Source organism: Pontitalea aquivivens (assembly GCF_046507575.1).
Lineage (GTDB): Bacteria > Pseudomonadota > Alphaproteobacteria > Rhodobacterales > Rhodobacteraceae > Pontitalea > Pontitalea aquivivens.
This window is the reverse complement of record NZ_JBKFEY010000006.1, coordinates 54,827-111,924: the sequence shown is the minus strand read 5'-3', so window position 1 is coordinate 111,924 and position 57,098 is coordinate 54,827. Positions and strand designations below refer to the sequence as shown.

The 57,098-nt window shown below is 63.9% G+C and carries 51 protein-coding genes and 6 pseudogenes (1 of these 57 cut by a window edge); 22 read left to right on the top strand and 35 right to left on the bottom strand.

Annotated features, from left to right (window positions below; translation table 11 throughout):
* Positions 1-541 precede the first annotated feature (541 nt).
* Both ACK8OU_RS09910 and ACK8OU_RS09905 read left to right on the top strand, forming a co-directional pair.
* Positions 542-1,618 carry an NnrS family protein gene (locus tag ACK8OU_RS09910; protein ID WP_410303220.1) on the top strand — a complete coding sequence of 359 codons (1,077 nt, stop codon included), beginning with the start codon at positions 542-544 and terminating at the stop codon, positions 1,616-1,618.
* Between the two features lie 50 nt (positions 1,619-1,668).
* Positions 1,669-4,071: a condensation domain-containing protein gene (locus ACK8OU_RS09905; RefSeq protein ID WP_410303219.1), complete on the top strand. Its 2,403-nt coding sequence runs from the start codon at positions 1,669-1,671 to the stop codon at positions 4,069-4,071.
* 27 nt (positions 4,072-4,098) lie between these two features.
* On the opposite strand, the gene ACK8OU_RS09900 is transcribed toward ACK8OU_RS09905, so the two are convergent.
* Positions 4,099-5,082 (bottom strand): ParB/RepB/Spo0J family partition protein, encoded by a 984-nt coding sequence (locus ACK8OU_RS09900; protein ID WP_410303218.1) that lies wholly within the window; start codon positions 5,080-5,082, stop codon positions 4,099-4,101.
* Complete coding sequence (locus ACK8OU_RS09895; protein WP_410303217.1) at positions 5,079-6,281, bottom strand: AAA family ATPase; 1,203 nt, start codon at positions 6,279-6,281, stop codon at positions 5,079-5,081. Before ACK8OU_RS09895 ends, ACK8OU_RS09900 begins: the two co-directional genes overlap by 4 nt.
* A 615-nt stretch (positions 6,282-6,896) precedes the next feature.
* Between ACK8OU_RS09895 and ACK8OU_RS09890 the strand changes: the two genes are divergently transcribed.
* Entirely contained in the window at positions 6,897-7,928 is a 1,032-nt protein-coding gene (locus tag ACK8OU_RS09890) for a replication initiation protein (RefSeq protein ID WP_410303216.1), read from the top strand.
* A gap of 46 nt (positions 7,929-7,974) precedes the next feature.
* On the opposite strand, the gene ACK8OU_RS09885 is transcribed toward ACK8OU_RS09890, so the two are convergent.
* The 5 genes from ACK8OU_RS09885 to ACK8OU_RS09865 all read right to left on the bottom strand — a co-directional run bounded on the left by ACK8OU_RS09885 (position 7,975) and on the right by ACK8OU_RS09865 (position 12,672).
* Positions 7,975-9,354, bottom strand: a complete 1,380-nt coding sequence (locus ACK8OU_RS09885; protein WP_410303215.1) for an MmgE/PrpD family protein — start codon at positions 9,352-9,354, stop codon at positions 7,975-7,977.
* A gap of 16 nt (positions 9,355-9,370) precedes the next feature.
* Positions 9,371-10,681 carry a TRAP transporter large permease gene (locus tag ACK8OU_RS09880; protein ID WP_410303214.1) on the bottom strand — a complete coding sequence of 437 codons (1,311 nt, stop codon included), beginning with the start codon at positions 10,679-10,681 and terminating at the stop codon, positions 9,371-9,373.
* 33 nt (positions 10,682-10,714) lie between these two features.
* A complete protein-coding gene (locus ACK8OU_RS09875; protein WP_410303213.1) occupies positions 10,715-11,212 on the bottom strand; it encodes a TRAP transporter small permease subunit in 498 nt (165 codons plus the stop codon).
* Between the two features lie 77 nt (positions 11,213-11,289).
* Positions 11,290-12,303 carry a TRAP transporter substrate-binding protein gene (locus ACK8OU_RS09870; RefSeq protein ID WP_410303212.1) on the bottom strand — a complete coding sequence of 338 codons (1,014 nt, stop codon included), beginning with the start codon at positions 12,301-12,303 and terminating at the stop codon, positions 11,290-11,292.
* 141 nt (positions 12,304-12,444) lie between these two features.
* Positions 12,445-12,672, bottom strand: coding sequence for a hypothetical protein (locus ACK8OU_RS09865; RefSeq protein ID WP_410303278.1), 228 nt, complete (start codon positions 12,670-12,672; stop codon positions 12,445-12,447).
* On the opposite strand from ACK8OU_RS09865, the gene ACK8OU_RS09860 reads away from it, so the two are divergent.
* Positions 12,577-13,878: a nitroreductase family protein gene (locus ACK8OU_RS09860; protein WP_410303211.1), complete on the top strand. Its 1,302-nt coding sequence runs from the start codon at positions 12,577-12,579 to the stop codon at positions 13,876-13,878. The genes ACK8OU_RS09865 and ACK8OU_RS09860 overlap by 96 nt on opposite strands.
* Positions 13,879-13,992: 114 nt before the next feature.
* Here ACK8OU_RS09860 and ACK8OU_RS09855 read toward each other — a convergent pair whose 3' ends face one another.
* Complete coding sequence (locus ACK8OU_RS09855; protein WP_410303210.1) at positions 13,993-14,691, bottom strand: spermidine synthase; 699 nt, start codon at positions 14,689-14,691, stop codon at positions 13,993-13,995.
* A gap of 360 nt (positions 14,692-15,051) precedes the next feature.
* On the opposite strand from ACK8OU_RS09855, the gene ACK8OU_RS09850 reads away from it, so the two are divergent.
* Positions 15,052-16,059 (top strand): LLM class flavin-dependent oxidoreductase, encoded by a 1,008-nt coding sequence (locus ACK8OU_RS09850; protein WP_410303209.1) that lies wholly within the window; start codon positions 15,052-15,054, stop codon positions 16,057-16,059.
* A gap of 187 nt (positions 16,060-16,246) precedes the next feature.
* On the opposite strand, the gene ACK8OU_RS09845 is transcribed toward ACK8OU_RS09850, so the two are convergent.
* A complete protein-coding gene (locus ACK8OU_RS09845) occupies positions 16,247-16,948 on the bottom strand; it encodes an RES family NAD+ phosphorylase (RefSeq protein ID WP_410303208.1) in 702 nt (233 codons plus the stop codon).
* Positions 16,945-17,346: an MbcA/ParS/Xre antitoxin family protein gene (locus ACK8OU_RS09840; RefSeq protein ID WP_410303207.1), complete on the bottom strand. Its 402-nt coding sequence runs from the start codon at positions 17,344-17,346 to the stop codon at positions 16,945-16,947. Before ACK8OU_RS09840 ends, ACK8OU_RS09845 begins: the two co-directional genes overlap by 4 nt.
* A gap of 123 nt (positions 17,347-17,469) precedes the next feature.
* Between ACK8OU_RS09840 and ACK8OU_RS09835 the strand changes: the two are divergent.
* The 3 genes and pseudogenes from ACK8OU_RS09835 to ACK8OU_RS09825 all read left to right on the top strand — a co-directional run.
* Positions 17,470-17,957, top strand: a pseudogene (locus ACK8OU_RS09835) (transposase); the annotation flags it as partial.
* Positions 17,958-17,960: 3 nt separating this feature from the next.
* Positions 17,961-18,464 (top strand): electron transfer flavoprotein subunit beta/FixA family protein, encoded by a 504-nt coding sequence (locus ACK8OU_RS09830; RefSeq protein ID WP_458524351.1) that lies wholly within the window; start codon positions 17,961-17,963, stop codon positions 18,462-18,464.
* Between the two features lie 93 nt (positions 18,465-18,557).
* Positions 18,558-18,692: a hypothetical protein gene (locus ACK8OU_RS09825; protein WP_410303206.1), complete on the top strand. Its 135-nt coding sequence runs from the start codon at positions 18,558-18,560 to the stop codon at positions 18,690-18,692.
* Between the two features lie 180 nt (positions 18,693-18,872).
* Here ACK8OU_RS09825 and ACK8OU_RS09820 read toward each other — a convergent pair whose 3' ends face one another.
* The 10 genes from ACK8OU_RS09820 to ACK8OU_RS09775 all read right to left on the bottom strand — a co-directional run bounded on the left by ACK8OU_RS09820 (position 18,873) and on the right by ACK8OU_RS09775 (position 27,767).
* Positions 18,873-19,907 carry an ABC transporter substrate-binding protein gene (locus ACK8OU_RS09820; protein ID WP_410303205.1) on the bottom strand — a complete coding sequence of 345 codons (1,035 nt, stop codon included), beginning with the start codon at positions 19,905-19,907 and terminating at the stop codon, positions 18,873-18,875.
* A 72-nt stretch (positions 19,908-19,979) separates the two neighbouring features.
* Positions 19,980-20,741 (bottom strand): ABC transporter permease, encoded by a 762-nt coding sequence (locus ACK8OU_RS09815; protein ID WP_410303204.1) that lies wholly within the window; start codon positions 20,739-20,741, stop codon positions 19,980-19,982.
* Positions 20,738-21,541, bottom strand: a complete 804-nt coding sequence (locus ACK8OU_RS09810) for an ABC transporter ATP-binding protein (protein ID WP_410303203.1) — start codon at positions 21,539-21,541, stop codon at positions 20,738-20,740. The genes ACK8OU_RS09815 and ACK8OU_RS09810 overlap by 4 nt, the downstream gene beginning before the upstream one ends.
* 23 nt (positions 21,542-21,564) lie before the next feature.
* Positions 21,565-22,386: an alpha/beta fold hydrolase gene (locus tag ACK8OU_RS09805; RefSeq protein WP_410303202.1), complete on the bottom strand. Its 822-nt coding sequence runs from the start codon at positions 22,384-22,386 to the stop codon at positions 21,565-21,567.
* 137 nt (positions 22,387-22,523) lie between these two features.
* Positions 22,524-22,733, bottom strand: a complete 210-nt coding sequence (locus tag ACK8OU_RS09800) for a 2-hydroxymuconate tautomerase (protein ID WP_410303201.1) — start codon at positions 22,731-22,733, stop codon at positions 22,524-22,526.
* Positions 22,734-22,745: 12 nt separating this feature from the next.
* Positions 22,746-23,510, bottom strand: coding sequence for a 2-keto-4-pentenoate hydratase (locus tag ACK8OU_RS09795; protein WP_410303200.1), 765 nt, complete (start codon positions 23,508-23,510; stop codon positions 22,746-22,748).
* Positions 23,507-24,541: a 4-hydroxy-2-oxovalerate aldolase gene (gene dmpG, locus ACK8OU_RS09790; RefSeq protein WP_410303199.1), complete on the bottom strand. Its 1,035-nt coding sequence runs from the start codon at positions 24,539-24,541 to the stop codon at positions 23,507-23,509. Before dmpG ends, ACK8OU_RS09795 begins: the two co-directional genes overlap by 4 nt.
* Before the next feature lies 1 nt (position 24,542).
* Positions 24,543-25,478, bottom strand: a complete 936-nt coding sequence (locus ACK8OU_RS09785; RefSeq protein ID WP_410303198.1) for an acetaldehyde dehydrogenase (acetylating) — start codon at positions 25,476-25,478, stop codon at positions 24,543-24,545.
* Entirely contained in the window at positions 25,475-26,272 is a 798-nt protein-coding gene (locus ACK8OU_RS09780) for a 2-keto-4-pentenoate hydratase (RefSeq protein ID WP_410303197.1), read from the bottom strand. The genes ACK8OU_RS09785 and ACK8OU_RS09780 overlap by 4 nt, the downstream gene beginning before the upstream one ends.
* Before the next feature lie 13 nt (positions 26,273-26,285).
* The gene (locus ACK8OU_RS09775) at positions 26,286-27,767 is read right to left on the bottom strand and encodes a 2-hydroxymuconic semialdehyde dehydrogenase (protein WP_410303196.1); all 1,482 of its coding nucleotides are present in this window, start codon (positions 27,765-27,767) and stop codon (positions 26,286-26,288) included.
* Between the two features lie 174 nt (positions 27,768-27,941).
* Between ACK8OU_RS09775 and ACK8OU_RS09770 the strand changes: the two genes are divergently transcribed.
* A complete protein-coding gene (locus ACK8OU_RS09770; protein WP_410303195.1) occupies positions 27,942-28,706 on the top strand; it encodes a GntR family transcriptional regulator in 765 nt (254 codons plus the stop codon).
* Positions 28,707-28,775: 69 nt separating this feature from the next.
* On the opposite strand, the pseudogene ACK8OU_RS09765 reads toward ACK8OU_RS09770, so the two are convergent.
* Positions 28,776-29,099 (bottom strand): annotated as a pseudogene (locus ACK8OU_RS09765) (DDE-type integrase/transposase/recombinase); the annotation flags it as partial.
* Between the two features lie 296 nt (positions 29,100-29,395).
* On the opposite strand from ACK8OU_RS09765, the pseudogene ACK8OU_RS09760 reads away from it, so the two are divergent.
* Positions 29,396-29,689 (top strand): annotated as a pseudogene (locus tag ACK8OU_RS09760) (IS3 family transposase); the annotation flags it as partial.
* Here the strand turns inward: ACK8OU_RS09760 and ACK8OU_RS09755 are convergent.
* From ACK8OU_RS09755 to ACK8OU_RS09715, 9 genes and pseudogenes are all read right to left on the bottom strand, one after another.
* Positions 29,680-30,156 (bottom strand): annotated as a pseudogene (locus tag ACK8OU_RS09755) (transposase); the annotation flags it as partial. The pseudogenes ACK8OU_RS09760 and ACK8OU_RS09755 overlap by 10 nt on opposite strands.
* Before the next feature lie 549 nt (positions 30,157-30,705).
* Positions 30,706-31,086, bottom strand: coding sequence for a hypothetical protein (locus tag ACK8OU_RS09750; RefSeq protein WP_410303194.1), 381 nt, complete (start codon positions 31,084-31,086; stop codon positions 30,706-30,708).
* Positions 31,086-31,621: pseudogene (locus ACK8OU_RS09745) on the bottom strand (electron transfer flavoprotein subunit beta/FixA family protein). The gene ACK8OU_RS09750 and the pseudogene ACK8OU_RS09745 overlap by 1 nt, the downstream one beginning before the upstream one ends.
* A 14-nt stretch (positions 31,622-31,635) precedes the next feature.
* Positions 31,636-32,841 (bottom strand): 3-oxoadipyl-CoA thiolase, encoded by a 1,206-nt coding sequence (gene pcaF, locus ACK8OU_RS09740; protein WP_410303193.1) that lies wholly within the window; start codon positions 32,839-32,841, stop codon positions 31,636-31,638.
* A gap of 12 nt (positions 32,842-32,853) precedes the next feature.
* Entirely contained in the window at positions 32,854-34,920 is a 2,067-nt protein-coding gene (locus ACK8OU_RS09735) for a 3-hydroxyacyl-CoA dehydrogenase NAD-binding domain-containing protein (RefSeq protein ID WP_410303192.1), read from the bottom strand.
* 13 nt (positions 34,921-34,933) lie between these two features.
* Complete coding sequence (locus ACK8OU_RS09730) at positions 34,934-35,698, bottom strand: SDR family NAD(P)-dependent oxidoreductase (RefSeq protein WP_410303191.1); 765 nt, start codon at positions 35,696-35,698, stop codon at positions 34,934-34,936.
* The gene (aliA, locus tag ACK8OU_RS09725) at positions 35,695-37,335 is read right to left on the bottom strand and encodes a cyclohexanecarboxylate-CoA ligase (RefSeq protein WP_410303190.1); all 1,641 of its coding nucleotides are present in this window, start codon (positions 37,333-37,335) and stop codon (positions 35,695-35,697) included. The genes ACK8OU_RS09730 and aliA overlap by 4 nt, the downstream gene beginning before the upstream one ends.
* 81 nt (positions 37,336-37,416) lie before the next feature.
* Positions 37,417-38,574 (bottom strand): acyl-CoA dehydrogenase family protein, encoded by a 1,158-nt coding sequence (locus ACK8OU_RS09720; RefSeq protein WP_410303189.1) that lies wholly within the window; start codon positions 38,572-38,574, stop codon positions 37,417-37,419.
* A 57-nt stretch (positions 38,575-38,631) separates the two neighbouring features.
* Positions 38,632-39,075, bottom strand: a complete 444-nt coding sequence (locus ACK8OU_RS09715) for an enoyl-CoA hydratase-related protein (protein ID WP_410303272.1) — start codon at positions 39,073-39,075, stop codon at positions 38,632-38,634.
* A 77-nt stretch (positions 39,076-39,152) separates the two neighbouring features.
* Here ACK8OU_RS09715 and ACK8OU_RS09710 point away from each other — a divergent pair.
* The 6 genes and pseudogenes from ACK8OU_RS09710 to ACK8OU_RS09685 all read left to right on the top strand — a co-directional run bounded on the left by ACK8OU_RS09710 (position 39,153) and on the right by ACK8OU_RS09685 (position 44,883).
* Positions 39,153-39,907 (top strand): annotated as a pseudogene (locus ACK8OU_RS09710) (IS30 family transposase).
* 202 nt (positions 39,908-40,109) lie between these two features.
* A complete protein-coding gene (locus ACK8OU_RS09705; RefSeq protein WP_410303188.1) occupies positions 40,110-40,865 on the top strand; it encodes an SH3 domain-containing protein in 756 nt (251 codons plus the stop codon).
* Between the two features lie 17 nt (positions 40,866-40,882).
* Positions 40,883-41,422 (top strand): hypothetical protein, encoded by a 540-nt coding sequence (locus ACK8OU_RS09700; protein WP_410303187.1) that lies wholly within the window; start codon positions 40,883-40,885, stop codon positions 41,420-41,422.
* Positions 41,423-41,531: 109 nt separating this feature from the next.
* On the top strand, positions 41,532-42,041 hold the full coding sequence (locus ACK8OU_RS09695; protein ID WP_410303186.1) for a hypothetical protein: 510 nt from the start codon (positions 41,532-41,534) through the stop codon (positions 42,039-42,041).
* A gap of 147 nt (positions 42,042-42,188) precedes the next feature.
* On the top strand, positions 42,189-44,291 hold the full coding sequence (locus ACK8OU_RS09690; protein WP_410303185.1) for a hypothetical protein: 2,103 nt from the start codon (positions 42,189-42,191) through the stop codon (positions 44,289-44,291).
* 232 nt (positions 44,292-44,523) lie between these two features.
* Positions 44,524-44,883 (top strand): hypothetical protein, encoded by a 360-nt coding sequence (locus ACK8OU_RS09685; protein ID WP_410303184.1) that lies wholly within the window; start codon positions 44,524-44,526, stop codon positions 44,881-44,883.
* Between the two features lie 506 nt (positions 44,884-45,389).
* Here ACK8OU_RS09685 and ACK8OU_RS09680 read toward each other — a convergent pair.
* A complete protein-coding gene (locus ACK8OU_RS09680; RefSeq protein WP_410303183.1) occupies positions 45,390-46,193 on the bottom strand; it encodes an IclR family transcriptional regulator in 804 nt (267 codons plus the stop codon).
* A gap of 162 nt (positions 46,194-46,355) precedes the next feature.
* On the opposite strand from ACK8OU_RS09680, the gene ACK8OU_RS09675 reads away from it, so the two are divergent.
* From ACK8OU_RS09675 to menC, 6 genes are all read left to right on the top strand, one after another.
* A complete protein-coding gene (locus ACK8OU_RS09675; RefSeq protein ID WP_410303182.1) occupies positions 46,356-47,894 on the top strand; it encodes an ABC transporter substrate-binding protein in 1,539 nt (512 codons plus the stop codon).
* A gap of 76 nt (positions 47,895-47,970) precedes the next feature.
* A complete protein-coding gene (locus ACK8OU_RS09670; protein ID WP_410303181.1) occupies positions 47,971-48,888 on the top strand; it encodes an ABC transporter permease in 918 nt (305 codons plus the stop codon).
* A gap of 3 nt (positions 48,889-48,891) precedes the next feature.
* Positions 48,892-49,776: an ABC transporter permease gene (locus tag ACK8OU_RS09665; protein ID WP_410303180.1), complete on the top strand. Its 885-nt coding sequence runs from the start codon at positions 48,892-48,894 to the stop codon at positions 49,774-49,776.
* Positions 49,773-50,618: an ABC transporter ATP-binding protein gene (locus tag ACK8OU_RS09660; RefSeq protein ID WP_410303179.1), complete on the top strand. Its 846-nt coding sequence runs from the start codon at positions 49,773-49,775 to the stop codon at positions 50,616-50,618. Before ACK8OU_RS09665 ends, ACK8OU_RS09660 begins: the two co-directional genes overlap by 4 nt.
* Entirely contained in the window at positions 50,615-51,427 is an 813-nt protein-coding gene (locus ACK8OU_RS09655; RefSeq protein WP_410303178.1) for an ATP-binding cassette domain-containing protein, read from the top strand. Before ACK8OU_RS09660 ends, ACK8OU_RS09655 begins: the two co-directional genes overlap by 4 nt.
* The gene (menC, locus tag ACK8OU_RS09650) at positions 51,424-52,536 is read left to right on the top strand and encodes an o-succinylbenzoate synthase (RefSeq protein ID WP_410303177.1); all 1,113 of its coding nucleotides are present in this window, start codon (positions 51,424-51,426) and stop codon (positions 52,534-52,536) included. Before ACK8OU_RS09655 ends, menC begins: the two co-directional genes overlap by 4 nt.
* A gap of 346 nt (positions 52,537-52,882) precedes the next feature.
* Here menC and ACK8OU_RS09645 read toward each other — a convergent pair whose 3' ends face one another.
* The 4 genes in view from ACK8OU_RS09645 to ACK8OU_RS09630 are tightly spaced (at most 23 nt apart) and all read right to left on the bottom strand, a layout consistent with a single transcriptional unit that may run on beyond the window.
* Positions 52,883-54,031, bottom strand: coding sequence for an acyl-CoA dehydrogenase family protein (locus ACK8OU_RS09645; protein WP_410303176.1), 1,149 nt, complete (start codon positions 54,029-54,031; stop codon positions 52,883-52,885).
* Between the two features lie 23 nt (positions 54,032-54,054).
* Complete coding sequence (locus tag ACK8OU_RS09640; protein WP_410303175.1) at positions 54,055-55,227, bottom strand: MFS transporter; 1,173 nt, start codon at positions 55,225-55,227, stop codon at positions 54,055-54,057.
* Positions 55,224-55,907, bottom strand: coding sequence for a nitroreductase (locus tag ACK8OU_RS09635; protein ID WP_410303174.1), 684 nt, complete (start codon positions 55,905-55,907; stop codon positions 55,224-55,226). The genes ACK8OU_RS09640 and ACK8OU_RS09635 overlap by 4 nt, the downstream gene beginning before the upstream one ends.
* Positions 55,904-57,098 carry the 3' portion of an acyl-CoA dehydrogenase family protein gene (locus ACK8OU_RS09630; protein ID WP_410303173.1) on the bottom strand. It continues 50 nt past the right edge of the window, so only the last 1,195 of its 1,245 coding nucleotides appear in the window; its start codon lies beyond the right edge, outside the window; its stop codon occupies positions 55,904-55,906. The genes ACK8OU_RS09635 and ACK8OU_RS09630 overlap by 4 nt, the downstream gene beginning before the upstream one ends.

Here is a 57,098-nt window from a genome sequence, read left to right as displayed (position 1 = left end):
GACTTCCCGTTCCTGTCCCTCGACGACCTGTGGCATCAGAACAACGCCAGCCAGATCGCGATTCCCCAACACAGCACACCCACGATGCCTGCTGGCAAAAGCCACCAGCCGGAACTCGCAAGATCGTCAAACCATCTGGGCGGCGTTTCCGGGGGGCTGGCCAATGGCGCATTTGCGCTGTCCCTGCGCCCGGTCTGGTCCCGGTCTTTGCCCGGCCCCACGCCCCTTGCGAGATACTCGTATCCATCCACCATCTCAGCGCCCAAAACTTTTGGTCTGAACTTCATCCTATGTCGCACGGCAGAGTTGCTCAAAGGCGCTTAAGGTTAACCGATTGTGTAGACGTAGCCTCAAATATACCTAAGGATGCATTGCACCATCATAGGATATACTCTCCCTGTGGTTGTTTGACAAATATCAAAGTCACCCGGGGCCATAACTGCCAGAACAGGCGCCACCGATGACCGATTGCGCCCCGATGTCCCCACCTGTCTGCCCCCCGCCCCCCCGCCAGCCCCCCCTTGCGCGGCATCCGGCGGGGGTGTTCTTCACACTTGCGGCGCTGATCGCGCTGGGGCTGCCCTGGCTGTGGCTGCTGGCGCTGGATGACCCGCGCATGGTGCATCTGCGACTGGGGATCTTCGGTTTTGGCGGCGGCGCGGTGACCGGCTATGTGCTGACCGCACAACGCGCCTGGACGGGGCGCCAACCCGCCCTGCCCGCCCTTGCCCTGGGCGTGCTGTGGCTGACCGCGCGGGGGCTGGCGCTTGGCCTGCCCGATCAGCCGCTGGCCTTCCTGCCCCCGGCGCTGGCGGTGGCGCTGGCGGTGCTGTGGCCGGTCCTGGTGGCACGGCGATGGGGGCGCCTGCCCGTGGCCGCCGCCCCCCTGGCCCTGACGCTGGCCGAGGCCGCCCTGCCCGCCGCCGACATCCCGCCCCAGACGCTGGCCTTGGCCATGGCCGCGCTGATCCTGTTCGTGGGCGGGCGCGCGATCCCCGCCTTTCTGGCCACCGACCGGCAGCGCCGGGGCCTGCCACCGCGCCCCACGGGGCCGCTTTGGCCCGGCCTGGCGGCCTTGGCGGCGGGTCTGGGGCTGAACGGCCCCGGCGGCCTTGCCGGGCTGGTTCTGGCGGCGCTGTGGGTGCTGTGGCGCGCCTGGCCCGGCATCCGCCCCGGCGCGCCGACCGATGCCGCAAACCGGATGCTGGGCCTGGCCTATACCGGGCTGGCGGCGGGGCTGTGCGGCATCGCGGCGGGTCGTGTTGATGCCCTGCCGCCGCTGGCGGCGCTGCACCTGCTGACGCTGGGTGCGATGGGGCCGATGATCCTGGCCTTTGCCGCCCGGACCACCATGCACCGCCCCCCCGGCGCGGGGCTGCGGCCCCGGCGGCGCCACTGGCTTGCGCTGGCGCTGATCGGGGCGGCAACGCTGGCCCGCGTGGCGGCGGAACTGGACCCCGCCAACCCGTGGCTGACCCTGTCAGGACTGGCCTGGTCGGGCGCCTGGGCGCTGTTCCTGTCGGTCCATGCCGCCGCCCTGCCCCACCCCACCCCGCATCCGGTGCTAAGTGCGGCGCGATCTTTTCCTATGCCGCCCCCCCCAGGCGCGCTACACTGACCAGGCAACGCGACGACGGCCCGCAGTGATCCAGCCCCGGGGGAAGCGCCATGACCGCAGTGCAGGACCCAAAGATCCTTGGGCAGTTTCCGCCCTCTTTCCCGTTGCGCCGTTTCTGGTTCGCCGAACAGCTGGCCCCGGGCGACCCCGGCAACAACATCGCCGTGCGCTGGCACATCGCCGGGCGGTTCAATGCAAGCCTTTTGGAAAATGCCCTGCGCGCGATCGTGGCGCGCCATGAAATCCTGCGCACCCGGCTGATCGACCAGGGGGGCGACCTGTGCCAGCAGGTTCTGGCCCAGACCACCTTCAAGCTGGATGTGGTCGACATCCGCCAGCTGCCGGCGGCCGAACATGAACCCCGCATCCGGGCCATCGCGCAGGAACTGGGCGCCCGCCCCTTTGACCTGACCCAGCCGCCACTGCTGCGCGTGGCGCTGGTGCAGACCCATCACGACCAGGCCGAAATCCTGATCACCGCGCATCACACCGTCTTTGACGGCTTTTCCATCCGCGTTCTGGGCCGCGAACTGGGCACCATCGCCGCCGCGATGGACGCAGGCCACAGCCCCGACCTGCCCGACCTGCCCCTGCAATACGGCGATTTCGCGCTGTGGCAGGGCGAATTGCTGGAAACCGGCGCCCTGCAACCCGCACAGGATTACTGGACCGATCAGCTGCGCGGGATGGCCTATTTCGAACTGCCCCCCGATCACCCCCGCCACGCCGATCCGCAGCGCCGCGCGGGCGCCGTGCGCCGTGATCTGCCCCAGGGGCTTGATGCCGCCCTGCAACGGCTTGGCAGCGCGCAGGATGCCTCGGCCTTCATGATCGCCGCCACCGTCACCGCCACGGCGCTGGCACGGGCCACCGGGCGCACCGACATATCCTTTGCCACCCCCACCGCCTGCCGTGATGAACCCGATCTGGAACAGCTGATCGGGGTGTTCATCAACACGCTGGTCCTGCGGCTGGATCTGGCGCCGGGCGACAGTTTCACGCAGAACCTGCGTCACACCCGCGCGGTGGTACAAGGCGCGCTGGAACATGCCGATTTCCCCTTTGACCTGCTGGTCCGCGCGCTGAACCCCGCCCGCGACCCGCTGCGCCGGCCGCTGACCGCGATCACCTTCAACATGCAAAAGATCTTTATGGAAGAGACCGATTACGGCCCTTTCACCCTGACCTCGGCCCCGTCACATGCGCCGGGGATTCAGGGCGATCTGGGCATCAACCTGATCGGTCGGCGGGGCCACTGGACCCTGGTGGTCGATTACGACCGCGCGCTTTACGATCCGGCCCGGATTGAATCGCTGGCTGACAGTGTTCTTGAGTGTTTCGCACAGGCTTTGGCGCATCCCGATCAGCCGCTGTTGCCCGCCACGCCCGCGCCAGCCCCCCCTGCCCCCGATGCCGACCGCACGCGACTGGCGCGGATCTGGGGCGATCTGCTGAACCTGCCGCCGGACCGGATCAGTGGCGATTTCTATCAGGCAGGCGGGCATTCGGTTCTGGCGCTGCGGATGCTGGCGCGGGTGGAACAGGCCTTCGGCCACCGCCCCGCCATCGCCGCCTTCCTGCGCGACCCGACACTGGATGGCCTGCTGGCCGAACTGACCCGCGCGCGCGTGCCCGCGCCCGCCCAGACGCTGTGGGATCTGTTCGAACTGCGCCCCGGCGCGCCCCATGCGCCGGTGATCGTCGCGGTCAATCAGCCGCTTCTGTATCAGTCTCTGATCCGTGGGATAGAGCCTGATTGCACCATCGCCTGCCTGACCGTGCCCGACCGCGCCACGATGCACGCACAGGCCGATCAGGGCCTGACTGCGGTGATTGAGGCGGCACAGAGCCTGATTTCCGCCCGCTACCCGGGCCGCCCGCTGGTGTTGATCGGGCTTTGCGTCGATGGCGTGGTGGCGCTGGCCACGGCACAGGCGCTGGCCGCCGATGGCGCCGATGTCCACGATCTGGTGCTGATCGACAGCTGGGCCCCCGATGCAGGCGCCGCCATCCCCGCGCGGGTCCGCTGGCTGCGGCGGCAAAGACGGCGGCTGCGGCGGATCGGGCATAACCTGCGGCAAAAGCTGCGCGGCCAGATCGGCTGGCGCGATCTGGCGCTGACCAGCCGGCTGCCCGCCGCCCTGTTGCGCCGCCTGAATCTGGCCCCGCCGGTGACGGATGCCGAACGCCTGATCGACGACCTGGTGTCCCATTTCCTGACGCTGACCCGCGACCACAGCTTTCCGCCCTATCGTGGCAGCACCATCGTGATCCGCACCGATGAAAACCTGCCCGATGTGCTGCGCGATCTTTACGGATGGGGCGACCGCCTGCCTGCCGATACGGCGGTGTTCCACATTCCCGGCTGGCATGGCGATGCGGTTCTGCGCCAGGGATTTCAGCGTCTGTCCCGTATTCTGGGCGACCGGATCAGGCGCATCCCGCGCGCCTGATCCTGGAAATTGCCAATTGGCAATTTTTTACTTCTTGCCGAATTTCGCCGCGAAGAACTGGTCGAAAGCGGCACGCAAAGCGGCCTCGGACAGGTTGTCGGAAAATTCCAGCGTGATCTTGTGTCCGCGCTTTTTCATCATCACGCCCGATTCTTCGGGCGCGCGACGGAACACCGTCGCGGGGCGGCTGGGGCGGGGCCCTTCGCCCGCCGTCTTCAGCCGCGCCAGAACCTTGGGGCCGGGCACCGCCGCCCCCTGCCCCGCCCGCGCCGCGGCCTGTTCGGCGGCGATCGCCGCAGCCTCGTGCAACACGCGTTCGGCGGCATCATCATCGGCCAGCAAGGGTTTCAGCGCGCGGGCGTGCAGTTCCTTCACCTCACGGATCGAGGACCAGGCCGCAACCACCGCCTCGGGCAGGCGCGCCAGCTGCAGATAGCGCGACAACCAGGCCTCGGACACCTCAAGCCGTTCGGCCATCGTCTTTTGCCGGCCGCCGTAATACAGATCCAGCGCATGGGCGTAATCGCGCGCGCGTTCGTAATCGGACAGATCCTCGCGGTCGCGGTTTTCAATATCCGCCAGGCGGAAGGCCTCTTCATCCGTCAGGTCGCGCACCTCGATCAGATAGCGGAACTGCGGATAGTTATGCGCGCGCAGCCAGGACACCGCGAAATGCCGCCGCGCGCCACAGATCACCTCATATTCCGCGCCGGGGCCTTCGCGGCGGCGCACGATGGCGGGAAATTCCTGCTGGCCCTGCGCCTTGATGCTGTCGATCAGGTCGCGGCAGTTGTCCTCGGTCAGCAGGTCATAGGCGCGGTTGTGACGGTCCCACATCACGCATTGCGCGGGGTCCACCCAACGCAGCACCTTTTCTTCGCGGGTCCCCGCCTCGGCCAGCGCGTTGGACCGTTTCAGGAACCGCGTTCCGGCCCGGTCATCCGCCGGGGCCGGATCGGCGGCAATATCCTTCAGAACATCGTCGAAAATGGCATCGTGGCGCTTGCTCACAGCACACCCTCCTTGCGCAGCGCGCGGTGATGGCTGGGCCATGTCTTGCGCGCCAGAAGTTCGATTTCACGCCCCACCGCATCCAGATAGGCGCGGCAACGGCGATGGGTTTCGGTCCGCGTCGCGGCCCCGGTCAGTTCGTAAACCGTCGAAAGGTTCGCGGTCGCATTGTCAATCTCGGCGCTGTCTTTCAGAACGGCATTCAGCATATCCTGCGGAAACACCGCATCCATCATCCGCTTGATCGCCACATGCGCCGATTTCTGGTCGTTCATCTTTGTCGCCAAAATCTTGACGAAGCTGTAAGACCGCGCGCCCCCGTGCAGCGCCAGTTCGCCCAGCGTGGCCTCCATCATCTTCAGGAAATGCGCGGTTGAGGCAAAGTCGATGTTGTTCGGCGGCGTCGGGATCACCAGCGCATTGGCCGCGCGCAGCACCGACAGCGACAGCATCCCAAGCGCCGGCGGCGGGTCCAGCAGGATGATGTCGAACTGATCCGCGATGGTTTCGACCCCCTCGCGCAGGCGATCCAGGATGAAGGTCGGTTCGCGTGCCATGCGGGCGGCAAATTCATATTCGGCGTCATACAGGCCAAGGTTGGCCGGGATCAGCGCGATATTGGGCCAATAGGTTGCCCGCAGCGCGTAATGCAGCGTCTTGGGCCCGCCATGCCGGAAAAAGGGATACAGGGTATCTTCCTCTTCGTCGACATCCACATCCGGGTTCATGCCGAAGACGGCCGTGGTCGATGCCTGGCTGTCGCAATCGATGACACAGACGCGATAGCCCTTCAGCGCGAAGAACTGCGCCAGATGCGTCACCAGCGTCGATTTTCCAACCCCGCCCTTGAAATTCTGCACCGCCATGATCAGCGGCGGATCATCGGGCGCGCGATGGGGCAGGGTGCCGAACACTTCGCGCATGCGGTTCACCTCAGCCAGGGAATAGCCCAGGCGGCGGCCGGTTTCGGCGTCTTTTTCCGGGTCGGGCAGGCGGCCATCGGCCTCGGCGTCACGAATGGCTTTTTCGGTGCGGCCCACCATTTCGGCGGCGGTGCGCACGTTGAAACGCAGTTCCAGCCGTTTTTGCGTGCCGGGGGCAAAGACGCGTTCGCGCAGCCGCTCGATCACGGTTGAGGCGCGGCGGGTCAGCAGGGACAGCTCTTCAAGGCTGACGGGGGGGATTACGGTGGTATCCATGGATGTTCCGTTCTGATGCTGGCGGAATCATGCGACATTCGGCCTGTCAGGTAAAGTTCGGATTTGGCGGGTCTATCCGCGAAAAAACCGGAAGTTGGGGCAGGGGGCCTGTATTCCGTAACATCCGTGGCAATACCCCCTATCGCCGGACTTCAGGCGGTGAAAACTGTCCCAACCCATCCCAATTCGTAAGGGTTTGATTCGGTGTCGACCAGGGCCGTGTAAACCAATCCGAAATCCTGTGGATAAAAAAACAAACCTGAAGTTCAGATTCTTATAGATTCAGTGTTCATCCTGACCAATGTCTTGAAACACATACAAATTCCGCAACTGCGCTTACGTTCCGGGTGGGGTAGGCTTACCTTTCGGGCGGCTATCCCTTACGAATCGGGCGATCTGGCCTTACGATTCGGGTGGGTCTGAAACCTTACGTCTTGGGTGGGCGCCGATCCGGTCCAACAGCACGGCGAAAAAGCCTTTGAAACCAAACCCCTGCGAATCACCTGCGAACGCTGCTTTCGGCAAACTCTTACCTTTTGGGTGGATACCCCGATGAAGGGTTGAAATCTTACACAGCCAAAACTACAAAAGTAAGCAGAACGGGGTAGGCTGAGCATGGCTGAAAAATCATACCGCACCATAGACGCCAAGCCAAACGCCGAAAGCCTGATCAAGCCCGGCGAGCTGGTCGACCTGATCGAGGTCACCCCCCTGACCCTGGCCGACCGGCGGATCTATAACCAGCTTCTGGAAAATGCGTGGGAGGCGATCGACAAGCCGGTCACCCATGTCATCGCCAAATCCGCGCTGCGCGGCAGCCACAATTCCAACGACCGCATCGGCGAAAGCCTGGAACGGCTGATGTCGGCGATCGTCAAGGTCGCGGTGACCTGGGACGGTGAACCGGCGGTGGAACGGGTGCAGCTGCTGGGCGGCAACCTGGAAGGGTTGCGATCCGATGGCATGCTGGAATATGAAATCCCCGCCCGGCTGCGCAAGATCATCCGAAATTCGCAGGTCTTTGCCCGCCTGCAGCGCGAGGTGATGTTTGCCCTGTCCTCAAAATACGCGCTGACGCTGTATGAAATGGTGCAAAAGCGCGGCAACCTGCGCTGGAAGGCGTCGGAACGGTTCACGCTGGATTCCTTGCGCGGTGTATTGGGCGTGCCCAAGGGCAAGCTGACCAGCTGGTCCAACCTCAAGCTGCGGGCGATCGACCCCGCCGTGGCCGAGGTGAACGCGCTGTCGGATTTTCTGGTGGAAATCGACCCGGTCAAGACGGGGCGCGCGGTGACGCATGTGGAATTGCGCTGGTGGCGCAAGGATGGCGATGCCTCGGGCGCGGCGGATCGGGCGTTGCAGTTTTCCAAGGTGGGCCGCCGCGTCCGCGCCGAAGGGCGCGAGGAAAAGCTGGCGGGGCAGGGGGCGCGGCCCGATGTGGCGCCCCGGCCCGCCTGGCTGGATGCGCGCGGCGCGGCGCTGCGCACCGAAACCTATGAAACCGCGCGTCTGCGCCACCCGGGCTATGACATCTATTTTGTCGAAGGCGAATGGCGCGCCTGGTCGGCCGGAAAACCGCCTGCGGATGACCCGGACCGGGCCTTCCTGGCGTTCTTTCGCAAGTTTGCCGAGGCGAATCCGATCTGAAATTGCCAATTGGCAATTTTCGCGGCGCCCCGGCTAACCTGTGGATTTACCCGCGTAAATCCGCCAGCAATTCGGGCCAGGATTGTGCAAGACACGCCTCATCCAGCGCCAGAACCTGCGGAATCACCCGTTTTGCGCCGGGCAGCAGTGGCACCAGAAGGCCAAGCGCCTTTTGCGCGATCTGGTCGGGGGTATAGGGCAGATCGGCCCCGCCCGGCGCGCTAAGACATTCGCCGATCAGTTCGCGCCCATCGGTCAGGCGCAGCGTGGCGCGGGCCGGGCGGTCGTGGGGCCAGGGCTGTTCGGGTTCATGCGCGCTGATGCCGACCAACCCGCGCAGCCGCATCAAGGCGGGGTCGCGCAGGGTATCGGCATGAAACGCCGCGGCCCCGGCATGGCCAAAGGCCAGCGTGGCGGCGGCGATATGCTGGATCGAAAACTTGGCGGCCAGCGTCGTGGCGGGCTGGGGGTTGTCCAGCTTGCGGCCCTTCCAATGGGTGGCGATGTCGATCGCGGCGACCTGATCGGGCGCTACGGGGCCGGCATCGCGCAGCGCGGCCAGAACCGCCTCAACCGTGGAATGGGCATATTGGCAGCAGGCGTGCATCTTGTGATAGGCGTCCCGCATCGCCCAGGATTGCCCCGGATCGCCGCCAAGCGCCGCGGGCGTCGCGGTGGCGCCCATGATCCGGGAAAACACGTCAAACAGGCTGTCGGGCCCGCCCGTCACGCCAATCGCGGCCCAATCGGCGGCGCGAATGCCGTTTTGCGCGCAAAGCCCCGGCCAGACGTTGCGGATCAGCGCGCCTTCCACCGCATGGCCAAACGGCCCGGGCAGAACCAGCGTCGCCCCGGTGCAGATGGCGGCGGCGCTGGTTTCGGCATCCAGCCCGCGCATCCGCGCGATCGCCGCCGCGGCGCCCACCGTGGCCAGCCCGCCATGCGGATGCATCACAAGGCCGGGGAAGGCAAAGCACCGCGCCACCCGCGCCACGGTTTCATAGCCCACGATCAGCGACAGCAGCAGATGTTGCAGGCTGTGGCGTTCGGCCTCGGCCTCGGCCAGCAGCGCGGGCAGGCAATACAGCCCGGCGTGACAGATCGCCAGCCGATAGCCGCCATCCAGTTCGCACCAGTCGGCGGCCGCGCCATTCGACAGGGCCGCGCTGTAGCGATCCTGCCGGGGCAGGGCGGCATCGAAGACCGTCGCCTCGGGGGTGCCTGCGGCGCGCGCAAGGCCCGCGCGCAGGGCGATCAGTTCGGGTTCATCCCGCGCCGCGATCAGCGCGCCGAAATCATCGGCCAGGATCAGCGCGGCGCGTTGGCGGATATCATCGGGGATGTCCGCCCAGGTCAGGGCGCTGGTCCAGCGGGTCAGCACCTGCAATTCGCGCGTCACGGCGGCGCGGGCTTCGGCTTCGGTCATGGCACTCTCCGGGTGGTCAGCGCGTCAGGTTCGGCAGGAAGGTCACGATCGCCGGGAACATGATCAGCAGCGCCAGCGTGATCACCTCCATCAGGATGAAGGGGGCGACGCCCGCGAACACCTGTTCCAGCCGCAGCGGAACGGGGGACGAACTGCGCACCACATAGACGTTCAGCCCCACAGGTGGCGTGATCAGCGAAATCTCGGCCATCTTGATGACGATGACGCCCAGCCAGATCGGGTCATAGCCCACCGAGGTCATCACCGGAAACATCACCGGCAGCGTCATCACCATGATCGCGATCGGCTCGATGAACATGCCCAGCACCAGGAACAGCAGCGCAAAGCCCAGCAGATAGGTCAGCGGCGACAGTTCCAGCGCGATCATCGCGCCCGACACCGACGACACCAGCCCCGTATAGGTCAGGAAGCGGGCAAACAGCATGCCGCCGATCACCACGGCAAAGATCGTGGCGCTGGTATAGACCGCATCCAGAAAGGTTTCGCGCAGCACGCTGGCCTGGGCGCGGCGTTTCAGGAACACGATCAGAAAGGCGCCAAAGGCCCCGACGGCGCCGGCATAGGTCGGCACGAAAAACCCGCCATAGATGCCGCCGATCACCAGCGTGAACAGCACCACGATGCCCCAGACGTTTTTCAGCGACTTGATCTTGGTCTCGCGCGAAATGATCTCGGTCGGCATCGGCGCGATTTCGGGGCGGCGTTTGACCATGACATAGATGCCGGTCAGGAAGATGAAGGCAGTCAGGACGCCCGGGATCAACCCCGCCACCAGCATCAGGCCCACGGATTGTTCGGTGATGATCGCATAGATCACCATCAGAACGCTGGGCGGGATCATCGCGGCCAGCGTGCCCGATGCGGCGATGCAGCCCGCGCTCAGCTTTTTGTCATAGCCAAGCTTGGTCATTTCCGGCATCGCCATCTTGGTGAAGACAGCGGCGTTCACGATCGTTGACCCCGAGGCCGCGCCAAAGGCGGCCGAGGCGATGGTGGTGGTCATCGCCAGGCCCCCGGGCAGGCGCGACATCCAGTTATAGGCGGCCTGATACAGGTCTGTGGTCAATCGGGCCTGTGTCGCCAGCGCCCCCATCAGGATGAACAGCGGGATCACCGCCAGCGTGAAGGAATTTGTGGTGCTGAACGGCACGGTTGCAAGCTGCGCCATCGCGGCATGCGGGCCGATGGTCAGATACATTCCCAACAGCCCGCCAAGGCCCATGCCGACGCTGATATGGGCGCCGGAAACCAGCAGGATTGTTACCAGGGCGATGGCGAAAAGGGCGGCGGTGGCCGGGTCAAGCACTTGGAAAACCTCGGATAAGTTCAGAACACGGCATCAGCCGATTTCAAAGTGGCGGGGGTTGCCGAAACCGCGGATGTCTTCCCACAGGTCCACGGCAAGTTGCAGCAACATCAGGATCGATCCGAAGGCCAGAAGCGTGCGCGCCGGATACAGCGGGAACCGGGTCAGCCCGAACGAGGCTTCCTTGATCTGCCAGCTGTACATCGCCTCATTCACCGCCTGCCAGGACAGCAGGCCGAAAAAGACGATGCCGCTCAGCGCGGCGATGATGTCCATGGTGGACCGCACCCTGGGGCCTGCGCGCAGGTAGAACAGTTCCACCCGGATATGGCCGCGCCGGATCTGGGCAAAGGTCAATCCGCCGAACACGATCAGCACCATCGTGCTTTCGGTCAGTTCCAGCGCGCCGGGGATGGGCTTGTTGAACAGCGTTCCGACTACATCGCCCACGCCCACGAACATCGCCAGCAACAGGCCGATACTGCCCAGGGCGACGGTCAGGATCGCGGTTTTCTCGATCAGCTTTTTCATTGCATGTCTTTCGGCAAGGTCGGGCGCGTCAAAGGAACCGGCCGGGCGAGGGGATCGCCCGGCCGCAACATGCCAGATCAGTTGGCCGCCATTTCGCGCCATTTCGCGACGACTTCGGCGGCGGCATCACCCTGGCCGCGCGCGGCCATGCCATCGGCCCATTCCTGCAGAAGGTCCGGGGTTTTCGCCTGCCAGTCGGCAACCGTTTCGGGGCTGAGCTCAATGATCGTATGGCCCGCGGCGGCCATGCGTTCGCCGGCGGCGGCCTCGGCGGTGTTGATCAGCTCAACGTATTTCTGCTGGGCGATGTCGGCTTCTTCCAGGATGATCGCCTGGATGTCCCCGGGCAGGCGCTGCCAGGTGCGTTCGCTCATCACGACCAGGTGGCCGGCCATCGACAGCGCCGGGCCGCAGCTGAACTTGCCGACTTCATGCAGGCGGAACGCCTCGATGTTGCCAAGGTTCAGGAACGAATAGTCCAGCGTGCCACGGTCCAGCGCCTCGAACAGGTCGCCCGTGCCGACCGTCACCGGAACCGCGCCTACGGCGGACATCATTTTGGGAATATCGGCGCCAAAGGTGCGGATCTTCTTGTTGGCCAGACCGTCGATCGCCTTGCAGTCATCGGTCTTGCCGGTCATGTAATACGAGCCCAGCGGCTGGTGGAAGAACCGGCGCACGCCCTGGGCCTGCAGTTCTTCGGCAAAGGCCGGCATTTCCTTATAGGAATATTGGGCAATCTCAATCGCTTCGCTGGGCGAATCAAAGACGAAGGGCACCTGCACCGCGCGGGCGAAGGGCAGTTGATCGGCGTAATAGCCCGGCACGATCGCGGCCATGTCGATCGCCCCGCGGCCGGCCAGCGACAGCAGTTCCTCGCCTTTGCCCAGACCGCCGGAATAAACGATGTTGATGGCCACGCGGCCCTCGGAACGGGTCTCGATCGCCTTGGCGAATTCGCGTTCGACATCAAGATAGGGGCTATCGTTCAGATAATGCCCGAAATTCAGCCGGAATTCCTGGGCTTGCGCAGACCCGAAGACCGAAGCGGCGATTGCGATCCCGCCAAGAAGTGCCCTGTTGAAAGCCATGGTCGTGTTCCCCAATTGGTCACAGTGTTGTTCATTGTCGTCGGCACCGGTTCCGGCACCCTGCATTCGCAGGGTCGAACCCTCCGAAAACTGTGAACAGTCTGCACGAGCGGCTTCCCCTGTCAACAGTTTCCATAGTAGTTATTCCGGTAACACAGAGGGAAAAGATACATGATTATGAAAATAGAACAAAGTCCTGAAAATCATCCCCGGACGAATGTTTTTCAGGCAGCGCAGATACTGGATCGCATTGCCGATCGCCGGTCTTGCCGGGTGTTCGATGGATCGCCCATCGATGCCGACATCCTGCGCGAGATCGTCGCCGATGGCACGCAGGCGCCGTCGTCCTGCAATCAGCAGATGTGGCATTTCGTGGTCCTGACCGACCGCGGGGATCTGCGCCGGGCCAATGACATCGCGGGCGGCAACCCGCATTTCTCGGATTGTTCGGCGCTGATCTATCTGTGTTTTCAAAAGGGCTGGGCGCATGACAACCATTCCGTCGTGCAATCTGTGGCGGCAGCGACCTATCACATGATGATCAGCGCGCATCTGCGCGGGCTGTTCACGATCTGGAATGCGGGGATCGGTGATCATCAACCCCTGCGTGAAATGATGGGGATTCCGCCGGTGTTCGAACTGATTGGCGCGCTGGCCATTGGCCGCCCGGTCGCGGGTGCGCCGCTGATGAAGGCGCCGCGCCGTGACCCCGACAGCATCCTGTCCTTCGGGCGATTCGCGCGTCCTGCGCAGACGATCTATCCCGCCCGGCCCGATGACAGCTATCCCTATGCGGCGATCAGCAAGGCGCGCAATCCCTATGCGGAATGGAATCCCGATGCCTGGCGCTGGGATCAGCTGACCGATTTCCGCGGCTATTCGGTCTGGGCCAAGTCGCCCACCGCCGGGGTCTATCAATCCCGCCGTCAGGGCGAGGCCGCGGCGCAGGAACTGCGCCTGCTGCCCGATCTGCCCGCCGATGCGCGTGTGCTGGAAATCGCGCCATGGGGCGGCACAACGACCGCCGCGTTGCGCGCGCATCTGCCCGCATCCGTGCATCTGGACGTGGCCGAACTGGCCGAGCCCAGCATCCGGTTCATCCGCGAACGGCTGAACCAGGAAGGGCAGGGGGCCCTGCCCACCGATTTCGTGCTGATGCACGACGGGCGCCTGCCCCATGCCGATGCCAGTCTGGATGCCGTGGTTTTCCTGCAATCGCTGGAACATCTGCGTGACCGCGCCGCGGTCCTGGCCGAGGTGCGCCGCGTGCTGAAACCCGGCGGCGCGCTGGTGATCAGCGCGCGCAACATGACCTCGCGTTATGGGCGGATGTGGCGGCGGGTGGAATCGCTGGGCCAGGTGCCGTTGCAGGGCCCGTTCACGCCGATCGCGGCGCGGGATCTGCGCGATCTGGTCGCGCAGGCCGGCTTTGCGATTGAGACCGAGGTGGGCATCGGCCTTGACGCGGGCGGCGATGCCGCCGTGGCCACCGGCCCGCTGCGTGCCCGCCGCCGCCTGATCGCGCTGCGCGCCCGGCCCCACGACGGCGCACAAGTTCCGCAGCAGCCCGCGTAGGGACAATCTCCAGCGTGATGAACCCCTGTTGCACAGCCCCGCGGGCGGTGAACACTGCGCGCGAGGGCGGCCGCCGGGCAGGTCCCGGCACCCGCGCGGTGCCGGGACCCCATTTCAGGCAGCGGGGCGGAGCCCCAGCACGGCCGCGTTGCGGCTGCAGCTGTAGATGTGATGCATGGCGTCGACCCGCCCGGGCACCAGAGGAATATCCTCGCGCAGCCACGCCCAGGGATGGGCAGAAAGCCGGCGTTCAAATGCGGGCGAGGCGGTGGCCGACCAGAAGACCGCCAATCCGCCATCGGTCAGGGCATTCGCAACCATCGCCAGGCCGGTGTCCTGGTAAAGCCCGGTGTTTTCGGTTCGGATCAGAAAATCCGGGCCATTGTCGGTATCCAGGAGGATCAGGTCATAGGCAGCCTCGCTTTGCGCCAGATGCGCCTGCACATCTTCGATCCGCAGGTTGGTGCGCGGATCGTCCAGCGGGTGATCCGCCAGATGCGCCAACGGACCACGGTTCCACGCGGCCACCTCGGGGATCAGCTCGCAGACGGTGACGCAGGCATCCACGGCCGCAAGATTGAGCACCGCGCGCAGGGTGAAGCCAAGGCCCAGCCCCCCAATCAGGATCTTGCGGGCACGAAAGTCTATCCGGCGCAGGCTGCGCAAGGCCAGTTGGTCCTCGGACTGGTGATTGAGATTCGACATCAGCTCGATCCCGTTATAGCGAATTTCGAAAATCGGGCCGCGCTGGCGCAAAAGAATGTCATCTCCCGACGCCGTACCGGCGCGGGCAAGGGTGGTCCACGAAGTCATGTCAGGTCCTGCGAAAAGCCAAGCCCCACGCGACGGCGGGGGCATCAGGGGTTCATGTCAGATCAGGGTTGCCATGCGCCTCATGCGATCCGGCAACCCTCAGACATTGTTCGCTCTGGACCCGACCAGCAGGGGAAAGAGGGCCGTAAAATTGGAAAAGGCGGTCATGGTCCAGTTCAGCCCCAAGGGATCGGCTTGTCGCCTGTGCCGCGAGATATTACGGCCCCCTGCGCAAAAGACAACCACCCCCCGCCCGGCCCAATGTCCCTTGCGCAAACCACCTGCCCCGGTCGGCAAAACGGCCAGGTGCCCTTGGCCTGACCGCGCGCGATGATTAGCTTCACAGGCACGGAGGCCGCGATGCAGCATTTTTCACTTCTTGATCTGTCCCCCATTCCCGAGGGACATACGGCAGCCGATGCCCTGGCGGCAACGGTGGATCTTGCCCGCGCGGCCGAGCGGTTCGGTTATCACCGCTACTGGCTGGCCGAACATCACAACATGCCAGGCATCGCCAGCGCGGCCACCGCAGTGTTGATCGGCCATGTGGCAGGCCAGACCCGAACGATGCGGATTGGCGCGGGCGGCATCATGCTGCCCAACCATGCGCCGCTGGTGATTGCCGAACAATTCGGCACCCTGGCCACGCTTTACCCCGGGCGGATCGATCTGGGGCTGGGCCGCGCGCCCGGCACCGACATGGCCACCGCCCGCGCGCTACGCCGCCACATGGCGCCCGAAGACAGTTTCCCCCGCGATGTGCAGGAACTGATCGGCTATCTGGGCAATGACGCCGAAAGCGCGCCCGTGCGCGCCATTCCGGGAAGTGGCACCCATGTCCCCGTCTGGATCCTCGGGTCCAGTCTTTATGGCGCGCAACTGGCGGCCTTTCTGGGTCTGCCCTATGCCTTCGCCTCGCATTTCGCGCCCGCGATGCTGGGCCAGGCACTTGAGGTCTATCGCCGCAGCTTCCGGCCCTCGGAGCGGCTGGACAAGCCCCATGTAATGATGGCAGCGGGGGTCTGCGCGGCTGACAGCGATGAACAGGCAGCCTTCCTGCGAACGTCGCAACTGCTGGCCTTTGCGCGGCTGCGCACGGGGCAGCCCGGCAAGCTGCCACACCCGACCCGCGATCTGGATCGGGACACCCCCGCGCCGGTCATGGCCCAGGTCCGCCAGGCCCTGTCCTGTTCCGCCACCGGCGCGGCCGCGACGGTGCGCGACCAGCTTGGCGCGCTGATCGACACATTCCGCCCCGATGAACTGATGATCACGGGAATGATCCACGACCACACCGCGCGGGTCCGCTCATTCGAGATTGCGGCCGATGTCCTGACAGAACTCTGCAACACAACTCATGTTGCCTGATATTGCCGTCAGCTTCCCCCTCTGCACGCCTGCTTGGTGAAATGCGGTCCGTCAGCCGTAGATGTGCAGCTTCGGGCGCAGGGCTTCGGCAAGCGGTGCACAGGATACCACGTCCGCCGCCGTGCAAAGGCCAAGATGCGGGTTCGGTACCCGCTTTCCCGGACGATCTGTCGGTGCTCCTGATCGGTCAGCCGACAGCCGTAATCGAGTAGTGCGGCGTCCCATCCCAAACAAGATCCCAGGATGCGCCCGGCCGGACGTTCTGGATGGCGTGTGGCTGGAAGCAGACCAGGCAATTCCCACCGGGGGCCGGGGCCCGGACCGAAGGATAGATCAGACCCCGCGACCCGGCCCGGCGCAGATGCCGGGCAAGGTTCTGTCCCTCGGGATATCCGACAGCCGGATCTGAATGCAGCGCGGGATGGCCCGGCGCATCGGTCAGATCGTCAAAGACCCCGATGAAATCCGCCAGCAGTTCCACATAGCGGGCACTGTCATGGAAGCTGCCCGTAAAGCCAAGTTCCCGTGTCCGGTGCCAGGCCACTTCGCTGACGGATACCATCACGTCCCATGCGCAATACCAGGCGCCGCGCTTCTCGGTGTTGAAGCGGTTTCCGCCCGCGCGCGTATAGGTGAAGGCCGCATTGACATGGCTGTCGCCATAGATGCGCAGATCACGGCTGCGGCGCTGCCAGGCAAGCTCGCGCGGGTCCAGATGCGGGTTGCGGCCACGTTCCGCCAGAAGACGGCCGCTGGTCAGGCCCTCGATCTCGGCCAGGATCTCCATCTCGTCATCGGTATCGACAAGGCCGCGCAGGGATGGCGGCTTGTGGTAGGTGGCGGGCAGAAGACGAACGAGACCTCGATCGGAAATCCCGGTCTGCTTCATGCCCCACCGCGCAGGGCATCTAGATAGGTCCGCACCGCAAGGATCTGCGGCAGTCCGCCGTCTATGGCGGTATCGACCGGACGGTTGCCCGCAAACAGCGGACCGGTGTTCGGCCGGGTGAACCAGCCTCGCGCGAGTGGCCCGGAGAAATAGAGTTCGAGCGACTTGTAGATGCCGATCACCGCGCTGAGGCGCAGCAGTTGGTCCTTGGTCAGCTCCCCCGCAAAATCCGGCTTCTTGGCGCGCTTCCATGTGCTCTCGGACATGTCGGCCAGGCCAGCGGCTTCCTTGAGGCTGAGACCCCAGGCATCGGCGACACGGGCATAGGCTTTCAACGCGACGGCGTTGATCTGTGCCGGTTCCCGGATTTTCTTTGTGACGTACATGGCGTCCTCCACTGGCTTCAATTTAGTCCATATGGACCTTTTGTAAAGATCAAATGAACTATTCGGCCTGACCTGCCCCCCGCGGGATCCCTCAACGTAGTGTAGAGTCTGCGCCAATTCTGAAGGAGCAGACGAATGCGAAAAAGCCGTTTCACCGAGGCGCAGATTATCGGGATGCTCAAGGAGCAGGAGGCAGGCATGCCGACAGCTGATGTGTGCCGTAGGCATGGCCTCAGCCCGGCGACCTTTTACAAGTTCAAGGCCAAGTATGGTGGCATGGAGGTCTCTGAGGCGGCCAGGCTGAAGGCGCTCGAAGACGAAAACGCCAAGCTCAAACGTCTGTTGGCCGACACCATGCTCGACAACGTGGTTCTGAAGGATCTGCTGGGAAAGAACTAACGACATTGACCAGGCAGCGAGAGGCGGCGCTCGGGGCGATGCGGGATCATGACATCTCGCAGCGTCGGGCTTGCCAGCCTGTCGGTGTCGACCCCAAGACGGTCCGGCGCACACGCCCGCCGGACTGCCCGGAGATCCGCGAGGAGATGAAGGAGATCGCCGGGAAGCGGCGCCGGTTTGGCTATCGCCGGATCGTCATCCTGCTGGAGCGCAAGGGTAAGGTTCGTGTGAAGGCGGATGGTAGCGGTGTCGATCTTGCCAATGTGAAAATGTCGATGAACCCGTTCGACGAGATTGCGGTGGAAGAGGCCCCGGGCCTTGTCATCGCGGGCAAGCAGGCGATCGACAACGACATGAACGCGGCCGGCCAGATGCTGGCGGCGCTGCTCGGCTGGGGTCAGGCGATCTTCGCCTCGGAGGTCGAGATTGTCGGCGACAGCGCGAAAGTGACGCGTGAGGTCGATGGTGGTCTGCAGACGATCTCGGTCAAGCTGCCGGCGATCGTGACCGCGGACCTGAGGCTGAATGAGCCGCGCTATGCCTCGCTTCCCAACATCATGAAGGCGAAGAAAAAGCCGCTCGATGAGAAGACCGCCGCCGATTACGGCGTCGACGTGACCCCGCGCCTGAGCGTCGTGAAGACGGCAGAGCCGGCGGGCCGTTCGGCCGGGATCAAGGTGGGCTCGGTCGACGAGCTGGTGGCGAAACTGAAAGACGCGGGGGTTCTGTGATGTCGGTTCTTCTGATCGCGAGGTGAACAGCCTCGACGCGACCTCGAAGGCGCTGAGCACGGCGAAGAAGATGGGCCCGGTGACGGTGCGGGCGTGGATGCGGCGCTGGATGGTGTGGCCAAGGTGCTGACGGCCGATGACGCGGCCTATGCGCATGGGCTGGCCGAGCCGCTGGCGGATCTGCCACCTCGAAGACCAACCGGCTGTCCGCCGAATGGCTGCGCATGATGGTGCGAGGATGAACCCAGTCCTGCGCCGTCTCATTGAGCCGCTCCAAATAACCGTCCTGCCGCGCCAAGCGCACCTTGCGCCGCGTGCTGCCCGCAGATGCGTGACCGCCGGGCTGTGCAGCGGGCCTGAAACAGGCGCCCGATCAACCGACCGGGCGCCCGGAGTTGCGCGCCGAGGTCAGCGCCCGGCGTAGGCCTTCGCCACGATCGCCTCGACCTTGCCACCCGAGATCATCGGCGTCACATCCAGATCGGCGGGCACGGTTTCGGTCGAGGCCAGGATCTCCACCACCGTTTCCCAAGACGACAGACGCAGTTCGCCCGGGCGCTGGCCTTCGGGCGGGGTCACGAGCTTGAGCGCCTCATCGAAAAGCGCGCGCGAGACATCGCCGTTCTCGCAGGCCGCAGGCACCGCCGCACAGACCATCCCGAAGGCTTCATCTGGGTTGGCGATCATGTCATATTGCCCCGCCACCCAGCCGAAGGTGAGCGCCTCGGCCACTTTCATGCCCGCGTCGGTGGCCAGAACCTCCTCGGTGGTGACCATGCAGGCGCCGGGTACATTGGCATAGCGCGCGGGCGTGATGTCGGTCCATTCGATGCCCGAGGCGGCCAGCACCGCCACATCCGGGAAGCTGGAGCTATAGGCCTGAACCGTGTCGCGCTGCAGCGCCAGCAGCGATTGCGGGCCGGCAGGCCCGATTGGCAGCAGCGTGATCGAGCGGTTCACCTCGAGCCCGGCCGAGGCAATCGCCGCTGAGACCAGCTGGCTTTCGCCGCCGCCCGGCTCGGTATATCCTAGTGCCTTGCCCCGCAGCCCCTCGACCGAGGTAATCCCGGTGTCGGCCCGCGCGACGATGCGATAGACGTTGTTGACCTGATTGCAGAAAATCACCCGCACGTCATTGCGCCGGTTGAAGGCCACCACTGCATCCGCCGCACCCATCAGAGCGAAATCGCGATTTCCGGCGACGACCTGCTGTGCCAGATAGCCCGAGCCATCGGCCACCGAGGTCGTAATCTCCAGCCCCTGATCGGCGAAATAGCCGCGCTCGCGTGCCACGATCAGCGAGGCGAAGGGAATGCCCTCGGGCAATGGCAGCAGCACATCGACTTTGGTCAGATCCGCGGCCAGAGCGGCGCTGCCCGCCCCCAGCTGCGCGGCGAATGCAGCGGCCAGAACGACCCCGGTCTTGCTGATCTTGCGTTTCATGGTTCTCTCTCCCTTGGTTGGTCTTTGGTGTCCGTCCGATGCCCGCCCACGCCTCCCGCGTGGGCGGATCTGTCAATCGCGTGACCAGGTGATCAGCATCTTCTCCAGCAGCTCGATCAGCCCGTAGAGAACGAGGCCAATGACGGCGAGGAAGATCACCACCGCAAAGCCCTTGGCGACTTCGAGCTGGAAGTTCATCTCCTTGATGAGCACGCCAAGCCCTTCGGAGGCGCCAACGAATTCGCCCACGATCGCCCCCAGCAGCGCCAGCGTCAGCGCGGTCTTCACCCCGGCGAAGGCCACGGCCGAGGCCCCTGGCAGGGTCAGCCGGAAGAAGGTTTGTGCGCGGCCTGCCCCCAGTGTGCGGAACAGCATCTTGGCGTTGTCGCCGACGCTGGCCATGCCCGCCACGGTGTTGATGACCACCGGGAAGAAGCAGATTACCGCCGCCATCACCACCTTTGAGGTCATGCCAAAGCCGAACCACGTCAGGAAGATCGGCGCCAGCGCCACGCGGGGCGTATTCTGGAAGGCAATAACAAAGGGATAAATCGCGGCGCGGAACACCCGGAACGTGCCGGTCAGCGCCCCGATCACCAGTCCCAGCGTCACGCCGATGGCAAAGCCGAAGATGGTTTCCTGCAGGGTGATCCAGGTGGCGTGCCAGAAATAGCCACGCGTCACCAGCTCACCAAAGGCCGCGCCGATGGCGGCGGGTGAGGGCACCATGATCGGGTTCAGCAGTTTGGCGCTACTGGCCAGCTGCCAGCCCGCGACGAAGACCAGACCGACCAGCGTCGGCAAGCCAATGCGATAGATCAGCGATCTGTTCATGCCTGTTCTCCTGCCGGGCCCATCGAAAGTGCTGCGCGTACCTCGTTGACAAGGTGCTGATAGCGGTCCGACCCGACCATCTCGGGCCGCCGGGGGCGAGCCAGATCGACCCTGATGTCACCCACCACGCGCCCCGGATTGGCCCCGAGCGCGATGATCCGGTCCGACATCAGCACCGCCTCACCGATGCTGTGGGTCACCAGAAGCGTGGTCTTCCCCAGTGCGTCGGCCATCTGCGCCACCTCGATGTTGAGATATTCGCGCTTGAACTCATCCAGGGCCGAGAACGGCTCGTCCATCAGCATCACCCCGGGATCAAGGGCCAGCGCGCGGGCCAGCGCGACGCGCTGCTGCATGCCCCCCGACAGCTCCCATGGGTTCAGTGCGCCCACCTCGGACAGGCCCACCAGCTCCAGCAGGGCATCGACCCGCGCAGCGGTCCTGTTGTCCTTGCGGCGCGCGATCACGAAAGGCAGTTCGACATTGCGGCGCACGTCGAGCCAGGGCATCAGCACCGATTGCTGCAGCATGAAGCCGATGTCCTGCCGCCCCTCGCGCGGGTGCTGCCCGCCGACGCTGACCTCGCCGCTGTCATGGCGCACCAGCCCCGCGATGATCTTGAGTAGCGTGGATTTCCCGCAGCCCGATGGCCCGACGAAAGAGACGAATTCGCCCGCTCCGATCTCTAGGTTGATCCCGTCCAGAACCGGCAACGGACCCTTGGCCGTCTGATAGGTCTTGTTGACCCCACGCAGCGAGATTGTCTCACCCCGTGCCCCCGTCGCGTTAAGCGATGTCATTTCCTCTCCTCCAGGCATGGTCGTCACTTCAGGAAGTCGCCGACCAGGATATTGAATCTGTGTGTCTTCTCGATTTGCGTCCAATGTCCGCAGCCGCCGAACATGTGCAATTCGGACTGCGGCAGCAGATCGAACAGCCGCTGCGAGACCTCGGGTGGGATCACCCTGTCCTCGCGCCCGTGCAGTACCAGCGTGGGTGTATTGAGCCGGGCAATCGCCGCCTCATCCGAGGCCAGCGCCCGCAGGGCCTGCTGGCGCGGCGCGGGGAACATGGCGGAAAAGGCCTCCATCACGCCGGGACGCAGGCAGGCACGGTGCCGCAGCTCTGCCAGATCATCGCTCAGAAGGCTGTGGTCATGGGCAAACAGGCGCAGCGCAGCGCACATGTTCTCCAGGCTCGCCTGATGCCCCCAGATCCGGTCCAGCGCCTCGGTGATCAGGAAATCGACCCCCACCGCCCCCATCAGCACCAGCTTGTTCAGTCGCTCGGGAAAACGGATCGCATAGGCCAGCGCGATGGCACCGCCAAAGGAATTGCCGATCAGATGCACCGGCGTGTCAGTCTGGCTGTCGATGAAGGCGGCCAGCTGATCGACCCAAAGATCGCGCGAGAACACCAGATCGGCGGGCGCCGCGCTGTAGCCAAACCCTGCCATGTCGGGGGCCAGGCAGCGGAACCCCTGCGCCGCCACCGGACCCAGGTTCAACCGCCAGTTCGCCCAGGCCGAGACCCCGGGCCCCGAGCCATGCACGAAGACGACAGCCGCCCCGCTGCCGATGTCGTGGTAATTCGTCGACAGGCCGCCAAGGGTGATCTGCCGACCGATTTCGGGATTGTCAGCCATCGCTCTGCCCTGTGGACACGAAGCGACCGACCGGCTGGTGTCGGTGTGTGAATGCAGGCATGTTGTCCTCCCCAACGCGTGCCAAATCAGTATGCGACCGCCTAGGGGGCGGTCGCGCGCCCGTTCGGCGCGGCCTGTCAGCCGCTGCCTGCCTCGTGTGCGCGTTTCTCGGCGATGCTTTCTCCGCCGATCGCCCAATGTTCGGGGGGCAGTTCGCGCAGCGCCACCCGGATCGCGGCGCGCGGGGCGCCCAGCGAGATTTCCACCGCATCGGTCACGCCCGCGATCAGTGCGCGTTTCTGCGCAGGGGTGCGGCCTTCGATCAGGGTGATTTCAACCAATGGCATCCTCTGCCCTCCTCAGATCACGCGAAATCCGACACGGCCCAGGCCCTGAACCTCGGCCATCACCGCCATGCCCGGCGCCAACGGCACCGCCGCCGTGGCGGCGCCCGCAAGCACGATATCACCCGCCTTGAGCGTGAGCCCCGCCCGCGCGGTCATGCGGGCCGCCGCCACCAGCGCCCGATAAGGATGGCCGAGAATTGCCGCCGAAGATCCGATCTCGCGCGGCTGCCCGTCCACCGACAGCACGATGCCCAGATTAGCGATATCGGTTTCGGGATGCGCCCAAGGACCGATGAAGAAGGCCGCCGACGAGGAATTGTCGGCCACCACATCGCCCAGCGAGAACCGGAAATTCTCATAGCGCGAGTCGATGATCTCGATTGCGGGGGCCAGGGCCTCGACTGCGGCGGCGGCCTCGGCCAGCGACATCTCGCCCGACAGAGGGCGCTTCAGGATGAAGGCGATCTCGGGTTCTGCGCGCGGGTGGATGAACTCGGCGCGGGTCAGCGCGCCGCCCTCCTCGCGGCGCATGGCATCGGTCAGGCGTCCCCAGGTCACCTCGTTCACGCCGACTTGCTCCATCTTGGCGCGGCTGGTCAGCCCCATCTTCACGCCGATCACCCGCTCACCGCGTGCTGCGCGCCGCGCGATCCCCATCGCCTGGATCGCATAGCCGGTTTCGGCATCGAAAGCCGCAGCCTCGGGTTGTTGATGGGTGGCCGTGGCCGTGGTGATCGCCCGGTCAAGACGCTCTGCGATTGCGGAAATTTGGCTCATGCTGCTCCCTTTCGTGCGGCCACCAGATCCAGCGCCACATCCACGATCATGTCTTCCTGCCCGCCGATCATCTTGCGCCGTCCCAGCTCGACCAGAATGTCGGAGGTCGGAATGCCATAGGTTTGCGCCGCGGTTTCGGCATGGCGCAGGAAGGACGAATAGACCCCGGCATAGCCCAGCATCAGGCTTTCGCGGTCGACCCGCACGGGGCGGTCCATCAGCGGGCGCACCAAATCATCCGCCGCTGCCGACAGCCTGGCGAAATCGCAGCCCGTCGGCAGGCTTAGCCGGTCGAAGACCGCGATCAGCGCCTCGATCGGCGCATTGCCCGCCCCCGCGCCTAGCCCGGCCAGCGAGCCATCGACCCGCACCGCCCCGGCGCGCACCCCGGCCACCGCATTGGCCACGCCATGGTGCAGGTTTTCATGGGTGTGGATGCCGACCTCGGTTTCCGGTTTCAGTGCCCGGCGCAGCGCTGTGACGCGCACGGTAATGTCATCGGGCAGCATCGCGCCCGAACTGTCCACCACATAGACGCATTCCGCCCCATAGCTTTCCATCAGCAGCGCCTGTTCGGCCAGCGCGTCGGGCGGGGTCATATGCGCCATCATCAGAAAGCAGGCGGTGTCATAGCCCAGATCGCGCGCCACTCGAATATGCTGGCGCGACACATCAGCCTCGGTGCAATGGGTGGCGATGCGCACAGACCGCGCCCCCACCGCATGGGCGGCCTTCAGATCATCGGCCAGCCCGATGCCCGGCACCAGCAGCACGGTAACGCGCGCCGTCTTCACCGCATCTGCGGCGGCGGCGATCCAGTCCAGATCGGAATGGCTGCCGAAACCATAGTTGAACGACGACCCCGACAGCCCGTCGCCATGGGTTACTTCCAGCGCGTCGACCCCGGCCTGATCCAGCGCCGCGGCGATGCGCGCCACGTCCTCAAGGCGCATCTTGTGGCGCAGGGCATGCATGCCGTCGCGCAGGCTGACATCCTGGATATAGAGGCGGGATTTATCTGTGATCGCCATGTCAGACGGCCTCCTTGCAATGCGCCCGCGCCCAGCTTTCCGCCGTAGCCTTGGCCGCCGAGGTCATGATGTCGAGATTGCCGGCATAGGCCGGAAAGTAATCAGCCGCGCCCTCGACCTCAATGAAGACCGAGGTCTTGAGCCCCCAGACCGCGCCGATGCCCGGCAGGTTCAGCGGCGCGTCGGCGGGGATTTGTTCGAATTGCACCGCCTGTTTCAGCCGGTAGCCTGGCACATAGGCCTGCACCGCTTGCACCATCTCGGCGATGCTGTCGCGGATCGCCTGTTCGCTGCCGCCCTGGCTGAGGGTGAAGATCGAATCCCGCATCAGCATCGGCGGTTCCGCCGGGTTCAGGATGATGATCGCCTTACCCCGTTCGGCGCCGCCCACCTGCTCGATGGCGCGTGCGGTGGTCTGGGTGAATTCGTCGATATTGGCGCGCGTGCCTGGCCCGGCCGAACGTGACGAAACCGAGGCGACGATTTCGGCATAGATCAGCCGGTCGGTGGCGCGCGCCACCGCATGCACCATCGGGATCGTCGCCTGGCCGCCACAGGTGACCATGTTGAGCGCGGGCGCATCGCGATGCGTCTGCAGGTTCACCGGCGGTACCACGAAGGGGCCGATGGCGGCGGGGGTCAGGTCAATCACTTGCTTGCCATCGGCGATCAGCACCGGATGATGCGCCAGATGAGCGCCCGCCGAGGTGGCATCCATCACGATGGAAATATCGCGATAGCCCGGCAGGGCACGCAGCCCCTCAAGCCCCTCATGCGTGGTGGCGACGCCCAGATCGGCCGCGCGTTTCAGCCCGTCGCTGGTCGGGTCGATCCCTACCATCGCCGCCATTTCCAGCGCGTCTGATCCCTTCAGGATCTTGACCATCAGATCGGTGCCTATATTTCCAGAGCCGATGATCGCAACCTTGTGTTTCATGCCTCTGTCCCCCTGGAAAATCTGGTCGTAACTGCGCCCAGCCCCTCGATGCGGACGCAAAAGTCATCCCCCGGGGCGGCGGCCACCATTGGCCCCAGCGCGCCCGAAAGGATCACGTCGCCGGCCCGCATCGGGCGGCCGACCTCGGCCATCTTGCGCACCAGCCACAGGGCGGCGGTCATCGGATGGCCCATGCAGGCGGTCCCTGCGCCAAAGCTGACCGGCTGGCCCGCGCGCTCCATCACCATCCCGCACAGCCGCATGTCGAAATCTGCGAGCCTGACGGGCCGTGCGCCCAGCACATAAAGCCCCGACGAGGCATTGTCGGCCACGGTGTCGAGGATGCCGATCTTCCAGTCGCGGATGCGGCTGTCGACGATCTCGATGGCGGGCAGCGCATAGGCTACGGCGCGCATCAGCTCGCTGGGGGTGGTATCGGCGCCGGGCAGATCGCGCTCTAGCACCAGCGCGATCTCGGCCTCGACCTTGGGCTGGATCAGCCGCGCGCAGGGGATTTCCTCGGCGTCGCCATATTCCATATCGGCGAAAAGAACGCCGTAATCGGGCTGTTTCACGCCCATCTGTGCCTGCACCGCCGCCGAGGTGAGCCCGATCTTGCGCCCCACAAGGCGCCGCCCCGCGGCCAGCCCCGCCTTAGTAATCCGGTCCTGCACGGCATAGGCCTGTTCCAGCCCCGCGCCCACCCCAAGCTGTGGCGCGATCGGCATGATCGGTGTACCGTCCCGGCTGGCCGTCAGCAGCGCTTGGGCAATCTGGTTGATGGTCTCGGTCACCGGCTGTCCTCCTTCACAGTTTGACGCAGACATTGGCGCGCTCGGTGTAGAACTCGAGCGAATGCTCGCCGCCCTCGCGCCCGATGCCCGATTGCTTGGCCCCGCCGAAGGCGGTGCGCAAATCGCGCAGGAACCAGGAATTCACCCAGGCCAGCCCGACCTCGATCTGGGGCGCCACGCGATGCGCGCGGCTGATGTTTTCGGTCCAGATCGCGCAGGCCAGCCCATAATCGCTGTCATTGGCCAGCCCGATCACCTCATCCTCGCTGTCGAAGGGGGTGATGTGGCAGCAGGGGCCAAAGATTTCCTCGCGCATGATCGCGCTGTCCTGCCCCAGCCCGGTCCAGATCGTCGGCTCGACGAAGAACCCCTGATCGCGCGCATCGCCGAAATCGGGCACGCCGCCGCCGGTCACAACCTTGGCGCCAAGTGCCTGCGCCTTCTGGTAATAGGACAGTACCTTGTCGCGATGTTCGGCACTGATCAGCGGCCCCATCGATACCCCGGGGTGATCCGATCCGCCCAGAACCAGCCCCTCGGCCGCGGTCTTGAGCCGGTTCACGAAGGTGTCGAACACCGGGCGTTCGACATAGACCCGCTCGGTGCCCAGACAGACCTGACCGCAATTGGCAAAGACCGATTGCATCGTGCCCGCGACCGCCTTGTCGAGATCGGCATCGGCGAACACGATCGCCGCATTTTTGCCGCCCATCTCGAAGGACACGTCGCGCAGGCCCACTGCGGCCTGTTTCATGATCGCCTCGCCGGTTTTCGTCTCGCCGGTGAAGGTGATGCCGTCGACGCCGGGATGCTGAGTAAGGTATTCGCCCGCCGATCCGGGCCCGAAACCGTGCACGACGTTGTACACGCCCTTCGGGATCCCGACCGTATTCATCACCTCGCCCAGCAGCGTGGCCGAATGCGGCGTGATTTCCGAGGGTTTCACGACCACCGTATTGCCGCAGGCCAGCGCCGGACCGACCTTCCAGGTCATCAGCAGCAGCGGCAGGTTCCAGGGCGAGATCACCGCGATCACCCCCTTGGGCCGATGCACGCCATAGTTCAGCGCGCGGCCACCATCGGGCGTGTCGGTTTCATAGAACTCGGACCCGAGGTTCTTGATCATATCGGCGAAGGTGGCAAAATTGGCCGCCCCGCGCGGGATGTCGACCATCCGGGCCAGGCTGCGCGGCTTGCCGGTATCGGCAACTTCAGCTTCCAGAAAATCATCGAAACGCGCGTTGATCGCCTGCGACAGAGTGATAAGCAGATCGGCGCGCTCGCGCAGCTTGAGCTGACCCCAGGGTCCCCGCAGGGCCACCCGCGCGGCCTGCACGGCGCGGTCCACATCGGCGCGCCCCGCCTCGTGCACATGGGCGATCACCTGCCCGGTGACCGGCGAGATTTTTTCAAAGGTCCGCCCCGAGCTGGCCGCCACATGGGCGCCGTCGATGAACAGCCGATGTTCCAAAGTCTGGTTGTGTTGTTGCGACACGCAATTCCCTCCTTCCAAGCCTGAGCCCGGTCTGAGGGCAAAGATGTTTAACAAAAAACGTTGTGTCAACATTAAAAACGTTTTTTAAATAGAATAAACGTTTTTAATAATAAGAAGCCGTTGATATGCGAGGGGTTGCGCGCTAGATTGGGATGAAGCAGAGAAGGAAAAGGCATGAGCCAGGCAGACCCGGCGAGCACCTCAAACCCCAAGCGCACCGCCATCGAGACGGTTCAGGAAGAGATCAAGCGGCGGATCTTCAACTTTGCCCTGAAGCCCGACGAACGCCTGCATGTGGACAATCTGCGCCGCCAGTTCGACGTGTCCACCGCCACGGTACGCGAGGCGCTGTCACGGCTGATGACCGATCAGCTTGTGGTCTCGGAAAGCCAGCGGGGGTTTTATGTGCGCGGCCTCAGCTTGGCGGATTTTCAGGCGATCAGTTCGGCGCGCGCGATCATCGAGGTGGCAGCGCTGCGGGAATCGCTGCAGCATCGCGACGACAATTGGGAGGGCGAACTGTTCGCCGCCTTCCACAAGCTCAAGCTGGTCGAAGACCGGATGCTGGGCAAGAACGATCTGACCGTCGCTTCGGAATGGCATCGCCGGAACTTGACCTTCCACGATTCTCTGGTCGCCAATTGCCACAACGAATGGCTGATCCGCTATCGTAGCCAGCTCCACGAACACAGCCGCCGCTATCTGAGGCTGGCGCTTGGCAACAACCGGGCGCACCGCGATGTGCGCGAAGAGCATCGGAACATCTTCGACAGTGCGATCCGTGGCGATGTGGATGCCTGCGCCGCCTATCTGGAGCAGCACATCTCTAAATCGGTGGCCGATGTGTCACGCAATCTTGTGCAGGTGGCGCAGGGTGGTGATTTTCTGGCATCCGCCTATACCACCGCCGCCGACACGGCGCCCGAAGCCGCGGACTGACCCGCGGCTTGGCTCCGGCCAAGCCGAGAGCGCGAGAAACCAGTCGACTTGAGCCGGTTGTGTCGCAAAGCCCGAAGCCGGTCGGGGGGACTGGTCGGGTACGCCTTTGGTGGTGATCGCTTGCCTTAAGAAGCGCCGGGTAGCCGCCATACCTCGTCGATCGGAGAGCATGAAATCAAGGGTTTGATCATCGCGTTCCACGGCCCGGTAGAGGTAGGTCCAACGGCTTTTCGCCTTGATGTACGTTTCGCCCATCCGCCAGGAGTTCGCAGTCGGCCGTTTCCAGGCTTGCGTCTGTGCCGCGATTAGCGGTGCGAATTTCAGCACCCAGCAGTTCAGCCTGGCGTGGTCGACGCTGAAGCCACGTTCAGCCAGAATCTCCTGCAGATCGCGGACAAGACTGAGCTAATCCCCATCTCTTGGACAAGATCTGGGGTAAATTAAACTACTCGTTGCACCTGCTTGTCGGGTTGGTTGATATTATTTCTCTGTCAATAGACCGGCGCCGTCGGCTTGCCGCCAAAGGCTGAATGAGGGCTCTGGTGGCTGTAGATATCCGCGCGCCAGACATGGGTATCGGGCGATCCACCCGCAGACCTCTCAGTATCTGACGTCAGCACCCACCGGACAGATTCAGGGGTTTGATCAACGGAGGATTTCTGGTTCGTCGCAGCCATTATGGAGCGAAGATGAACAAGAAATCCGGAACATCGAAGGATGCCGCTGACAAGCTGGTCCGGGGTATCAAGCGCAAGACGCGCAAACACTACTCGGCCGAGGAGAAGATCAGGATCGTCCTGGCGGGTCTGCGCGGTGAGCAGAACATCGCTGCGCTTTGTCACCACGAGACAGGCGACGGCGCCAGAAGTCAAGGAGCTGCGCTCGGAATCCGCAGCCCTGAAGGAGGTGGTTGCCGAGCTGACGCTTGAGAACCGGTTGCTCAAAAAAAGCATGATCGGTGATGGGGAGGACGACGCATGAGATAGGCGTCCCAGTCCACCTTCACCTTGCGCCAGGCGCGGCTGGCCACGTCCTTGCTGACGGCTCCCCCGAACAGGCCGAACTGCGCCCGCTTCACGCGCCGGGTGTTGGTGACGGCGAGATAGACCGCGGCGATCAGGGCCTCGGCCTTCTTTGTCAGCCGCTGATAACGGGGCAGCGCCTTCGAGCGCCATTCCGTTACCTTGCCTGCGTCGTCCTCGATCCGGGCGCGCGGCACCCGCACCGTTTCCGTCCCGAAGGTGCCGGTGAGTTGCCGTTCGCGGTGCCCGTGGCGATATCCTTTTGCGGGGCCCTCGCCTCGGTCGTAGCGAAGGCGGCCGAGAAAGCCGGCCAACCCCTCTTCGAAAACGGCTTCGATCGTCGCGCGGACGTTGGCACGTAGCCGTTCCTCGATCGGGTCGAACCCGGCCTCCCCGGCCAGTAGCGCAAAGCTCGCAGTGTCGGTAATCTGGTTCCTGGCGTGATCTCCCTGGCGGTTGCAGCCGCCGGTTGGGTGGGTGGATGTTCACCCGGAGCTTACGCAGCCTTAAAATTTCCACCAACTTCGCGACACGACCTTGCCGGATCACGGCATTGAGGCCTTCGAGAGCTTCGCTCATTCTGCTTTCCGAGTGGCGACAGCCCTGCTCAGGCGTGCTCACGGAAGATGGCGTTTAGCCGATCTCATCAACGATCAGCAGCGAAGACCGGGTATAGAAGCGGATCTTCTCGGGCAATCGCCCCTCGCGTTTGCGGTTGGATATACCGTCGAGGTTGCCGTAAACTACTATGGAGACATTCCGGCATTGCGGCCGATCCACGAAGCCACCATCGCCGAGGCGCTGATGGACGCTGTCGAAGATGCGTTGCGGCTCACCGTGCTGACCCCGGAGGCCGAGGCCAATGTCTTGGCAGCTCCGTCTTCGGCACAGCCCGCTTTTCCAGAGGGCATGGCGACCGATGTTCCCGCATTGCTGGCAGGCGAACAGGATGTGTGGCTGGCAAGCTGTTCCGGCTTCTACAAAAGCCCGTTCGCCTCCTCGGGCGAGGCCTGCCCGGTGCCGTTCTGGGGCAGCCTCGAATGCCGCAACGGCGTCATCACCACCCGCAAGCTTCCCGCGCTGATGGCGTTTCTGGATTTCGTGGTGGACCAGCGTAAGGTGCTGACCGAGGCCGACTGGCGGGCCAAGTTCGGGCGGGTCCACCACAGGCTCTCTGCGCAGATATTGCCGCAATTCTCTGAGCCCGATCTCGCCGCCGCAGCCGCCGCCGCATCGACGCCCGACCCCGCGACCAGAACCGTCACCGGACCCAGCGCCTTCGCCGCCGACAGCGCCTTGGCCGTCGCGTCCAGCGCCAGATCGCCGCCATTCACCTCTGCAATCAGAAGAACCGACATCAGATCACCCCCGCGTCTTTCAGTTTGCCCACCAGCTCATCGACCGAGGCCACCCTGATCCCCGCCGACCGGCCCGCCGGTTCCGCCGTTTTCACGACGGTCAGCCGCGGCGAAACGTCCACGCCGTAATCGGCCGCGGTCTTTTCTTCGAGCGGTTTCTTCTTTGCCTTCATGATGTTGGGCAGGCTGGCATAGCGCGGCTCATTCAGCCGCAGGTCCGCCGTCACGATCGCCGGCAGCTTGACCGAAATGGTCTGCAACCCGCCGTCAACCTCACGCGTGACGCGGGCCACATCGCCCCCATCGCAAGCGCCGTGCGCAGCGTTTCCGCCGCCTGCTTCACGCCCACCGAAACCACCACGATTTCAGATGCCGCGCCCTTCTCCTTCAGACGGATCGCCTCTTCCACCGCAATCTCGTCGAACGGGTTCATCGACATTTTCACATTGGCAAGATCAACCCCGCTACCGTCCGCCTTCACACGAACCTTAACGTTGTAGTCAATCACGCGCTTGACCGGTACGAGGATCTTCATCGGATTTCCCTTTCTCATACACGTTCAAGCAGGATCGCGGCGCCTTGGCCAACGCCCACACACATGGTGGCCAAGCCATAGCGACCGCCGGTCTGCTGCAGTTCCAGAGCAGTGGTGCCGGTAATCCGCGCGCCGGACATGCCCAACGGATGGCCAAGTGCGATCGCGCCGCCGTTGCGGTTGACGCGCGGATCGTCATCCGCGATGCCCAGACCCCGCATGACGGCAAGAGCTTGGGCGGCGAAGGCTTCGTTCAGTTCGATCACGTCAAGCTGATCGACACCGATCCCGGCCTGCGCGCAGAGCTTTTGCACCGCCGGCACCGGGCCATAGCCCATGATCCGCGGTGCAATTCCGGCACTTGCCGCGCCAAGGATGCGCGCGATCGGGGTCAGGCCATGGCGCCGTGCGGCGTCGGCCGAGGCCACGATCAAGGCCGCAGTGCCATCGTTGACACCCGAGGCATTGCCAGCCGTCACGGACCCGTCGGGGCGGGTGATCGAGCGCAGTTTCTGAAGGTCTGCCAATGCCGTACCGGGACGGGGATGTTCGTCCTGTGCCACCTCAAGGATCTTGCCGCGACCCAGTTGTACCGTCACCGGCACGATTTCCCGCGCGAACCGCCCCGAGGCCATCGCCACCCCGGCGCGCTGCTGTGACCGCAGCGCAAAGGCATCCTGATCCGCGCGCGAGATGGCGTAATCATCGGCCACGTTTTCCGCCGTTTCGGGCATCGATTCGATACCGTATTGCGCCTTCATCGTCGGGTTCACGAACCGCCAGCCGATGGTCGTGTCGTAGATCGCGGTCTGCCGATCAAAGGCCGAACCTGCCTTCGGCATAACGAAGGGCGCGCGCGACATGCTTTCGACGCCGCCAGCGATGGCCAGTTCAATCTCACCGGCCTTGATCGCGCGGCCCGCGGCAGCCACTGCCTCCAGCCCCGAGGCGCACAGTCGGTTTACTGTCACGCCCGGTACCGTCTCGGGTAGGCCAGCCAGAAGGCCCGCCATGCGCGCGACGTTGCGGTTGTCTTCGCCGGCCTGATTGGCGCATCCCATCCAGATCTCTTCGATCGCGGCGGGATCAAGCGCGGGGTTGCGCGCGATCAGCGCGCGCAGCGGCAGCGCGGCCAGATCATCGGCGCGCACCGAAGAAAGCGCGCCGCCATAACGCCCGATCGGCGTGCGGACATAGTCACAGATATAGGCATCGGTCATATCGGTTTCCGATCAGTTTAGGCTGTCAAAACCGCGCCCGTTCCGGACAAGGCGGCGCAGCAGGTCAGGAACCTTCCAGGACAGCGGATCAAGACGGGCGAAGCTCTCGATCCGGGTCAGAAGTTCGGCGGGGCCGATCGTATCGGCATAGTGCATCAAACCCCCGCGCCAGCGCGGAAAGCCATAGCCATGCAGCATGACCAGATCGATATCGGCGGGCCGGGCGGCCATACCCTCGGCCAGAATGTGGCAGGCCTCTTCGATCATCGCGGTCAGAGCGCGGGTCTGGATCTCTTCGCTGGTCCAGTTGCGGGGGGCAATGCCCTGGGCCTGTGCCGTGTCGCGCACCAGATCCGCCACCACCGGCGAGGCGCTGGCGGGCTGGCCCTGGGCGTAATCATACCAGCCCGCAGATGTCTTGCGGCCAAGGCGCTGTGCCTCTTCCACCATCCGGTCCGCAATCGGGATATAGCGAAAGCCGGGCCGGGTCTTCAGCCCAAGACGCTTGCGGTTGGCATATGCGATGTCCAGACCCGACAGGTCCTGCACCTCATAGGGGCCCATGGCAAAACCGAATTGGCGCATTGCGGCGTCGATATCCCAGGGCATCGTGCCCTCGATCATCACGATGTCGGTGGTCTGGCGATAGCGTGTCAGGATCCGGTTCCCGATGAAACCATCGCAGATCCCGGCCAGAACGGGAAACTTGCCAAGACGCTGTGCCAGCTTCAGCGCCGTGGCTAGCGCCGCATCCGAGGTATGGGCGGCGCGGATCACCTCCAGCAGTTTCATCACATGGGCCGGGCTGAAGAAATGCAGGCCCAGAACGCGGCTGCGGTCACTGACGGGTTCTGCGATGCGATTGATGTCCAGATACGAGGTATTCGTTGCCAGAACCGCCTGCGGCGGCAAGGCCGCCTGCAGCGCGGCAAAGATCTGTTGCTTGACCGCCAGATCCTCAAAGGCCGCCTCGATCGCGATCTGCGCCGGGGGCAGGGCGTCATAGCCCACGACAAAGCGGTGACGCGCCTTCCGTGTGGCCTGTACGGCATCGGCGCTTGTGCGGCCGCGTTTCGCGGCATCGGCATAGAGGCGCGCTATGTTGTCCTCGGCCCGGCGTGCGGCGTCGTCACTGGTTTCGACCGTGGTGACACTCACCCCGGCCGAGGCCAGCGCATAGGCTATACCCGCGCCCATATTGCCGCCGCCCACAACGACGGCTTGATCCACCTGCACGGGTGTTGCGGCCAGATCGCGCGCCTGGGCCACAGCACGACGTTCGGCAAAGAAGACGTGGCGCAGCGCGCGCGCCTGTGGCCCGTCGCGCAGCGCAAGAAAGGCGGCGCGTTCCCGCGCCAGGCCCTCGGCCAGTGGCAGATCGGTCGACAGGGCCACAATGTCGATCGCGCGCTGCGGTGCGACCTGGCCGGGCATCTTGCGCGCGGCCTGTTTGTGCGCAGCCTCAATCCCGGCGGAATCTGCGGCGGGTGCCATGCGTGCTGACGTCGGCTGTGCTGCGGCCAGTTTGGACGCGGGCAGGGCAAGTGCCGCGGGCAGGGTGTCTTCGGTCAAATGGTCGACAAGGCCCAGGCGATGCGCCTCGGCGCCGGAAATCAACCGGCCCTGCGAAATCAGATCCAGCGCGGAGGCAAGGCCGATCAGGCGCGGCAGCCGCTGGGTTCCGCCCGCACCGGGAATAACGCCCAGTGTCACTTCGGGCAGGCCAAGCCGGGCCGTGGGGGCGGCGATCCGCACCCGACAGGCCAGCGCAATTTCCAGCCCACCGCCAAGCGCCGTGCCATTCAATGCCGCGATGCAGGGCACGGAAAAGTTTTCGATCCGGTCCAGCACATCGGGCAGATGCGGCGGAGCCGGCAGCGCCCCGAATTCCTTTGCATCAGCCCCGGCTGCGAAATTCTTGCCCGTTCCGGTCAGAATTACGCGGTCGACGGCCTCGGAAAGCGCGGCATCCAATCCTGCCATCAGCCCCTGCCGCACTGCCGCGCCGATGACGTTGACCGGCGGATTGTCCAGCCGGAGCACTAGGGCAGTGCCGATGCGTTCAATGGTTACGGCCATGACGCAAATCCTTTCACAGATGCGGGTGAAACCCGCCCGAAACAGCGATGATTTCCCCGGTTACAAAGCGAGACTCTTCCCGGAGCAGGAAGGAAACCGCCGCCGCGATTTCTTCGGGTTCGGCCATGCGCGGGTTGAAGGCGGCCCCGGTCAGGCGCGCGACATCGACGGCGGGAATGTTCTGCGTGATTGATGTGCGCGTCAGCCCCGGGGCCACGCAGTTCACGGTGACATGCGGGGTAAATTCCGCAGCAAGGCTTCGCGTGACCGAGGCAACGGCTGCCTTGGCCGCAGCGTAATCGGCCTGCCCGCTTTCCCCGCCAAAGACGATTGAGGCGGTATTGACCACACGTCCGAACCCGCGCGCGATCATTCCCGGAACCAGCATCTGCATCAGATGGAAACCGCCCATCAGATTGAGATCGAAGGTCTGGCGCCATTGCGTTTCTTCCATCTCAAGGAATGGTGTGTAAAGACGCGGGGAACGGATGCCTCCGACCAGATTGATCAGAAGATCAACCCGGCCGAAGGCCACCAGCCCAGCCTCTGCCACCGCCCGCGCTTCGGGGGCGAGGGTGACATCGGCGCGCTGGGTCACGATGCGATCAGGGCCGATCTTGTCTGCCAGGTCGGCGGCGGTTTGGGCAAGGCGCGTGCCTGAAATATCGGTCAGCACCAGGCCCGCGATACCGTCCGCCACTAGCCTTTCCGCCACCGCGCGCCCCATGGGGCCGCCCGCGCCGGTGACCAGGGCAACAGGCCCGACCGACAAGCTCATTTCGTCAGTTCCTCGCGCAGCATGTTGCGCAACGCGAATTTCTGGATCTTCCCCGAGGCGGTCGCGGGCAGCGCCTCGCGGATTTCAAGCCGTTCAGGCCAATACTGGATGGCAAAGTGATGCTCGGCCAGATGGGACTTCATCTGCCCGAAAGTGAAGGTCTGGCCGGGCTTGGGCACCACGAAGGCGCAGGCCCGCTCGCCTAGGCGTTCATCGGGATAACCCACGATCGCCACGGTCTGAACCGCCGGATGCTTGAACAGGGCAGCTTCGACCTCGACCACGGGGATGTTTTCGGCACCACGGATGATGATATCCTTCGACCGTCCGCAGATGCGGATATACCCTTCCCCGTCGATACGGGCGATGTCACCGGTGTCGAACCAGCCATCGGCATCGACATTGTTCCACTGGGGACGCTTAAGATAACCGCCAAAGTTCGATGCGCCACGCACGTAAAGCTCGCCCTCGATCCCCGGACCCACCGGCTTCCCAGCGGCATCGCGGATCTGCAGTTCCATGCCGGGCAGCGCGCAGCCATCCGACATCGCCGAGCGGTCGGCCGGGTCTTCGGGGCGTACGGTCGTTACCGCACCGTTTTCGGTCATGCCCCAGGCTGAAAGCACGCGCGCTCCAAGGACGCGTTGCGCGCGTTCGACAACCGGGCCCGGAATGGCCGTGCCTGCGCACAGGTAAATCTTCAGGCTTGAGGAGTCTATGCCCTTCTCTTCGACCGTTGAGGAAAGATCGATCAGGAACGGGGTCGAGGCCATCGTCCAGGTGATGCGGTCTTCCTGCACGGTCTGTGCGGCGCGCTCTTTGTCCCAGGTGTCCATCACAACGAACCGGGCCCCAAGCATCAGCGGCAGCAATAGTCCATACATGAATCCGGTCATGTGTGCCATCGGCGAAAACATCAGGATCACATCATCCTGACTCATGCCCAGACGCGCGGCGAAGGGGGCAAGGTTGGCATACATCGTGTTTGCCGTGTGCATCACGCCCTTGGGTTCGCCCGTCGTGCCCGAGGTATAGATCAACTGGCAAACGTCGTTCGGACCAAGGCGGCTGTCACGTGCGATGCTGGCGCGTTCGGTATCGAAGGCCGGATTGCACAGCAGCGCGTCAAAGGTGTTCTCACCCGCGCCGCCATTGATGACGATCTGCTTAAGATCGGGCAGGCCCGGTTTCATACCCTCGGCCATCGCTTCATGATCGAAACCGCGGAAGATTTTCGGCACGATGAACACCTTGGACTCTCCATGGCGCAGCATGAAGTTGAGTTCGTGTTCGCGAAAGATTGGCATGACCGGATTGAAGACCGCGCCCAGGCGGGAACAAGCCAGATAGGTCGCCACATATTGCCAGCTGTTGGGCAATTGGCAGGTTACGACATCATTGCGCCGCACGCCCAGCTTGCGCAGACCGATTGCGGCGCGATCGGCCATCAGGTCAAGCTCGGCCCAGGTCAGGTCGCGGCGCGTCCCGTCGGTGATGCTGATGGACGACAGGGCCAGCGCGTCAGGCATGGCCGCCAGACAGGCATCGAAGTAATCGTCGGCTGTCTTGTCCTGCCAGTAACCGGCATCGGTCATCGAGGCGCGGCGCGGTTCGATCAATACGGCGTCGAAGTGCATGGTAAATCCTCCCGAAGCAAAGATGCGGGTTACCACCCCGCGTGTCTGCGCGCCCTCCTCGACGCGCAGACGGGGCGGGCGTCAGCCCGCAGTAGCCTCACGCCCGGCGCGTTCGCGGGCAATGATGTTCTTCATGATGTGGGCGGTGCCGTCGCCAATATGCAGGCCCAGCACATCACGCAGGCGCTGCTGGAAGGGCAGCGTGTCGCTATAGCCGGCGTGGCCGTGGATCAGCAGGCAGGCGTGGATCGCCTCATAGGCGAGAAGCGGCGGCCACCATTTCGTCATTGCGGCCTCTGCGGTATGGGGCAGGCCCCGGTCTTTCAGCCAGAGCGCGTTGTAAGACATCAGCCGCGCCGCCTCGACCTTGGTGTCGAAATCGGCCAGCTGGTGCGTCACACCCTGGAAGGCGCCCAGTGGTTTGTCGAAGGCGCGCCGTTCACCGATATAGGCCCAGGTTTCATCCAGGCTGGCGCGCGCCGCACCCAGGGCCTGCAGGCCGATCAGGCTGCGTGAAAAGTCGAAGCCCTGCATGACCTGGGCAAAACCCTTGCCCTCGTCGCCCAGCAGGTGATCGGCCGGCACGCGCACGTTGTCGAACCAGATCGAGCCATGTCCGACCGAGTTCTGGCCCATATTCGAGAATTTCGAGGTGGTGATCCCCGGCAGGTCCAGCGGCACCAGAATGGCCGAGACGCCGCGCGCCTTGTCCTCGGGGCGGCCGGTACGGGCGAAGGTAATCACACCCTTGGCAAGCTGATTTGCCGAGATTGAGGTCTTTTCGCCGTTGAGGATGTAGTGATCCCCGTCCCGTTCCATCTTCAGCCCCAGGTTGGCCGCATCCGACCCGCCTTTCGGCTCGGTCAGGGCGATGGCCAGCATCAGCTCGCCCGCGGTCAGCTTGGGCAGCCATTCCCGGGCAATGTGCTTTTGCGCGAATGTCGCAAGGATATGTCCGTTCAGAGAGGCAAGCAGCGGCACATAGCCAAAGGTGAAATCGGCCTTGCCGATTTCTTCGATGATGGCGCCAGAATAAAGGTATTCAGCCCCCATGCCGCCGAATTCCTCGGGCAGTTCCGGTGCAATCAGGCCAAGGCTGCCCATCTCGCGGACAAGATCCATGTCGAATGTGCCGCTTTTTTCACGGGCCATATAGCCCGGCGCAACGCGATCCTGCGCGAATTTGCACGCCAGTTCGCGGATCTGGTCCAGTTCTTCGGTGTCGAAAATCGTCTTCATCGCAACCCCCCTGAAAAAGCGGGCGCGCAAGGAATTGCCCTTGCACGCCCCAAACACTCAGCGCGTGAATTTCCGGAAATCCGGCTTGCGCTTTTCCTTGAAGGCAATGCCGCCTTCTTTGCTTTCGTCGGTGTCATAATACATCGACAGCGCGAACATCCCCATGCCGGCGATGCCGCGCTGGTGTTCGGTGTCCATGTTGAAGCTGCGCTTGGCCAGCGCGATCGCGGTGGGCGATTTCTCCATGATCTCGGCACACCAGCGGTCAACCTCGGCGTCCAGCTCCTCATCGGGGACGACCGTGTTGACCAAGCCCATGGCAAGGGCTTCGTGCGCCTTGTAGCGGCGGCACATATACCAGATTTCGCGGGCTTTCTTTTCGCCGACGACCCGCGCCAGGAAGGCGGTTCCATAACCCGGATCGACCGAACCCACCTTGGGGCCGACCTGACCGAACTGCGCGCTTTCGCCGGCGATGGTGAAATCGCAGATCGTGCACAGAACGTTGCCGGTGCGCGCTACCTTGAAGTGCGACTCCTATTAGAAACCAATGGGTTATCTAATCAGGAGATTGTGCCATGGGCGATGTCTACAAGCAACTGAACCTCCAAGAACGTCGAAAAGTCGAGCTATGGGTGAATGCCAAAATCCCTGTGTGGGAGATGGCGCGCGAGTTGAAACACTCGAAATCGACACTCTACCGTGAATTAAAGCGCAACTATTTCGAGGACGAGAGTTTACCCAAATACGCGGGCTACTATGGCGCGGCGGCGCAGTTGAAGGCTGATAGCCGGCGCGCGCGTCAGAGAAAACTGATCAGGCATCCCGAACTTGCCGTGCGTGTCGTCGAACGGCTCAAGAACGGCTGGAAACCCGAACAAATCGGCAAACAAATGTCACGTCTCTCGTCGAACGCGTCAGCCGGCTCACTGTTTTGCTGAAGAACCCGAACAAACGCACGAAACCGGTCATGGGCAAGATCATGAAAGCCATCGGCGACCTGCCCCACCTGGCGCGCAAGTCGATCACCTTTGATCGCGGCACGGAGTTCGTCAGCTGGCCGCATCTCCAGGCCGAACTCGGCACGCAGACGTGGTTCTGCGACCCGTCATCGCCCTGGCAAAAAGGCACCGTCGAGAACACCAATCGGCGTGTCCGGAAATGGCTGCCCCGTGGGCGAGACATCACACAGATGCCGGATCATGAGCTGAAACAGCTCTGCGACCGGCTCAACAATACGCCCAGGAAATGCCTCGGATGGAAGACCCCTGCAGAGGTCTTCCGCGAAAAGATCATGGCGGAGATGGGGCGATCCCCCTACCCTCGCAGGTAATAGGAGTCGCAGTTCAGGCATCGCTCACACCCGATGTGGCCGTCACCTTGTTTGGAACCCATGTCGGGCTGATCCTGTCATTGTCGGCGTTGCGCAGCGAAGCGGGGCCAGATCCCATCCATTCAGACGGGGACGCGGGGGTGCCAAGTGACTAAGGTTCCGCACAGGAAAGCAAGAGTGATCGGCGCAAAAGGAGACAAACATGGCGGGCCCCGTGAAAAAATGGGCCATGATCCCGGCCTTGGCCTGTTTGCCGCTGATCGCCCATGCAGAGATCGACGGGCATGGCCCGGATGCCTGGCGGGTCAGTGGTGTGACGCCCGGTGATACCCTGAATGCCCGGATGGGGCCGGGAATCGGTTACAAGGTTGTCGGCAGCTTCGCCCATGACGAAAGGGGGCTGATCGAGGTGACCTGCGTGCCCTTGCTGACCATGGATATCGCAGCAAAGCTGACCGAGGCCGAGGTCGCGGCCTTGCCATCGCGCTGGTGTCTGATGCGCGCGGCCGATCTGTCGCGCGCGGGCTGGGTCGCGGCACGCTTTCTGATCCCGGATAACGCAAGCCCCGTGCAGGACGCCGATCCTGTCGCCGTCGCGCGTGATCTGGTGCGCGCGCTTTACGCCGCGGCGGATCAGGCCGGGCGCGGCGGGCCGCATCCGCTCGATCCGGATCAGGCGGCGGACTATTTCTTCTCGGACATCGCCACGGGGTTGGCAACAAACCCGCCCGGTGCCGATCCGCTGACGGGGGCGCAGGATTTCGACGGGCAGATCGCCGATCCCGTGCCCGACCCCGAGCAGCCGATGATGCGCGGTATGATCACGATCCATGTCGGCATCACCAACTTTGGCCGCAGCCATACCGCTGTTTTCCGCCTGCGCCCGGACCCAAGCCAACCCGGCGCACCCATCCGCATTTTCCGTATTGAACAGGACGGATGGCAATTCCCGAATTGACAGAAAGGACTTTTCCCATGGCCCGACACCATGCCCTTGCCACTGCCACCCTCATCGCGCTGGTGCTGGCCTTTGGACAGAAAGCATCGGGCCAGGAAACTGTGCCCATGGGCAAGATGACCGCGACGATCGACGGGGCCGCATATGAGGGGCAAACGCTTGACGTGCCGGCCGATGGCACCGCCACCGCAGAGGTCCGGTCCATCGGTCCGATGATGTCGGTGTCAATCCAGGCCCATGATCCTGAGGCCGCCAGCGTCATGCAAGGGATCCTGGTCGTCGACTTTACACTGATGGGGACAGGTGGATCGCCTGCGCCGATGACCCCCTCGATCAGTTGGTGGCCCGAAGGCATGAACGCCGCGTTCTTTCAAAGCGACGAGGGCGGCGCGGCCGAGGTCACGCTCGACGCCCTGTCCCTGGACGATCCGGCATCCGCAACAGGCCATTTCACGGCGACCCTATGTCGAAAGGACAGCTTCTTTGCCGAGGCTGACACGGATGATTGCAGGACCGTCGAGGGCCGCTTTGAAACAGCGTTGCGAGACGCATCATGAAACGACCGCCCTTCCTGCATGGCCATGAGAAACGAGGTCTTCAGCCATACAGCCCTAACCGAGCAGGACAGATGGTGATGCAGTCGTTCTGCAAAAGGAGAGCACGAGAATGAAACATTCAGCGATTTCTGCCCTGATCCTTTGCATGGCGCCCATGATTGCTTGGGCAGAAGTGGGTTCTAACATGGTTTCGGGAACGGTTGGCAATATGGAAATCAAGGCGCCAATCTGGAAGGAGCAATCGGACTTTTACGGTGACGGAAATTCCGGAGGCGTTTCGATCATGACCAGGCCAATCGCGCCCGATCAAGGATTGGGGTCGATTGCTATTTCCTTCGAAGGCTCTGATTTTCTGAATGAGAACTTCTACAGCTTTGAAATCGACGTGGCCGATATCGAAGCGGGACACATGACAAGCTACTTTGCCGATCTGGATAGTGGGTTACAGATCGTGGTCGCCCAAGCAGAGAAGCTGGATGGTGTTTTGTCGCTTTCCGGATCAGTGCAGGGAATTTTGACCTGGCGAAAACTGATGCCAATTTCTGAAAGGGCAAAAGACCCGGCACGCCAGCTTCCTGTTGCCCTGGAATTTAATGTGACAGTCGAAAATGATTTTTAACATGAACAACTTACAAGGTATATAGTGATGCTGGCATGTCTTGTGAAACGCAGAGGGGGCCAGACAAATCCTTGCAGCCACCTGCAACCTCAGGCCTCCACCGAATGCCGCATAATGGCCGCGTCAGGGCATGTTGGCAAAGACGACTTGGTCGCCACGTCGCGTTGTGGGCAAAATGGCGTCACCGCAAGCAAGGTTGAAACCGGGCACAAAAATGGCCGGCCTTTCTGCAAGACAACACGCTTTGGGAAATATCGGTTGAAACGCCATATTCTTACGTCCTTCACGGTCTTGGTTCTCGCAAGCGCATCGGCCTTTGCACAGGCACCGCTCCGGATCGCCTCGTCCGACAATTTCAGCCTCCTCTGCATCAACGCTGACGCATGCGGTGACGGAAAAGATCTTGTGCAGCCCGGCGAACAGGTGCTGGCGGAAATGGAGGCTATCTCTATCTGGCTGGCCGAACTCGGCTTTCCCGAGAAAGGCACGCTTGAAACGGCCCGCGATACGGGGAACGAACTTCTCCGGATCGACCCCCGGCCAATCAACGAAACCAAGTGCGGAGAAAACGCAATCGCCTGCTACAACGTCGACTTGCTCGCTAACGTCCGCATCTTCCTGCCGCTCGATAACCTCGGCGACATTCTAAGCGATCCCTCCACACTCGCCCACGAGTATCTCCACAGCCGCCAGATTCCACGGGCGGCGGGCGAAGTTGACTGGCTACGAGAGGCGGTGGCCACGGCTGTGGGCACCGCCTGGGGGATGCGACGCGGCATGGGTTCCGGCATTTATCCCCCGATCTACAACATGACGCTCGACAAACGCTTCTACGAGGCCGGCGATCCCGGTTATGGCAACTGGGCCTATCTGCTGGCGGTGGGCGAGACGATGGGCAGCGCCGACAGCGTAGCCTACCTGGCCGACGCCGCCTTCATGCGCGAGGTGGAACTCTACACCAGCGCCGAGAGCGCGATGTCCCCGTTCTACGACACGTCCAAAGTCGGCGGGCAGACTTTCGACAGGTTCTTCCCGCGCTTCGTCGCACGCTTCAACAACATGGAAAGACGCGACGGCGAATACTTCTACTACTCCGACATCTCCGAACAGACCATCTCCTTCGCCGGAACCAACGGCTTCGAAAAGCGGGAGATTGAGGAATCGGCGCTGCCCTATGCGGTGACTCCGCTGCGCCTGAAGCTCGAGATCGGTTCCGATGGTGCCGAGCGCGACCCGAAAGACCGGCTCCTGATGGCGGATATCGAGATCGTTTCGGGCGATGCGATAGAGGCGCTGACCATCGTGTCGGAGCACGCAATGGGCGAAACGCAGCACCGCAAATCCTACATGATTGACGGCTCCGACCCGGCCGACGAACTGGGGCTGACGCGTGTGGTCCACGCTCCGACGCAGGTGGGCAACAGCGCAGAGGCCAGCGCCTTTCGGCTGCGCGTGCGAACCACGCCCATCGAATTGGCGCCGCCGGTTTGCTTCCAGTCCGGGGTGGCCGCGGCCTTCGAAGCGGTGGGCTTCGACGCTGGGCACACCGACAACTGGCGCCTTGTCACTGACAACGGCACCACCCAGGGTCTCACAGTCACCCCGGCTCGGGCGGGAAAAATGGAAATCCACGTCGAGATCGACAGCCCGGTGACGCGGCAAGAAGGAACGCTGAACCCTTCAAGGCCAGAGCGCACCCGGGTCTCGCTCGGCAACTTCGAGGTTGCGGGTGACGACTGTATGATCCGGCTGACGATGGGCAAGGCCGTGCTCACTTATTCGACAGTGGGCAGTTATACCGAGTTTCTCGCGCCAACCGGTGAGGCCATGTATTTCGCCCCAGCCGACATGGCCGTCTACGACGGTGGCTGGAAACCGCTACCGCCAATGGCCAAACAAATGATCCTCGGGCGGATGATGGCGCAGATGCCGCTGGTATCGTCCACAGCGCCGGGCGAAAACGAGGCTGAGGGTCTATTTCTGTCGCGGATGCCGCACGCCTTTTCCAAACGCTTCGGCTGGGCTAATCTTCGCCGCGCCAAGGGGCTCGACGGTGGGCGGACGGAACGCAGTCGCGCAGCCTGCCCCGATGGCGGCTCGGGCTGCACAACGACCACATTCAGCATGGACGGCACCCCGGTGCCGGTGGTCTTCGACGCGCAGAACCGCCCCGTCGCCGCGACCTTCGAAAGCGAAAAAATCCGCTTCGACTACGGCAACTGGAACATCCGCCGCCCGCCAGGCTGGTAAGCCGCGCCGGACAACCGCATCCCGGGTGGTTGCCTGGGTCACAGCTCATGCAGCCCTGCACCTTGCGAACCTGGTATTGTCCTGATCATCAAGGGCCTACTCAGTCCGGCCTGAACGACGCCAAAGCGGTTGATCCAGCGCGTGAAAGCGGGGGTTTCTGTCGCCATGCCCTGCAGGATTTCATAAGGAGACTGAAGAGGTTGTTTTCTTCCATATTGAAGAATTCGACCGCATGGGGAAATCGACGTTTTCAGCACTCGAAGACCTGAAGACTGCGCAGAGCAAAAGCGACATCAGCGCTCTAAAGGTACGTCATCACCATCGACGAAGTCACCAGACGGATCGGCGCGAACCTGGAACTTGTCGAATTCGTCAGTGCCAATTCGGACAACATCGACTACGGCGAGAAGATCTGGGTCGACAACGGCCCGAGGAAGGCATCACCACCTTCACCGACCGCGGCATCGAATATTTGCATGAACTCCTCGACGACATTCGCATGTGGAAAGGCGGGATCCTCGGGTTCCTGCGTACCGAAAAGTGCGAACTCGACGTCATTGAGCGTATCATGGCTGACGAGAAAAACCGGTAAGTCCAGACGGCTCTCGGCGGAGGTTTACAGCAAAGCCAATCAGCGGGATCGCCCGGTCGCGCAGGCCGCGCAGATCGTGGGGCAGGGTGCCCCCCGGCCAGATCTCCATTCCGCGTTGCAGAATACGCCATCAAACTGCGGCGCCTGGTTTGCCAATGACTTCTCGACTACGGAGGCCTTCGAAATCTAGTTCGCACAAATCCAAGATCGTCGTGAGGACGGATTTCGTGCCTTCTCCTAGAAGCGACGGGGCAGTTGCTGCTGATGCGCCCTTTGCCATCGAACAGAATTGGGCGGCGAACGAGCTGCATATCTCCGACGAGAGGGTGGGAAACTGTTTCGAACAGCCCATGAGCGGACACAGTTTCTGATCAAGTGCATGGCTCATACTAGCGGACACCACCCGGCCGCATTGCGACAAATCGGGCGAGACCAAAGTGGCAGCGCATGAGAACGATCGTTGATCTAATGACAGCGGCGATTGTCGTCGCGACCCTGGGCTTGGGTCAGTTGCTCGCGACGATCGAGGAAATCGCGCGGGCTGCATCGGTCAGCGCGGGAACAAGATCGGCGCGCACGCGTTCTTCCGTCCATTCGGGCATGTAGACCGGCATCGCGATTGCTGCGATGGCGCGGCGGTTCGGCCCCATGACCGGGGCCGCCACCACGATTTCCTGCAGCATGATCTGTTGAACCGAGATCACAAAGCCGTCGCGGCGCGCCTGGTTGACGCGGTCGCGCACCTGAGCGGGGTCGGTCAGGGTGAATGGGGTCATCGACTCGGGCAGGCCGGGGGCCAGCAGGGTTTCCAGCACATCGGGCGGGGAAAACGCCGCGATCACCTGACCGATCGCGGTGACAGCGGCGGGTTGGCGCACGCCGATCAGCGTGGCGTCATAGGCCAGACTGGAATGGGGGATGCGCGCCTTGTAGACCAATTGATGCCCGTCAAGCACCCCAAGGTTGACGGTGCTGCGCAGCTGACGGCTCAGCTCGATCAGGCGGGGCAGGGCGCGTTCCAGCAGGCGGTCGTGGATCAGATAGGCATAGGCCAGATCCAGCATCCGAAGGCCCGGCCGATAGCGGCGGTTCTTGTCATCCCGATCCAGATAACCAAGCGCATGAAGCGTATAGGTCAGGCGTTGTGCCGCGCTTTTTTCCAAGCCGGCAAGTGTGGCGATCTCGGTCAGGGACAGTGGTGTGTGATGGTCGCGAAACAGCGCCAGAACCCGCATGCCGCGTTCCAGCGTGCTGGCAAGAACGCCTGTCTGGGCGGGGGATGGATCTGCCTTGGACGGTTTGGTTGGCATGGGATTCCCGGGTTGGGCTGCGCCTGCGCGGCATGGCGCAACACATGGCAGGGGCGTTAGCGCTTGACAAGCTGTGGACCTGAGACGTTAAATAATAATTATAAGTATCAAATAATGATACATCAACGAAAATATCGTCCACCGCACATCAGGGAGTTCACGATGACAAAGTCTTTTCTTCGGGCCAGCACCGCTGCTGCGATGGCCCTGGCGATCCTGTCGGGTCCGGGCCTTGCGGGTCCCGATGACAACAGCCTGGTCTGGTCGGCCGAAAAGGAAGTGACCGCGGTCGATACCTATTTCGACACCTCGCGCGAAGCGATCGTGCTGGCTCAGCATGTCTATGACGGTCTGGTTTACTGGAACCCAGACACGCAGGAATTCCTGCCCCTGCTGGCCAGTGACTTCCGCCAGATCGACCCGGTCACGGTGGAATTCGATCTGCGCGACGATGTGACCTTTCATGACGGGTCCAGTTTCGGGCCCGAAGATGTGGTCTATACGTTCAACTTCATCGCGGATGAGGCGAATGGCGTTCTGAACTATGGCGATATCCGCTGGTTGAAAGGTGCCGAACAGACCGGCGATCATACCGTGCGCCTGCACATGAACGAACCCTTCCCCGCCGTGCTGTCCTATCTGGCCCTGGTGCTGCCGATCCTGCCCGAGGGGCATTTCGACGCCGCCGAGGCCGGGGCCGATGGCCGCAAGCGCTTTGCCTCGGTGCCGCCCAATGGCACGGGCCCCTATCGCGTGACCGCCTTTGGCGCGGGCGATCGCATCGAAATGGCCCGCAATGAGGCCTATTTTGCCGATGGCCCGAAAAGCGCGGCCAGCCTTGACGCGATCACCTATCGCACCATCACCGATGGCGCGACGCAGCTGGCTGAGCTGATGACCGGCGGTGTCGACTGGATCTGGGGCTTTGACAACGATCAGGCCGAGGCGCTGAAACAGGCGCCGCAGCTGGCGGTGGTGAACGCGCCGACGATGCGCATCAGCTATCTGACCTTTGACCTGAAAGGATCCAGCGGTAGCGATGTCTTTACCAAGCCCGAGGTGCGCCGCGCCATGGGTCATGCGATTGACCGCGAAAATATTGCCAAGTTCCTGATGGGCGAAAACAGCGATGTGGTGAATGCCGCCTGCCATCCGTCGCAATTCGGCTGCACCGGGGAAGTCGCGGTCTATGACCATGACCCGGAAAAGGCCAAGGCATTGCTGGCCGAGGCGGGCTATCCCGATGGGTTCAGTGTCGAGCTTTATGGCTATCGCGACCGTCCGGTGACCGAGGCGATCATGGGCGATCTGGCCAAGGTCGACATCAAGGCCAATCTGAACTGGCTGCAATATGGCGCACTGGCCGATCTGATCCGCGAAGGCAAGGTGCCGGTGGCGAACATGACCTGGGGGTCGTCATCGATCCCGGATGTTTCGGCGATCACGTCGTATTTCTTTGGCGGCGGTCCGGACGATCCGGCCAATGATCCGCAGACGCAGGAAGCTATCCGCGAGGGTGACCTGTCCTCGGATCCGGCGGTGCGGATGGCGGCCTATGAAAAGGCCCTGCAACGGATCGCCGATCAGGCCTATTGGATGCCGTTGTTCAGCTATACCAAGAACTACGCCTTTGATGCCCGGCTTGAATTCACGCCTTCGGCCGATGAAATGCCGCGCTTCTACGCTTCGGGCTGGAAGTAACGCCCGCGGGTGCCCCCGCGCTGGTTGACCGGCGCGGGGCTCTGCCGCTGCTGTCCCGCCTGACGAAAGGTCCGTCATGCTGCGTTTCACGCTTCGACGTCTGGCAATTGCCGCCCTTGTGGCGTTTGTCGTCTCTGCGATCAGCTTCGGGCTGATGTTTTTGGCGGGCGACCCGGCCACCGCGATCGCCGGTGAGGGGGCGACCCAGGCCGATATTGACGTAATCCGCCGCAGCATGGGATTTGACCGCCCGATCCCTGTTCAATACCTGGACTGGATGGGTAACGCCCTGCAGGGCAATTTCGGCGATAGCTTCTATTTCAGCCGGCCCGTGGTGGATCTGTTGGCCGAGCGTTTCCCCGCGACGCTGAAACTGGGCGGGCTGGCGATCGTGGTCGCGCTGGTGCTGTCGATCCCGCTGGGGATGCTGGCGGCGGCCCGGCAGAATCGCTGGCCCGACCGGCTGGCGCTGACGCTGGGCACGGTGGGGCAGGCGACGCCCAGTTTCTGGCTGGGTCTGATGCTGATCTGGCTGTTTGCGGTCAAGCTGCGCTGGTTGCCGGTTTCGGGATCGCAAAGCTGGGCGCATTTCATCATGCCCGCGCTGGTGCTGGGTTATTATGCGGCGCCGTCGATGTTGCGGCTGTGCCGGGCGGGCATGATCGAGGCGCTGGCATCCGATTATGTGCGCACCGCCCGCGCCAAGGGGCTGTTGCCGCGGCAGGTGCTGTTCGGCCATGCGATCCGCAACGCGATCCTGCCCGTGATCAGTGTGGCGGCGGTCGAATTCGGGTTCATCCTGGGCGGATCGGTTGTTGTCGAAAGCGTCTTTGGCATTCGCGGCATCGGCCTGCTGGCCTGGGAAAGCATCGGGCGCAATGATTTCCCGACGATCCAGGCCATCATCCTGATCTATGCGATGCTTTATGTCTGGCTGACGTTTCTGGCCGATGTGATCAACGCCTGGCTTGACCCCCGTATCCGCGTGAGCTGATCCATGACCCAGACTGTCCCTCTGTCCCAGCCCTCGCCGCGTCAGCTGATGCTGAGGCGGGCGCGTGGTCACCGTGGTCTTCTGATCGGCGGCGCGATCGTTCTGGTGGTGCTGATCGCGGCGCTGCTTGCGCCTTGGCTTGCCCCGCATGATCCTTTTGCCCAGGATCTGAGCCGGCGGCTGATCCCGCCGGTCTGGGCGGACAAGGGCAGCTGGGATCATGTGTTCGGCACCGATGCGTTGGGGCGGGATTACCTGTCGCGGCTCATCCATGGGGCGCGGATTTCGCTGCTGATTGGGGTCTGTGCGGCCATCGGATCGGGGCTGATCGGCACGACGCTGGGCCTGATCGCGGGCTATTACGGCGGGCGGGTGGACAGCTTCGTGACGTTCTTCGTCTCGGTCCGGCTGGCGCTTCCGGTGGTGCTGGTGGCGCTGGCGGTGGTATCGATCTTTGGCGGCAGCCTGTGGATCGTGGTGGCAGTGCTCAGCCTGCTGCTGTGGGACCGTTTCGCGGTGGTGGTGCGTTCGGCCACGATGCAGCTGCGCGGACAGGAATTCGTCACCGCCGCGCGCGCCATGGGGGCATCGACCCCGCGGATCCTGCTGGCGGAATTGTTGCCCAACCTGATCGGCCCGCTGGTCGTTGTCGCCTCGCTTGAGGTGGCCCATGCGATCTTGCTGGAATCGGCCCTGTCCTTCCTGGGCCTTGGCGTGCAGCCGCCTACGCCCAGCTGGGGACTGATGGTGTCCGAGGGCAAGGGGATGGTGTTCTTTGATGCCCGGCTGATCGCCCTGCCGGGTGCGGCGATCGCGGTTCTGGTGCTGGGCATCAACCTGATCGGCGACGGGCTGCGCGATGTTCTTGCACCGGAGGGCCGGGGATGAGTGTCGTTTCCATCCGCAACCTGCGCGTCACCATCCCCACGCCCACCGGCCCGTTCCAGGCCGTGCGCGGTGTCGATCTGGCCGTGGCCCCGGGCGAGACGCTGGGCATCGTCGGTGAATCCGGCAGCGGCAAATCGGTCACCTCTTTGGCGCTGATGCGTCTTTTGGCCCCGCGCATCACCGTTGCCGCGGATGAGATGCGGCTGGGTCAGACCGACTTGCTGGCGCTGAAGGAACGCGCGATGGCCGATCTGCGCGGCGCGCGCATGGCGATGATCTTTCAGGAACCGATGACAGCGCTGAACCCGGTGCTGACCATCGGCCGCCAGCTGACTGAAACCTGGCTGCGCCATCGCAAAGGATCGCAGCGTGAGGCCCGCGACCGCGCCATCGACCTGCTGAACCGGGTCGGCATCCCCCGTGCGGCCGAACGGATGGAGGTCTATCCGCATCAGCTTTCGGGGGGGTTGCGTCAGCGGGTGATGATTGCCATGGCGCTGCTCTGCGATCCGGACCTGCTGATCGCGGATGAACCGACAACGGCGCTGGATGTGACGGTGCAGGCGCAGATCCTGGACCTTCTGGCGGGGTTGCAGCAGGAAAGGGGGCTGGCGATGATCTTCATCAGCCATGACATCGGCGTCGTCGCCCGCATCGCGCAGCGGGTGCAGGTGATGTATGCCGGGCGCACCGTCGATGCGGGACCGGTTGGCGATCTGCTGACCCGGCCCGAACATCCTTATACCCGCGCGCTTTTGTCTGCGGTGCCGCGCCGGGGCATGCGCTGGGGCCGCGACCGGCTGGGCGCGGTGGAATGGTCCGATGATGAGGCGCTGCCATGACCGCATCCGCCCCCCTGATGCAGATCGACCGGGTCAGCCGCGTCTTTCCCCTTGGCGGCGGCCTGTTTGGCCCGCAACGCACGCTGACCGCGCTGGAGGATGTCAGCCTGGATCTGCGCCGCGGCGAGGTGCTGGCGCTGGTCGGTGAATCGGGCAGCGGCAAGAGCACGCTGTCGCGGATCTTGCTGGGCCTTGATGCACCTACCTCGGGCGAGGTGCGCCTGGATGGCCAGCCGGTGCCATTGATCCCGCGCCGCGATTTTGCGCGCCGCGTGCAGCCCATCTTTCAGGACCCCTATTCCTCGCTCAATCCGCGCAAGACCGTGCGCCAGTTGATCGAGATGCCGCTGGTGATTGCCGGCGGGGTCAGCGCGGCCGAACGGCTGGCCCGCGTGCGCGCGTTACTGGACATCCTGCGCATGCCCGCGCGGATGCTGGATGCCTATCCCAGCCAGATGTCGGGCGGCCAGCGCCAGCGCGTGGCGATTGCCCGCGCGTTGATTTCTCGCCCCGAGATCGTGATCTGCGACGAGCCGACCTCGGCGCTGGATGTCTCGGTTCAGGCACAGGTGCTGAACCTGCTGATGGAATTGCGGGCCGAATTCGACCTGACCTATCTGTTCATCAGTCACGATCTGGCGGTGGTGGAATATATCGCCGATCGCGTGGCGGTGATGCAGGCGGGCCAGATCGTGGAGCTGGCGCCCGTCGATCAGCTGTTTTCCGCACCACAATCCGATTACACCCGCCGCCTTCTGGCATCGGCCCTGACCGTGCCGGCGGCATATCAGCCCGAGGAAACCCGATGACCGCCGCCCCCCTTCGCATCGACAGCGCCGAATTGCGCATCGTGCGCCTGCCGCTTCTGTCGCCCTTCACCACCTCGACCGGGACGATGCATGACAAGGTCTTTCCGCTGCTGACGCTGTGCGCGGGCGGGCTGGAAGGCTATGCCGAGGGCGTGATGGACCCGCTGCCCGATTACCTGGATGATACCATCGCGGGCGGAATGGATCTGCTGCGCACCGCGCTGTTGCCGCAGATCATCGGGCAAGGCTTTGAAAACCCTGAGGCGATCTGTCGGCCGCTGCGGTCCTGGCGCGGGCATTGGATGACCAAGGCGCTGGTCGAAATGGCCTTCTGGGATCTGTGGGCCAAATCGCTGGACCTGTCGTTGAAGACCGTTCTGGGAGGGGCGGGCGATGCGGTGCCGGTGGGCATCTCGCTGGGCATCGAGGAGATCGCTGCCACCGTTGAAAAGGCCCGCCGCCACCATGCCCAGGGCTATCGGCGCATCAAGCTCAAGATCATGCCAGGCCACGATCTGGACCTTGTAGCCGCCGTGCGCGCCGCCCTGCCCGAAGCGAGGCTGAGCGTGGATGCCAACACTGCCTATACGCTGGCGGATCTGCGCATCCTGCGGGCGCTGGAACGGTTCGATCTGGACTACATCGAACAGCCGCTGGCGCATGACGATCTGCACGATCATGCAGTGCTGCAGCGCCATCTTGAAACGCCGGTCTGCCTGGATGAAAGCATCCGGTCTGCCGCCGATGCGCGCAAGGCGCTGGTCAGTGACGCAACCCGGGTGATCAATATCAAGGTCGGCCGTGTGGGCGGCCATCTGGAGGCGCGCCGCATCCACGATCTGGCCGCCGCCTGGGATGTGCCGGTCTGGTGCGGCGGCATGCTGGAGGCCGGGATCGGTCGGGCTCATAACATCCATCTTGCGACCTTGCCCAATTTCCGCAAGCCGGGCGATACCTCCAGCGCCAGCCGGTATTTCGCGCGCGATATCGTCTGCGAACGGCTGGAAGCGGAAAACGGGCTGATGCCGGTGCCGCCGGGGGCGGGGATCGGGGTCACGCTGGACCGCGACTGGCTGGAACAAGTGACGGAACACACCGAAACGTTCTGATCGGGGCGGTTTCCCCAACGGCTTCGGCGACGGAGATGATCGGGTGGCCATTCATGCAGGGTTTGGCAGAAACACAGGCCTTCGGCCCAGAGCACCGGCCGGACAGGGTTGCTGCACGCAAGAGGAATTGAACGGTCTCACGCGACAACGGGGGAGCGCAGGTGATCGAGGCCGTGCTAGCCGACAGCCCGCCTGGCGGATCAGCGGCCGTGATCCTTGCGGACGCGGTGTTGACGGTCACTTCGGTGAAGCCATGTCCTGCCGCTTTTGTCGTTTGCCATGACGGAGCGTGATCTGCGTCTGCGCGTGGCGGGCATGGGGAGCTTACCCGCAGCTTCCGTTTCGATCAGTACTGTACCGCTGCCCGGCCGATTTTTGTGCGGGCCACGATCTGCTTCATCACGCCTGCGGTGCCGTCGCCGATTTCCAGCCCCATCACCTCGCGCAGGCGCTGCTGGTGCGGGGAATCGGTCGTCCAGCCGTAATGGCCAAAGGTCAGAAGGCATTGGTGGATCACGTCAAAGGCGGTTTTCGGGCCAAGCCACTTGACCATCGCGGCCTCGGCGGTGTGGGGCAGGCCGGCCTCGCGTAGCTCCAGGCAGTGGTAGGACAATTGGCGCACGGCGGAAATCATCGTCTCGCTCTCGGCCAGGGGAAAGCTGACGCCCTGGAACTGGCCTATGGGCCGGCCAAAGGCCTCGCGCTCCTTGGCATAGGCCCATGCCTCGTCCAGCGAGGCCTGCGCCGCGCCGACGCATTCCAGCGCAATCAGCGCGCGGGAATAGTCAAAGCCCTGCATGACTTGGGTGAAGCCCTTGCCCTCTTCGCCCAGCATGCAATGCGCCGGGACCACCACGTCTTCAAAGAACACGGACCCGCGCGCGATCATGTGGCTGGCGATGTCGTTGAACTGGGTGCGGTGGATGCCCTTGGTGCCCTCGGGGATGAAAAAGGCCGAGACGCCATGCGCGCCATCCTCGGGGCGGCCAGTGCGGGCAAAGACCAGGAAAACATCTGCGCTGGCCGCGAAGGTGATCGAGGTCTTTTCGCCGTTCAGGATGTAGTTGTCGCCGTCACGCCGGGCCCGCAGTTGCAGGTTCGCCGCATCCGACCCGCCGCGCGGTTCGGTCAGACAGATTGCCATGATCTTTTCGCCCCGGATCATCTGCGGCAGGATGTCCTGCACGATGTCGCGCGGGGCGTGGCGGTGCAGGATCGCGCCGTTCAGCGACACGTTCACCGGAAACTGGCTGAGGCTGAAATCGCCATAGCCCAGTTCCTCGGCGATGATCCCCGCGGTGATCGAGTTCTGCCCCAGCCCGCCCAGATCCTCGGGCAGGTCGGTGCCCAGAAAGCCCATCGCACCCATTTCGCGCAGCAGGTCACGGTCCAGCACGCCGGTCTTTTCACGGGCGATGAAGTCGGGCAGCAGCACCTCGCGCGAGAAACGGCGGGCGGCATCGCGCAGGGCAATCTGGTCTTCGTTCGGGATCATGGGGGTTCCTTTCGTCGTCCGGGTCAGGCCGCAAGCGCGTCGCGCCGGTAAAGTGTTTCGCTGTAGATCGCGGTCAGAACCGCAAGGGCGGCGATCACGGCCCCCACGGCGCCCAGCCAGTCAAGGCCCGGCCCGCGCAGCACGACGCCGCCCACCGCCGCGCCCGCCGCGATGCCAAGGTAATTGAACGTCGCGTTCAGCCCCAGCACGACCGCGCCGCGTTCGGGGTTGCGGTTCATCAGGATGATCTGCTGCGGGATCGTCAGCCCCCCGGCGAACAGGTGCCAGACGAAGGGCAGGATCAGCAGCACCGCGCCGGGCAGGGGCGCAATGCCCAGCAGCGGCAGCGATAGGATCGGCAGGGTCAGAACTTGCGAGACAAGCGTGATCATCCGCGTCCGCACCGCACCCAACCGCCCCGAAAGCCGAGCCATCAGCAGGCCCGAGATCACACCCCCGACGCCGAAAAAGGCGACCGAAGGCCCCACGTCGCCGCCGTGGCGCAAAATCAGGGGGGCGATGAAGGCGTAACTGACCATCATCGCGCATTGGTGCAACGCCATGACACCCACCGCAACCAGGATGCGCGGGTCGCGTGCGCTGTCCAGCAGGGTGCGCAGGCTTGTTACTGGCACCTGAACCTTGCGCGGCAGGGTGCGGGCCAGGCCGACGGTCGCAACGGCCGACAGCGCGGCCAGCAGCGCAAAGGCCATTGGCCAGTCCAGATGGTTCGCGGTCAGCACCCCAAGCGGCAGTCCCGCCGCCTGCGACAGTTGCAGCCCCGCAAAGACCAGTCCCAGCGCGCGGCCCCGGCCTTCGACCGGCGTGACCGCATAGACGACCGAGGCCGCAACCGGCGTGAAAACCCCGCCCCCAAGCGCCGCAAGGATGCGCGCGGCCAGCATCACCTCGAACGAGCGGGTCAGGGCGCAGACCAGCGTTGCCAGCAGCACCGTGACGATCGCCCCCAGCAGGATGCGCCACCGCCCGATGCCGCCGGTATAGGAAATCAGCAGCGGCGACCCGATCGCATAGGCCGCCGCGTAGATCGTGAACAGCAGGCTGCCCTGCGTTTGGCTGACACCCAAGCCCTCGGTCAGTTGCGGCAGGATGCCGACAACCAGGAAACCGCTGGTGCCAACGGCGAAATTCCCCAAGGCGAGGAAGAACAGGGCAGACCAGAACGAACGTGTCACTTGTGTTCTACCAAGGTCTCGGCCAGTGAGGCGCGCCCAACCCGCGCCGCGTTTGCCGGGACCGAGGGGTCCTCGTAGCCGAAGGAAATGCCTAGCAGCAGCTTTTGATCCGCCGCAAGGCCCAGATGGTCACGGACGATGTCCGGGTAAAGCGACAGCGCCCCCTGCGCACAGGATCCGATGCCCCGACTGGTCAGCGCCAGCATCAGCGTTTGTGAATAGATGCCGATGTCCACCGCCTCGCGCATCCCGAAGTCTGCCGACATGAAAAGGAACACCGCGTGGGGGGCGCCAAAGGCATCCAGGTTGCGCCGATAGGCCGCGTCACGACCGGGTCTGTCGTATCGGTCCACCCCCATCGCGCCATAAAGTTGGCGCGCGGCATCATATTGGCGTTCCTTGTGAATCCCCGCAAAGATCCGGTCGGCCGAGATGTCGGGGTTCGGTGCCTGACCGGCAAGTGACGCCCCCACCATCTTTTCCGCAAGCATCCGCAAGCTTTGCCCTGACACCAGATGCGGCGACCACGGCTGAACGTTGCAGTTCGAGGGCGCGCATTGCGCAAGGTCAAAGACCTCGCGCAGCACGGATTCGGGGATTCCGCGGGGCAGGAAACCCCGCACTGATCGGCGGGACCGGATCGCCTGATTAAGATCCATCATCGTCAGCGCGTCCTTCACGAGGCGGCCTTGCTGCCGAACCCGAACAGGAACTGCGCGACGCGGCGTTTCTGCACCTCGTCCGAGCCTTCGGTGATCCGGTAGCGGCGGTGGTGGCGGTAAATGTGTTCGAACGGCATCGCGCGGCTGTAGCCGATGCCGCCATGCACCTGCATCGCCAGATCGGCGGCCTTGCAGACCAGGTTGTTGGCCTTGAAGTTGCAGATCGACACTTGGTCCGAGATTTCCAGCGGGTCCACCCGGTCCATCATCCAAGCGGTGCGGAAGATGAAGTTACGCAGAATCTCGATTTCCGCATGCACCTCGGCCAGCGGGAACTGGATCGCCTGACGGCTCGCTAGCGGCTCGCCAAAGATGATGCGTTGCTTGGCGTATTTTACCGCCTGGGCCACGCAATAGCGCGCCGCGCCGATCGAGCCCGCGGCCTGACGGATGCGGTTTTCATGCACGAACATCTGCGCGATCAGCAGGCCTTCGCCTTCCTTGTGCAGGATGGCGCTGTCGGGAACGCGCACGTCCTTCAGTTCGACCTCGGCATGGTCCGAGGGCATGTTGAAGGTCCAGTGGTTGTAGAGGATGTTGTGGCCCGGCGCGTTCGTCGGCACGATGAAGGCGGTGATGCCCTTGGCGCTGCCGTCCTTGCCGCTGGTGCGGGCAAAGACCAGGTTCGCCTCAGCCCGCGCGACCTGGCTGTTCCAGCGCTTCATGCCGTTGATGACCCAATGATCCCCGTCCTTCACCGCGCGGGTTTCAAGCCAGGTGGCGTCCGACCCGTGCTTGGGTTCGGTCAGCGCAAAGGACAGGTGGCGTTTGCCGGTGATGATCCCGTCGATATAGACGCGTTGTTCAGGCGTGCCGAACTTGTCGATGGCGGGCACGATCGGGAAGTTGCCGACGATCGAGCTTTCGTCCTGAAGGTCATTGTGCAGCCCAAGGCCCTTGGCGGCCAGATGTTCCCGGATCACCGCATTGGCGAGGTTGCCCGCGCCCTGACCGCCGCAGGTCTTTGGCAGGCAATAACGCAGATGGCCGGCCTTGTCGGCGCGGCGTTCCATTTCCTCGATAAGCGCGCGCCATTCGTCGCGCGGGCGGCCGTCATTGTCCCAATCGGTCCGGGCATATTCCCGGCGATGGTCGAAGAACTGGATGTTCTCGCGCTCGAGCGGCTTGATCTCTGCCTCGATGAAGGCA

Coding starts and splice junctions, on each gene's coding strand:
- ACK8OU_RS09645 (WP_410303176.1), bottom strand. CDS start 54,031: ATGATCCCGAACGAAGACCAGATTGCCCTGCGCGATGCCGCCCGCCGT.
- ACK8OU_RS09675 (WP_410303182.1), top strand. CDS start 46,356: ATGACAAAGTCTTTTCTTCGGGCCAGCACCGCTGCTGCGATGGCCCTG.
- ACK8OU_RS09815 (WP_410303204.1), bottom strand. CDS start 20,741: ATGAACAGATCGCTGATCTATCGCATTGGCTTGCCGACGCTGGTCGGT.
- ACK8OU_RS09850 (WP_410303209.1), top strand. CDS start 15,052: ATGCAGCATTTTTCACTTCTTGATCTGTCCCCCATTCCCGAGGGACAT.
- ACK8OU_RS09705 (WP_410303188.1), top strand. CDS start 40,110: ATGGCGGGCCCCGTGAAAAAATGGGCCATGATCCCGGCCTTGGCCTGT.
- dmpG (WP_410303199.1), bottom strand. CDS start 24,541: ATGGCGATCACAGATAAATCCCGCCTCTATATCCAGGATGTCAGCCTG.
- ACK8OU_RS09700 (WP_410303187.1), top strand. CDS start 40,883: ATGGCCCGACACCATGCCCTTGCCACTGCCACCCTCATCGCGCTGGTG.
- ACK8OU_RS09800 (WP_410303201.1), bottom strand. CDS start 22,733: ATGCCATTGGTTGAAATCACCCTGATCGAAGGCCGCACCCCTGCGCAG.
- ACK8OU_RS09670 (WP_410303181.1), top strand. CDS start 47,971: ATGCTGCGTTTCACGCTTCGACGTCTGGCAATTGCCGCCCTTGTGGCG.
- aliA (WP_410303190.1), bottom strand. CDS start 37,335: ATGCACTTCGACGCCGTATTGATCGAACCGCGCCGCGCCTCGATGACC.
- ACK8OU_RS09870 (WP_410303212.1), bottom strand. CDS start 12,303: ATGGCTTTCAACAGGGCACTTCTTGGCGGGATCGCAATCGCCGCTTCG.
- ACK8OU_RS09685 (WP_410303184.1), top strand. CDS start 44,524: ATGGGGAAATCGACGTTTTCAGCACTCGAAGACCTGAAGACTGCGCAG.
- ACK8OU_RS09885 (WP_410303215.1), bottom strand. CDS start 9,354: ATGACCGAAGCCGAAGCCCGCGCCGCCGTGACGCGCGAATTGCAGGTG.
- ACK8OU_RS09820 (WP_410303205.1), bottom strand. CDS start 19,907: ATGAAACGCAAGATCAGCAAGACCGGGGTCGTTCTGGCCGCTGCATTC.
- ACK8OU_RS09845 (WP_410303208.1), bottom strand. CDS start 16,948: ATGAAGCAGACCGGGATTTCCGATCGAGGTCTCGTTCGTCTTCTGCCC.
- ACK8OU_RS09895 (WP_410303217.1), bottom strand. CDS start 6,281: ATGGATACCACCGTAATCCCCCCCGTCAGCCTTGAAGAGCTGTCCCTG.
- ACK8OU_RS09655 (WP_410303178.1), top strand. CDS start 50,615: ATGACCGCATCCGCCCCCCTGATGCAGATCGACCGGGTCAGCCGCGTC.
- ACK8OU_RS09785 (WP_410303198.1), bottom strand. CDS start 25,478: ATGAAACACAAGGTTGCGATCATCGGCTCTGGAAATATAGGCACCGAT.
- ACK8OU_RS09810 (WP_410303203.1), bottom strand. CDS start 21,541: ATGACATCGCTTAACGCGACGGGGGCACGGGGTGAGACAATCTCGCTG.
- ACK8OU_RS09795 (WP_410303200.1), bottom strand. CDS start 23,510: ATGAGCCAAATTTCCGCAATCGCAGAGCGTCTTGACCGGGCGATCACC.
- ACK8OU_RS09905 (WP_410303219.1), top strand. CDS start 1,669: ATGACCGCAGTGCAGGACCCAAAGATCCTTGGGCAGTTTCCGCCCTCT.
- ACK8OU_RS09865 (WP_410303278.1), bottom strand. CDS start 12,672: ATGCCACATCTGCTGATTGCAGGACGACGGCGCCTGCGTGCCATCGGC.
- ACK8OU_RS09770 (WP_410303195.1), top strand. CDS start 27,942: ATGAGCCAGGCAGACCCGGCGAGCACCTCAAACCCCAAGCGCACCGCC.
- ACK8OU_RS09805 (WP_410303202.1), bottom strand. CDS start 22,386: ATGGCTGACAATCCCGAAATCGGTCGGCAGATCACCCTTGGCGGCCTG.
- ACK8OU_RS09730 (WP_410303191.1), bottom strand. CDS start 35,698: ATGAGCTTGTCGGTCGGGCCTGTTGCCCTGGTCACCGGCGCGGGCGGC.
- ACK8OU_RS09735 (WP_410303192.1), bottom strand. CDS start 34,920: ATGGCCGTAACCATTGAACGCATCGGCACTGCCCTAGTGCTCCGGCTG.
- ACK8OU_RS09720 (WP_410303189.1), bottom strand. CDS start 38,574: ATGAAGACGATTTTCGACACCGAAGAACTGGACCAGATCCGCGAACTG.
- ACK8OU_RS09660 (WP_410303179.1), top strand. CDS start 49,773: ATGAGTGTCGTTTCCATCCGCAACCTGCGCGTCACCATCCCCACGCCC.
- menC (WP_410303177.1), top strand. CDS start 51,424: ATGACCGCCGCCCCCCTTCGCATCGACAGCGCCGAATTGCGCATCGTG.
- pcaF (WP_410303193.1), bottom strand. CDS start 32,841: ATGACCGATGCCTATATCTGTGACTATGTCCGCACGCCGATCGGGCGT.
- ACK8OU_RS09695 (WP_410303186.1), top strand. CDS start 41,532: ATGAAACATTCAGCGATTTCTGCCCTGATCCTTTGCATGGCGCCCATG.
- ACK8OU_RS09875 (WP_410303213.1), bottom strand. CDS start 11,212: ATGAAAAAGCTGATCGAGAAAACCGCGATCCTGACCGTCGCCCTGGGC.
- ACK8OU_RS09665 (WP_410303180.1), top strand. CDS start 48,892: ATGACCCAGACTGTCCCTCTGTCCCAGCCCTCGCCGCGTCAGCTGATG.
- ACK8OU_RS09855 (WP_410303210.1), bottom strand. CDS start 14,691: ATGACTTCGTGGACCACCCTTGCCCGCGCCGGTACGGCGTCGGGAGAT.
- ACK8OU_RS09750 (WP_410303194.1), bottom strand. CDS start 31,086: ATGTCGGTTCTTCTGATTGCAGAGGTGAATGGCGGCGATCTGGCGCTG.
- ACK8OU_RS09680 (WP_410303183.1), bottom strand. CDS start 46,193: ATGCCAACCAAACCGTCCAAGGCAGATCCATCCCCCGCCCAGACAGGC.
- ACK8OU_RS09890 (WP_410303216.1), top strand. CDS start 6,897: ATGGCTGAAAAATCATACCGCACCATAGACGCCAAGCCAAACGCCGAA.